We start from the raw sequence: 55,205 nt of genomic DNA on the forward strand, positions 1-55,205 counted from the left end.
CCGGCCATGGACGCCTACTCCCAAGTCGTCACCGGCGTGGCCCGGCACCTGACCCCCCGCGTCGCCTCGGTGCGGACGGAGCGGGGGGCCGGGAGCGCCGTCGTGCTCACCGCCGAGCGGCATCTCGTGACGAACGCGCACGTGGTCGGACGGCTCAACCACGGCGAGGTGGCGTTCGCGGACGGCACCGTCGGGCCGTTCGCGGTGGTGGGCCGCGACCCGCTCTCCGACCTCGCCGTCCTGCGCAGCGGCGTCGACGTTCCCGAGCCGCCCGAGTTCGGCAACGCGGACACGCTGCTGGTCGGCTCGCTCGTGGTTGCGGTGGGCAGCCCGCTCGGTCTCGAGGGCAGCGTCACCGCTGGCGTGGTCAGCGCGCTGGGGCGGTCCATCCCGGCCCGCGGGCGCACGGCGTCGCGCCTCATCGAGGACGTCATCCAGACCGACGCCGCGCTCAACCCGGGCAACTCGGGCGGGGCCCTCGCGGACTCGCGGGGGCGTGTGGTGGGGATCAACACGGCCGTGGCCGGGTTCGGCCTCGGCCTCGCCGTGCCGGTCAACGCCACGACCCGCCGGATCCTCGACTCCCTCCGCCTCGACGGGCGGGTCCGCCGGGCCTATCTGGGCCTCGTGAGCGTGCCGACGCCGCTCGACGCGCGCTGGGCGGCCCGCACCGGGACGCGGCGGGCGCTGCGCGTCGCCGAGGTGGTGGGCGGGAGCCCCGCCGAGTCGAGCGGCATCCGGGCCGGCGACCTCCTGCTCGCCGTCAACGGCGAACCCCTCAAGGACGCCCAGTCGCTCCAGCGGCACATGTTCGCCGAGGCGGTCGGGCGGCGCACTGAGATCACGGTGCTCCGCGGCGAGGCCATGGTGGACGTCGTCACCGAACCCACCGAGCTCGTGGACTAGAGGGCCACCTGCCCCCGGATGCCCACCACTGTGTCGCCGCCGACCCAGACGTCCGCGCCGTCCGAGGCGATCCGGACCAGGCCGCGGCGGCCGAGGACGGTGCCCTGCTGGGCCACGTACACCGTGGGCGCACGGCCGCTGCCGATGAGCCACTGGGCGAGCCCCGCGTTGAGGCTGCCGGTCACCGGGTCCTCGGGCACGGCCAGATCGGGGCAGAACGCCCGCACCTCGAAGGCGGACCGGCCGCCGGGCGGCCGCGGGCCGATCACCCCCACCTGGTAGCCGCCCATGGCAGCGAAGTCCGGCTGCAGGCCGAGCACGGTGTCAGCGTCGCGGAGGAGGAGCCCCACCCAGCCCGGACCGTTGTCCACCCAGGCGGCCGCGACGACCTCCTCGGGGGCGAGCCCCAGCGAGGCTGCCACGGCGGCCAGATCGGCCTCGTCCACCGGTCCCGAGCGCAGGAGGTCCGGGGCGGCGAAGGCGAGCCCCCCGCCGTCGTCCTTCACGGTCACGAGGCCCACGCCGCACTCCTGCACCACCCGCCCTCCGACCGCCGGCACGCCGCCGGCCTCGAGCCAGGCACGCGCCGAGCCGAGCGTGGGGTGGCCGGCGAACGGCAGTTCGCCGCCCGGGGTGAAGATGCGGAGGCGGTAGTCGGCGCCCGGCTGCGTCGGCGCGAGCAGGAAGGTGGTCTCCGAGAGATTGGTCCAGCGGGCGAACGCGGCCATCTCCTCGGCGCCGATCCCGTCGGCATCGTGCACTACGGCCACCGGGTTGCCGCGCAGGAACTCCGAGGTGAACACGTCGACCTGGCTGAACCGCCTCACAGGACCTCGACGCCGTCCTCGAGCTCGAGCGTGCGGGCCTCGGCGAGGCCCGTGAGCGCGGCCTCGATGTGCCGGGCGCCGTGGTCGCCGAAGTACTCCCCGAACTCCTCCTCGCCCACGAACCGCCACTCCGTGAGCTCCTCCTCCTGGAGGGTGACCGGGGCGCCCGCGGGGAGCGAGCCGCCGTCGTACAGGAAGCTCAGCCCGTCCCCGACCGGGTCCGGGAAGGCCGAGTGTGCGATCAGCAGGAGCGCCCCGGGCTCGATGTCGAGCCCGAGCTCCTCGCGGCCCTCGCGGCGGGCGGCCTTGCGCGGCGCCTCGCCCGGGTCCACCGTGCCCCCGGGCAGCAGCCAGCCGTCCCGGTAGTTGGGCTTGACGGCGAGGACGCGGCCGTCCCCGTCGCGGATCACCAGGCCGGCGGCGACCCGCCGTCGTGGAAGCGTGCGGAAGTACTCGCGGCTCGCGGCGCTCAGCTCCATGCCGCCAGCCTACTCGGGGGGCGGTAGCGTGGGGCCGTGCCGTTCCTCCACCCGGCCCCCATGGCCTTCGCGCACCGCGGCTTCTCCCCCGAGGGGCTCGAGAACACGCTCACCGCGTTCCGCGCCGCATGGGACCTCGGCTTCACCCACCTCGAGACGGACCTGAGGGCCACGCGCGACGGCGCGCTGGTCGCCTTCCACGACGAGCGCCTGGACCGCGTCACAGACCGGACCGGGGTGCTGGCCGAGCTGGACTTCTCCGCCGTGGCCGCGGCGCGGATCGGCGCCTCCGAGCGCGTGCCCCTGTTCTCCGACCTCGTCGAGGAGCTGCCGGGGGCGTACGTCAACGTGGACGTGAAGTCGGCCGACGCCGTGGCGCCCCTCGCCGCGCTCATCGAGCGGATGGGCCTGCACGACCGCGTGCTCGTCACCTCGTTCTCCGACACGCGCCGCCGCGCCGTGCTGTCCCGGCTCTCCCGGCCGGTGGCGTCCTCCTCCGGCATCGAGTCCGCGGCCGTGATGCGGCTCCTCGGGGGGCGGCTGCCGGAGGCGCTGCTGCGCCGCGCGCTCGGCGGCATCGGCGCGCTCCAGGTGCCCGAGCGCTTCCGGGGCCTGCGCGTGCCCACCCCGGGGTTCGTGGCACGCGCCCACCGGCTCGGCCTGCAGGTGCACGTGTGGACGGTCAATGAGCCCGCGGACATGCACCGTCTCCTGGACGCCGGGGTGGACGGACTCCTCACCGACCGGGCCGACGTCCTCCGCGGCGTGCTCCGCGCGCGCGGGGCATGGCCCCCGCCTGGCCGCTGAGGGGTCTCTGGCGCCCACGTGCGGGGTCTCTGGCGCCCACGTGCGGGGTCTCTGGCGCCCGCCTGTGCGGTCCCAGCGCGGAGGCGAGCGGCGCGCCGCCCTCAGGTGCCGTCGTCGGCCGCCGAGGAGCCCTCCGCGACGGCGCGCTCGATGCGCCGGTCCGGCACGATCCACAGGGTCGCGACCGCCACGTAGGCGGCCACGCTGATCCACACCGAGGCGAAGGCCCCGGCGCACCCGGCCACGTAGAGGGCCATGGACCACTTGCCCTTGGCGTCGTTGCGGATGGCCCGGGCGAGACGGCTCCCGGCGCCCTGGAGGCGGATGAGCCGGGTCTGGAGGAGCGTGTACGAGACCGCGGCGGCCAGCAGGTTGATCCCGTACACGAGCACCGGCAGCTCCGCGAGGCTGCTCTCGTCCATCCACCGCGTGGTGAACGGGACCACCGACAGCCAGAACAGCAGGTTCAGGTTGGCCCACAGGGCGCCGCCGTCGATCCTGCGGGTCAGGTGCATGAGGTGGTGGTGGTTGGTCCAGTAGATCCCGATGTACACGAAGCTGAGCACGTACGTGAGCAGCGTCGGCAGGACCGCGGCGAGCCCATGCAGGTCCGGGGTCTCGGGGGTCTTGAGCTCCAGCACCATGATGGTGATGGCGATGGCGAGGACGCCGTCGCTGAACGCCTCGACGCGGTTTGTCTCCACGCGGACATTGTGTCAGCGGGTACTGGCAGGATGGTGCAATGCGCATCCTCATCGCCCCCGACAAGTTCAAAGGCTCGCTCACGGCCGCCGAGGCCGCCGACGCCATGGCCGAGGGCGCGCTGGCCGTGTACCCCGACGCCGAGATCGTCCGGGTCCCCGTGGCCGACGGCGGCGAGGGCACCCTCGAGGCGGCCGTCGCCGCCGGCTTCGAGGAGCGCATCCGCGCCGTCACCGGGCCGCTCATCAAGCCCGTCGGGGCAGCATGGGCGCTGCGCGGCGCCACCGCCGTGATCGAGACCGCGCAGGCCTCCGGGCTCGCGGCGCTCGGCGCGGACCCCGACCCCGGGACCGCCGGCCGCGCCCACTCCTACGGCGCCGGCCAGCTCATCGCGGCAGCCCTGGACGCCGGCGCCACCGAGATCGTGCTCGGGCTCGGCGGCTCCGCGATGACCGACGGCGGCTCCGGCGCCCTCCGCGCGCTCGGGCTCCGGCCGCTCGACGCAGCCGGGAACGTGGTGCCGCTCGGCGGGGCCGCGCTCGCGGACATCGCCTCCCTCGACGACTCCGCCCTCGACCCCAGGCTCGCGGCGGCCACGCTGCGCATCGCCGTGGACGTCCGCAACCCGCTCATCGGGCCGGACGGCGCGGCCCACGTCTTCGGCCCGCAGAAGGGCGCGGATCTCGAGACGGTCGAGGCGCTCGACGCCGGCCTGCGCACCTGGGCGAAGGTGCTCGCCGGGGCGACGGGGCGCGACGTCGATGTGCCCGGCGCGGGCGCGGCCGGCGGCTTCCCCGCGGGGTTCCTGGCCTTCACCGGGGCGCGGCTCGAGAGCGGGTTCGACCTCGTGGCCGAGCTCGTGGGGCTCGACGCCCGCCTGGCCGGGGCCGACCTCGTGATCACGGGGGAGGGCTCGCTCGACGGGCAGTCGCTCACCGGCAAGGCGCCGATCGCCCTCGCCGACCGCGCGCGGGACCGGGGCATCCCCGTCATCGCGGTGGCCGGCCGCATCCTTGCGGAGCCGGGTCAGCTCGCCGAGCACGGGATCGAGGCCGCGGGCGCGCTCGTGGACCTCGCGCCGAGCCCGGCGGACGCGATCGCCCACGCGGCCCAGTACGTCCGCCGCGCGGTCGCTGAGCTCCTCGCCGGCGCCTGACGCGGGTCCCCTCGGCAGATTCTGCCCCGGGTTTCGGTCAATGCCCCGCGCCGAAGCGCGGGGTTCTGTCCGCAAGGCAGGGTCGTCCCCGCCGGGGGCTCCTACCGCCTCTGCGCGTCCAGGGCGTCGAGCTGCAGAACGAGCCACGGGCTGAACGCGTAGGGCGCGGCGGCGACGGCGGCGCGGAAGTCGGCCGAGTCGGACCACGCCCACTCGGCGACCTCGTCCGGATTGCCCTGGGGGTCCGCGGCGGCGACTGCCCGGAAGACCGGGCAGACCTCGTACTCGACGATCCCGGAGGCGTCCACCGCCCGGTAGCGGAAGTCGGGCAGGACCGGCTCGATCGAGTGGACCTCGAGGCCGAGTTCCTGCTCCGCCCGGCGCCGGATGGCGTCCTCGAAGGCTTCGCCGGGGGCGGGGTGGCCGCAGAACGCGTTGGTCCAGACCCCGGGCCAGGTCTTCTTGGCGAGGGCCCGACGAGTCACGAGCACGCGGCCGTCCGCGCCGAACACGTGGCACGAGAACGCGAGGTGCAGCGGGGTGCTCTCGGTGTGGATGGTCGCCTTCGGGGCGGTGCCCAGCGGGGTCCCGTCCTCGTCGACGAGTTGGACGAGCTCTTCCGTGGGGGTGTCAGCCATGGGGCCATTCTTCCAGCAGGGGCGCGGCTCAGCGGTTGCGGACGGCGGGCTCGGTAGCGTCGTCGGTTGCGGTGCCGCGCCAGCGGGCGAGCGCGCTCATGCCGTGGAAGACGACGAGGGCGGCGGCCGAGCCGAGCGCGATCCCGGCGAAGGCAAGGTCGCCGACCTTCCACGTGTAGTCCGCGATGCCGACGATCAGCGCCACAGCGGCCGTGGTGATGTTCACGGGGTTGGAGAAGTTGACCCGGTTCTGCACCCAGATCTTCACGCCGAGCACGCCGATCATGCCGTAGAGCATCGTGGCCGCGCCCCCGAGCACTCCGGCCGGGACGGTGGCGATGAGCTCGCCGAACTTGGGCGAGAAGCTCAGCAGCAGCGCGGTGACGCCTGCGACCCAGTAGGCGGCCGTCGAGTAGACCTTGGTCGCGGCCATCACGCCGATGTTCTCGGCGTAGGTGGTGGTGCCCGAGCCGCCGCCGAGGCCGGCGAGGACGGTCGCGGCGCCGTCGGCCATGAGCGCGCGCCCGGCCATGTCGTCCAGGTTTGCCCCGGTCATGGCGGCGACGCTCTTCACGTGCCCCACGTTCTCGGCGACGAGCACGAGGACCACGGGCACGAACAGGCCGAGCACGCCGAAGTGGAAGGCGGGGGTCTGGAAGTGGGGCAGCCCGATCCAGGCGGCGGCGTCGATCTTCGAGAAGTCCACCTCGCCGCGCCACACGGCCACGATGTACCCGACCACCACGCCGATGAGGATGCTCAGGCGGCCCAGGATCCCGCGGAAGAGCACGGAGACGAGGATGATCGCCAGCAGCGTCACGAGCGCGGTGACGGGCGCGGCATCGAAGTTCTGCTTCGCCGCCGGAGCCAGGTTGAGGCCGATCAGCGCGACGATCGTGCCGGTCACCACCGGGGGCATCACCACGTTGATCCAGTGCGCCCCGAAGGCCTGCACCACGGCACCCACGGCCGCGAGCACCGCGCCCGCCACCACCACGCCGCCGAGCGCCCCCGCGACGCCGAACTGCTGCTGCGAGGCGAGGATCGGGGCGATGAATGCGAACGAGGACCCCAGGTAGCTGGGCACCCGCCCGCGCGTGACCAGGAGGAACAGGAGGGTGCCGATGCCCGAGAAGAACAGGGTCGTGGCAGGCGGCATGTGCGTCAGGATCGGCACGAGGAACGTCGCACCGAACATCGCGACGACGTGCTGCAGACCCACCCCGATGGTGATCGGCCACGCGAGCCGCTCGCCAGGGGACACCACCTCGCCGGGACGGACGGAGCGGCCGTCGCCGTGGAGCTTCCATCTGGTTCCGAGCAGGCTCATGGGGCGCCTTCCAAGCGTGGGGGGGAGCGGGGATGCCGCAGGACATCCTACCGCCGGCCGGAAGCGCGGCCGCGATGTGGGCAACCTCACCCCGCGGTAGGGGATGCCTGCAGCACGTTCGGGGGTTGTCACCTTGATGGAGGCGGCCGCCGGGCCGCCGTGAGGAGACACGCATGAGCATCGCCCACCAGGAAGCTGCGCTCGACGCCGAAGCCGTCAACGCCCTCTTCGTCGAGGCCCGCACCGCCAACACCTTCACCGGCGAGGTGACCGACGAGCAGGCGCAGGCCATCTACGAGCTCGCCAAGTTCGGCCCCACCGCCTTCAACAACCAGCCGATGCGCGTCACGTACGTCCGCACGCCCGAGGCGCGCGAGCGCCTCGTGTCCCACATGAGCCGCGGCAACCAGGAGAAGACCCTCGCCGCGCCGCTCGTGGCCGTCCTCTCCTTCGACACCGAGTGGCACGAGCGCTTCGAGACGTTCCTCCCGCAGGCCGCCGGGCTGAAGTCGATGTTCGACGACGACGTGGTCCGCTACGGCACCGGTCGCGACAACGCGCACCTCCAGGCCGGGTACTTCATCCTCGCCGTGCGCTCGCTGGGGCTCGCCGCCGGTCCGATGACCGGGGCGGACTTCTCCGCGATCGACGCGGACTTCTTCCCGGAGGGCGGCCGCAAGAGCTTCCTCGTGGTCAACATCGGCCGCCCGGGCGAGGACGCCTGGGGCCCCGCGAAGACCAAGTTCGCCTACGAGGACGTCGTCGAGACCATCTGATCCGGCAGTCCACCACAAGGATCTGGCCGCCTGCCCCGCAAGGGGCCGGCGGCCAGATCCTCTTCTGCCGGGCGCGGCTAGTTCTTCGGGGCGACTGCCGGGTGCGAGCCTGTGGTCGGAGCTGGTGAGCGCCGCGGCAGGCGCCGCGACGGACGGGGCCGGGAGGCCGGCGCCTCGGCGCCAGCGTCGCGACTCGGTGCGGTCGCCGGCTGCGGTGCGCGCCCGCCGTCGTGCGCGGAAGGTGGCCCAGGGACGCCGGCGGGCGACCCAGCGTCCGGGGTGCCGAGGGCGGCAGCCGCACGCGCAGCGCGCCGCTCGGCCCAGACGGCCCGGACCTGCTCGCGGAGGGTCCCCTCGCCCCAGCGCGCCAGCGCCCAGATGCCCACGGCGCCCGCCGCGAGCGCTGCGAGGCCGCCGGCCAGCACAGCCCAGCGGGTGCCGACCGCATTCGCGAGCCAGCCCACGAGCGGGGCGCCGATTGGCGTGCCGCCCTGGATCACCGCCATGTACAGGGCGAGGACGCGGCCCCGGTACTGGGGCTCCGTGGTGAGCTGCACGATCGTGTTGGCGCTGTTGAGGAAGGTCAGCGCCGTGACGCCGACGAACACGAGGACCACGGCGTACGAGACGTAGCCGGGCATGGCGGCCGCGACGATCGTGGAGACGCCGAGCCCCACCGCGGCACCCACGAGGAGCGTGAGCCGGGGCTGCTTCCGGCGTGCCGCCAGGAGCGCGCCCCCGAGCGTGCCGATGGCCTGGATGGAGCCGAGGAGGCCGTAGGCGTCGGCGCCGGTGTGGAACACGTCGGCCGCCATGAGCGCGTTGGTGACCTGGAAGTTGAGCGTGAAGGTGCCAACGAGCCCCGCCATCACCAGGATGAGCAGGATCCGCGGCTCGGTCCGCACGTAGCGCACGCCGGCCATGATCTGGCCCTTGCCCCGCGCCAGCGGCGGCGTGCGGTGCAGGAGGTCGACCCGCAGGCGGGTGAGCGAGAACAGGACGCCGAGGAAGGTCGCAGCGTTGAGCATGAACACCCAGCCTGTGCCGATGAGGCCGATCAGCACGCCGGCGACCCCGGGCCCTGCGAGCCGGGCGAGGTTGAAGGACGCCGAGTTGAGCGCCACGGCGTTGGGCACGTCTGCCCGGCCCACGAGCTCCGAGACGAAGGCCTGGCGCGGCGGGGCGTCGAAGGCACTGGCCACGCCGAGCAGCAGCGCGATCGCGTAGATGTGCCAGAGCTGGGCGACGCCGGTGAGCACGAGGACGCCCTGCACGAGCGCGAGCAGCCCCATCGCGGTCTGCGTGGCGAGGAGGAGCTTGCGCTTGTCGAGGCGGTCGCCGAGGAGGCCCGCGTAGGGGCCGAGGAGCAGGATCGGCAGGAACTGCAGGCCGGTGGTGATGCCCACGGCAGCGCCGTCATGGTTGGTGAGCTGGGTCAGGACGAGCCAGTCCTGGGCCACGCGCTGCATCCAGGTCCCCACATTGGAGACGAGGGCGCCCGCTGCCCAGAGGCGGTAGTTGGGGTGCTGGAGTGCGCGGAACATGCTGCTCATCGGGCGGTCATCTCCAGCAGCAGCTCGGCGGCGCGGTGCAGGGCGGCCTGGTCCCCGGGCGGGAGCGCGTCGAGGCGGCTCGCGAGCCAGGCAGACCGCAGGCGACGGGACTCCTCGAGGACCGCGCGGCCGGAATCGGTGAGTCCGACGACGACGAGCCGCCCGTCCGTCGGGTGTTCCGTCCGCGCGACGAGCCCGCTGTCGCACAGGTGGTTCACGGTGCGCGTCATGCTGGGCGCCTGCACGTGCTCGATGTCGGCCAGCTGCCGCATGGTGAGCGGCCCGCGCTTCCCCAGGACGGACAGCACCGAGTTCTGGCCGGGGCTCACCACATCGCTCGTCGCCTGCGTGCGCAGGATGCGGGAGGTGCGCATGACGGCGACGCGCAGTTCCGCGGCGAGCTCGAGGATGTCGGGAGATGCGGAGGTGGCTGGTTCAACGTCGGCAAGGTTCGGGGGAGTCATCGATACTTAGCATAGCTCATTAGCCGTGCTAAGGATATGATCGCGGTCACCCCACGACGATCTGGGGGCCACCCATGGAGGCCACGCGAGGTGACTCCCAGGAGGTGACCCCCAGAAGGTGACTTTCAGAGGGTCAGGCGATGACGGAGTCGACGAGCGCCTTCGCCTCGGCCTGGACCTGCTTGAGGTGGTCGGCGCCCTTGAACGACTCGGCGTAGATCTTGTACACGTCCTCGGTACCGGACGGGCGGGCCGCGAACCACGCGTGCTCGGTGGTGACCTTCAGCCCGCCGATCTTCGCACCGTTCCCGGGCGCCTCCGTGAGCTTGGCGGTGATGGGCTCGCCGGCGAGCTCGGTCGCGGTCACGTCGCCCGCGGACAGCTTGCCGAGCTTCGCCTTCTGCTCCCGGGTCGCCGCGGCGTCGATCCTCGCGTACGACGGCGAGCCGTACTTCGCGGTCAGCTCGCCGTAGAGCTCGCTCGGCGACTTCCCCGTCACGGCCCTGATCTCCGAGGCCAGGAGGTTCAGGAGGATGCCGTCCTTGTCCGTGGTCCAGACGCCGCCGTCCCGCTTGACGAAGCTCGCCCCCGCCGACTCCTCGCCGCCGAACGCGCCCTGGCCGGAGAGCAGGCCCGGCACAAACCACTTGAAGCCCACGGGCACCTCGACGAGCTTCTTCCCGAGCCCCTCGGCCACGCGGTCGATCATGGACGAGCTCACGAGGGTCTTGCCCACCACGGTGTCCGGGCGCCAGCCGGTGCGGTGGCGGTAGAGGTAGTCGATGGCCACCGAGAGGTAGTGGTTCGGGTTCATGAGCCCGCCGTCGGGGGTGACGATGCCGTGCCGGTCGGCGTCCGCGTCGTTGCCCGTGGCGATGTCGTAGCCCGCGCCCTGGGAGACCTTCTGGATGAGCGAGGCCATGGCGAACGGCGACGAGCAGTCCATGCGGATCTTCTCGTCCCAGTCCAGCGTCATGAAGGCCCACTGGGGATCCACGGTCGGGTTCACCACGGTCAGGTCGAGGTGGTGGCGCTCGCCGATCTCGCCCCAGTAGTCCACCGAGGCCCCGCCCATCGGGTCCGCGCCGATGCGCACGCCGGCGTTGCGGATCGCCTCGATGTCGAGCACGAGGGGAAGGTCGTCGACGTAGGAGGAGAGGAAGTCGAACTGGCCCGTGGAGTCCGCGGCGAGCGCGTCCGCGAGCTGGATGCGCCGCACGCCCGCGAGGTCCGCCTCCAGGAGCTCGTTGGCGCGGTTGGCAATCCATCCGGTCGCGTCGGTGTCCGCGGGGCCGCCGTGCGGCGGGTTGTACTTGAAGCCGCCGTCCGAGGGCGGGTTGTGGCTCGGGGTCACCACGATCCCGTCCGCCCGGCCCGGGTCGTCCTCGGCGCGGCCGGCGTTGTACTTGAGGATCGCGTGGCTAGCGGACGGGGTCGGCGTATAGCCGTGGCGCGCGTCGACGAGGACCTGCACGCCGTTCGCGGCGAGGACCTCGAGCGCGGTGTTCGTCGCGGGCTCGGAGAGGGCGTGGGTGTCCTTCGCGAGGAACAGGGGGCCCTGGATGCCCTGCCCGGCGCGGTACTCCACGATCGCCTGGGTGATCGCGGCGATGTGCTTCTCGTTGAACGAGGCCTTGAGGCTCGAGCCGCGGTGGCCGGACGTCCCGAAGGCCACACGCTGGCCCGGGTCGCTCAGGTCCGGGGACACGTCGTAGTACGCGTCGAGGAGCGCGGTGATGTCCACGAGGTCACTGGGGAGGGCTACGGTGCCTGCTCGGTTCGCCATGTGCCTAGCTTTGCAGAGAAGGCCAACAAAGGGTGGCGACTCGGTGAAGATTTCGCCCCGTCTCCCGCGCGGCGGGACTACTGCCCCTCGGCGAGGACCTTCTCGGCCAGCTGCCGCAGGGCGCCCCGCAGCGTGGCGTCGGGGACCTCGAAGCGTTCGCGCCCGAACCGCAGGCTCCACTGGAAGGCGTCCCGGACGTGCGGGGCGGCCGCCGCCCCGGGCGTTTCGGGCAGGCGCCCCCGCTCGCTGCGCGCCTGGCGGTACAGGGTGGCCCACTCGGCGTCGGCGGGCTCCCGCGCCCCACGCACCCTGAACTCGACGCGGCCGCGGCGCGGGATGCCGGCGACGCCGCCCGAGCGGATGACCTCGACCCTCATCGCCCCTCCTGGCGTCCTGGCCCCGGCCTCCTCCTCGGAGCCGGGGCGCCGGTCCCGGTGAGCCGCACCGTGATCCCGACTCCGCGCCATCCGGCGCGCACGGCCTTCTCCTCGGCGGACTCGCGTCCGAACAGCGTCCGGGCCACACGCACAGTCTCCCGTGCGAACCCGCGGAAGTCGACGTCGACGGGGAGCCTGCCCTGCGCGACGGTCTCGAGCCAGACGCGGCCCGCCCGCTCCCACGCGCGGCCCCCGAGCGCCTCGGCGGCGAGGTAGAAGGCCCGGTTGGGGATGCCGGAGTTCAGGTGGACGCCCCCGTTGTCCTGGCGGGTGCGCACGTACCCGTCCATGTGGTCCGGCTGCGGGTCCCGGCCCAGCGCCGGGTCGTCGTAGGCGGTGCCGGGAGCCTTCAGGGACCGGACCCCCGACCCCGCGATCCCGGGCAGGAAGATCCCGGGCCCCACGATCCACGTCGCCGTCTCGGCGGTGTCCCCGCGCGAGAACTGGTCCACGAGCACGCCGAACACATCCGCGAAGGACTCGTTGAGGGCCCCGGACTGGCCCTCGTAGGCGAGGTCCGTGGTGTGCTGCAGCAGGCCGTGGCCCAGCTCGTGGGCGATGATGCTCAGCGATCCAGTGAAGGAGCCGAATACCTTTCCGTCGCCGTCGCCGAAGACCATGCGGGACCCGTCCCAGAACGCGTTGTCGTAGCCCACGCCGTAGTGGACGGTGCCTTCGAGGGGGAACCCTGCGCCGTCGATGCTCGACCGGCCGAGGACCTGCTCGAGGAACCGGTAGGTCTCGCCGAACCCGTCGTACGCCCGGTTGGCATCCGCATCCGCCACCGGGTCCTGGCCCTCCTTGCGCACGAGCCGCCCGGGGAGGTCTTCGCCGGCCTCCGCGTCGCTGATCTCGCGGTGGAGCGTTCCCGGGGCGACGCGCAGGCCGCGCTGGTCCTCGCGCGGACGTGCCCGGCGCCGCTCGCGGAGGCGGGCGTCCTCGAGCAGGGTCTGGCGTGCGAGCTCGGCGACGGCCTCGAGGCCGCGCACGTCCGCCGCGAATCCATTGGCCGGACCCTGCCCCGAGAGCGCCCGGGCCCGCCGTTCGCCGAAGCCCGCGAGGCGCTCGAGCAGGTACGGTGGCACCGCGCCCTGATGGCCCGGGCGGCTGGTCGTTGCTGCTCGGTACGTGCTGGACATCATCGTTCCCCTTCCGCTGCGAGATGCGCCCAGCATGGCGCCGGGCACCGACAGTTCTCGGACCCCTCCGAGCGGGTCCGGCGGGTACGCTGGGACCAGGGACCAGGCACGGAGTCGGGGAGGGGCATCGATGTCGGATCAGCCGGAGCGCCGGGACGAGGACGCACCGCAGGAAGGGCAGCCGGACACGGCAGGCGCCGCAGACGCCGGGCGCGCCGAGCGGCCCCGCTACACCCCGCCGTCGTACGTCCCGCCGATCACCCTGGACAAGGACCGCGGCAACCCCACCGAGCCGATTCCCTCCAACCCGACCGAGCCGCTCCCGCCGGGTGCCCCGCCCCGCCCGGGGACGCCCCAGCAGCCGGCCGGCCTCCCCACGCCCGGCTACCAGCCCCCCGGCTTCGGAGCGTCCGCCCACCAGCCGCCCGCCCATCAGGGGCCCGCCTATCAGAATGCCCCCCACACCGGCCCCGCCTATCCCGGCACCGCCTATCCTCCGGGGGCGTATCCGGGCCAGGGCTATGCCGCCCAGCCCTACCCGGGCTCGCCCGGCCAGCCGTACTACGCTGCCCAGGCGCCGCGCGGGCTGAGCATCGCCGCGATGGTGTGCGGCATCTCCGTGTTCGTGGGCTTCGGCTTCCTCGTCCTGCCGCAGATCGCCGCGGTGGTCCTCGGGCACCTCGGCCTCGCCCGGGAACCCGCGGGCCGCGGCATGGCCCTCGCCGGGCTCATCATGGGCTACGTCGGCATCGCGCTGACGCTTGCGTTCCTCGCGTTCTTCATCCTCGTGCTCAGCATGGCCCCGGCCCGCTCCAACTACTGACCGCGGCCCCGCTGACAAGCCCCCGGCCCCCGAGCCCCGGGGGCGGGCACGTGGAGCAGCCGCGCCACCTGCAGCAGCAGCCTCTCCGCACCTGGCTTCCCCACGGCCTGCACGCCCATCGGCAGCCCGGCCTCGGTCCAGTGCGTCGTCGCCACCACGGCCGGCAGCCCGCAGACGTTCACCCAGGAGGACCAGGGAGCGAACTCGCACTGGCGGCGGTAGTCGTCGTCGGCCGTCCCGCGCCACTCGGGGCCGGCGAACCAGCCCACCGGCCGCGGCGTCTGGGCCAGCGCGGGGGACAGCAGGATGTCCCACTCGGAGAGCTGGGCCAGCATGTCGCGCTCGAACTGGCGCAGGAAGGCCAGCGCCTCGTCCAGCTTCGCCGGGGAGCGCTGCTGTGCCCGGCGGCGGAAGGCGCGCGTGAGCGGGGTCAGGAGCGGCTCCCTCTCGGGGCGGATCCTCGCGGTCCCGACCCCCGCCGTCCACGCGGCGGTGAAGGCGTCCGGGTAGCGGTTGTCGAACCGCGGGTCGGCCTCGGCCACGAGGTGCCCGGCCGCAGCCAGCTCCTCCGCTCCCCGGCGCAGCGCCTCGAGGGCCTCGGGCTCGGGCTCGATGCGGTAGCGCGCGTCCCACGGGCTCGACAGCCCCACCGCGACCCTGAGCCGCCCCGGTCGACGCACGACGGCGTCCGCGAACGTCCCGGTGTGCCTGCCGTGATGCGGGTGGCCGCCTCCCGCGGCCCCTGCGGGATGGGTCCCGGCCACGAGCGCGTCGAGGAGCAGCGCGGAGTCCTCCGCGGACCGCGCGAGCGGGCCGGCCACGACGAGCCGCGCGGCGTCCCCCGCGCTCTGCCCGGCGGGGATGAGCCCGCGGCCGGCCTTGAGCCCCACGATCCCGCACGCCGCGGCGGGGATGCGCACGGACCCGCCGCCGTCGGACCCGGGGGCGAAGGGCACGAGGCCCGCGGCGACGGCCGCCGCCGAGCCGCCGGAGGACCCGCCGGAGCTGAGGGCGGGCCCGTGCGGGTTGCGCGACGGGGGTGCGATCCGGTTCTCCGAATAGGCCGTGAGCCCGAATTCGGGCACCTGGGTCTTGCCCAGGGACACCACGCCGGCCGAGCGCAGGAGGGCCACGACGGGGGAGTCCTCGGGCGCGGGCCGGGGGTCGAGGGCCGCCGAGCCGTGGGTCGTCGGCACCCCGGCGACGTCGGCCAGGTCCTTGAACGCGGTGGGCATCCCGTGCAGCGGCGGCAGCTCGCCGAGGCGTCCCGAGCGGGCGAGGCGCGCGTGCAGCGCGTCGGCGGCAGCAGCGGCGTCGTGCGCCTGCTGGGCGGTGACGGTCACGAAGGCGCCGAGGAGGCCGTTGTGCGCCTCGATCCGGGACAGGAAGTGCGCCACGGCCTCCCGGGCCGAGAGCTCGCCGGAGCGGAGCGCGTCGCGGAGGGCCACGGCGCCCAGGGCTGCGATCCCGGCGTCGACTGTCACCGGGCCACTATAGGCTGGAGGGACAAGCATCTCCGGAGGCGAAGAATGTCTGATTTCGAGACCGTCCGCGTCGACGCGCTGCCGGCGGACGGCACCCTGCTCGACGTGCGCGAGGACTACGAGTGGGAGGCCGGCCACGCCGAGGGCGCCGTGCACATCCCGCTCGAGCAGCTGCCGGCGCGGCTCGACGAGCTGGACCCGGACGACGACCTGCTCGTCATCTGCCGCACGGGCGGCCGCTCGGCCCGGGCCACCCAGTGGCTCGTCGCGAACGGCTACTCGGCGGTCAACGTGGCCGGCGGCATGGACGCGTGGCTCACCGCGGGCCGGCCGCTCGTGGCCGAGAACGGCCAGCCCCCCACGGTGCTCTGAGCCGTGCGGTACACCTTCCTGGGTCCCGAGGGGACCTTCACCGAGGCCGCCCTCCTCAAGGTCCCCGGCGCCCGCGAGGCGGCGCGCGTGCCCGCCACCACCGTCAACGCGGCGCTCGACGCCGTCCGCGCCGGCACCGCGGACGCCGCCATGGTCCCGATCGAGAACTCGGTCGAGGGCGGCGTCACCGCGACCCTCGACGCGATCGCCACCGGCCCCGAGCTGCGCATCGTGCGCGAGGAGGTCGTGCCCATCACGTTCGTGCTCGTCGCCCGGCCCGGCACGCGGGCCGCTGACGTGCGGCGCATCTCCACCCACGGCCATGCGTGGGCGCAGTGCCGGGGCTGGGCTGCAGCGAACGCGCCCGACGCCGTCCACCTCGCCGCGAGCTCGACCGCGGCGGGGGCGCTGGCCCTCCTCGACCCCGCCTCCCGCCCCGGCGACGCCGCGATCTGCGCGCCCATCGTGGCCGAGGAGCACCCCGAGCTCGAAGTCCTCGCCGCCGACATCGGCGACAACCCCGGAGCGGTCACGCGCTTCGTCCTCGTGTCCAGCCCGGGCCCTCTGCCGCCGCGCACCGGGGCGGACAAGACGTCTGTGGCCGTGCCGCTGCCCGAGGACCGGGCCGGGGCGCTCATGGAGATCCTCGAGCAGTTCGCCGCCCGTGGCGTGAACCTCTCCCGCATCGAGTCCCGGCCCACCGGCCGGTACCTCGGGCACTACTTCTTCTCGATCGATGTGGACGGGCACATCCAGGACGCCCGCATCGCCGACGCGCTCGCGGGCCTTCACCGCATCAGCCCGCAGATCCGCTTCCTCGGCTCCTACCCGCGGGCCGACGGCGCGCGGCCTGTCGTGCGGGACCATGTCACCGACCACGCCTTCGCCTCCGCGCGCGGCTGGGTCGACGGGATCCTCGGCGGCGAGCCCGATGGCTGAGGGCGCCGCGAGGACGGGCGGGGGCGAGGCGCGCTTCCTGGCCGCCTACTTCGGCCGCATCGGCTATGCGGGGGGTGCCGCCCCGACGCTCGCGAACATCGCAGCCGTCCACGCCCACCACACGCGCGCCATCCCGTTCGAGAACCTCTCGCCCGCCACCGGTGCGCCCGTCGACATCACGGACGAGGGCATCGAGGCCGCCCTCGTGGCGCGCCGCCGCGGGGGCTACTGCTTCCAGCACGCCGGGCTGCTCTCCCGCGCCCTCGCGGCGATGGGCGCGGGCGGTGTCGAGAACCACCTGGGCCGGGTCTACTGGGGCCGCGAGCCGGGGACCGGGGCGCCCGCCCGCACGCACCAGGCCACCGTGGTCGAGGCCGAGGGCGCCCGCTACCTCGTCGACGCCGGCTTCGGCGGGTTCAACCCCTCGGGCCTCCTCCCGCTCGGGCTCGCCGCGGAGGAGTCCGCAGTCGCGACGCCGCTCGGGACCTTCCGCGTGGTCGACGTCGCCGCGGCCGGCCTGCCTGCAGGCGACACGGCCGGCGTCGACCTCATGGTCCAGGCGCGGCTGGGGGAGCGCTGGGCCAACCTGTACGGGGTCGGCCTCGGCGCCCACGCCCCGGCCGACTTCCACGTCGCCAACTGGTACGTCTCGACCTCGGCCGCCCCGCCGTTCACGCGCTCGCTCATGTTCTCGATCCGCACCGAGACCGAGCGGGTCACCCTTGCCAACCTCGAGCTCGGGGTGCGCACGTACACGCCGGATGGGGCGTCCGCCGCCAGCCGGCGCACGCTCGGCAGCGCCGACGAGCTCCGCGAGGCGGCCCGCGAGCTGTTCCGCATCGAGGACGCCGGCCTCGACTGGGGCCGGGCCTTCAGGGTGGCGGCCCAAGCTCAGGCCCAAGCCCAAGCCCAAGCCCAGGCCTAGGCGGGCCGGGCCGCGCGAGGCGGCAGGGCGGCGTCGTGCGTCAGGCCACGCGCACGAGCAGGCTCGAGGGGCGTACCTCGACGTCGACCCGCGTCGCGGACCCGACCACGTCGCCGTCCACCTGCGCCTGGATCGGCTCCGGGACGCGGATGGCCACCCTGTGCGCGCCGTAGAACTGCATGACCGGCAGCTGCCGCTTGTGCTGGACCATGATCTTCACGTACATCGCGATCCAGCCGATGAGGCTGCGGGGGCTCATGACGGCGACGTCGAGCACGCCGTCGTCGATGAACGAGTCCGGGATGAAGTCCACCCCGCCGGGCAGCTTCGAGCAGTTCGCGAAGAGGACGCTGCGGACCCGGCGGGTCTGGAAGTCGGCGCCGTCGAGCGAGATCTCGACGCGGCGGCGGCGCTGGCCCGGCATGTGCCGGATGCCCGCCTCCGTGTATGCCATCCAGCCGACCACCCGCTTGAGGTCCTCGCTCGTGTCATTGAGGATCTCGGCGTCCATGCCCACGCCCGCGATCACCAGGAACGTGTGTGTGGACCGGGTGCCGTCGGGCGCCGTGAGGACCAGGGCTGCGGTGTCGATGCGCCGCTGCCGGCCGAAGACCGCCGTGTGGACGCACTGCGCGAGCCGGGTGACGTCCAGGTCGAGGTTGCGGGCCAGGAGGTTGCCGGTCCCGAGGGGCACGAGCCCGAGGGCGGTGTCCGTGCCGGCCAGCACCTCGGCGACCACGCGTACCGTCCCGTCCCCGCCGCAGGGGATCACGACGTCGGCCCCCGCCTCGAGCGCGCGGCGCGCGGCGGTGTAGCCCGGATCGGCCTTGGTGGTGTGGAAGACGAGCGGCTCCGGCCAGCCCGCGCCCCGGCACGCGGCCACGATGAGCATCCGCGCCTCGTCGGCACGCTCCTTGATGGGGTTGAGCACCACGGCGACCTGCTGCGGACCCGCCGGCGGCGGCCCTGCGGGCTCGGCCATGGCGCTGCGGGCGTGCTGCTCCTTGAGCCGGCGTACGCCCCACCAGCTGGCGACCGCAACGCCGCCAGCGGCGGCTACGGCACCCGCAATGATCCACCCGCGCATGATGCCCTCACTCTATCCCGCCCCGCGCGGGCCCCGATCCGCCCGCAGCGCCCGCTAGTCTTGGACTCGTGATCGACGTCAAGGACCTTACTGAGAATCCGGACAAGTACCGTGCGAGCCAGCGCGCCCGCGGGGCGGACGAGGCGCTCGTCGACTCGATCATCGCCGCCGACGTGCGGCGCCGCGCGTCGCTGACCGAGTACGAGACGCTGCGCGCCCAGCAGAACGTGTTCGGCAAGAAGGTCGCCGCCGCCAAGGGCGAGGAGAAGCAGTCGCTCCTGGCCGAGGTCAGGGACCTCGCGCAGAAGGTCAAGGCCGCGCAGGCCTCGGCCGAGGAGGCGCAGGGCGAGATGGACCAGCTCATGCGCGTCGTGCCGAACCTCATCGTCGAGGGCATCCCGGCCGGCGGCGAGGACGACTACGCCGTGGTCAAGACCGTCGGCACGCCCCGCGACTTCGCGGCCGAGGGCTTCGAGCCGCGCGACCACCTCGAGATCGGCGAGATCCTCGGCGCGATCGACATGGAGCGCGGCGCCAAGGTCTCCGGCTCGCGCTTCTACTTCCTGCGCGGCGTCGGGGCCCGGCTCGAGCTCGCCCTCCTGCAGATGGCCATGGACCAGGCCGTCCAGAACGGGTTCATCCCCATGATCACCCCCACCCTCGTGCGCCCGGAGACGATGCAGGGCACCGGCTTCGACGTCGCGCACGACGCCGAGATCTACCGCCTCGCCGAGGACGACCTCTACCTCACGGGAACCTCTGAGGTGGCCCTCGCCGGCTACCACGCCGATGAGATCCTCGACCTCGCCGGCGGCCCGATCCGCTACGCCGGCTGGTCCTCCTGCTACCGGCGCGAGGCCGGCTCCCACGGCAAGGACACCCGCGGCATCATCCGGGTGCACCAGTTCAACAAGGTCGAGATGTTCATCTACTGCCCGCCGGAGGAGGCCGAGGCCGAGCACGCCCGGCTCCTCGCGTGGGAGGAGGAGATGCTCGCCAAGGTCGAGCTGCCCTACCGCGTCATCGACACCGCCGCCGGTGACCTCGGCATGAGCGCGGCGCGGAAGTTCGACTGCGAGGCCTGGGTCCCCACCCAGGGCCGGTACCGCGAGCTGACCTCGACCTCGAACTGCATGGGCTTCCAGGCCCGCCGGCTCAACATCCGCGAGCGCGTGCTCGACGCCGAAGGCGCTTCGCGTGGGACGCGCGCCGTCGCGACCCTCAACGGCACCCTCGCGACGACGCGCTGGATCGTGGCCATCCTCGAGCACCACCAGAACGCCGACGGCTCCGTGAACGTGCCGGCGGCCCTGCGCCCCTACCTCGGCGGACTCGAGGTCCTCCCCGTCCTGTAGCGAGCCCGCCGCTGCCCTCGGCGGACGACGGCGGGTGCCTGCCCGACGTCGTGCGCCGTCACCCGCCGCGGTCCGCGCCTCCTGGCACCAGCGCCCTGCGTTTCGGTCAACGCCCCGGCCCCTTCCGCCGGGTCTTGACCGAAGCGCAGGGTTCTTTTGCGCCGAGGCGGGGCCGGGGTTGTCCACATACGCTCCCACGGCCCTCAGGGGGCACGGCTGGAGACGCTGTGCTGGTGCCGTGAGGTTTCCCCAGACTGCCTTCGCCAGCTCCCTCTCGGCCCTGACGGGCCGTACCCCACGTCGGCTCGCGCGCGCGTATGCCGCGGGCGCCCTCGTGCGCTTGCGCCGAGGCGTCTACGTCGGCATCGACGAGTGGTTCGCCGGGACTGCGGCGGACCGCTACGCGATGACGACGGCGTCGCTCGCCGTCGGCGGCAACGCACCGGTGCTGTGCCGCGAGACCGCACTGCTCGCCTGGGGCCTGGAGCTCCCGAGCATGCCCAGCCACGTCCGCTACCGCACAGACCGCCGCGCGGCCGTGGGCGGAGGTCCTCCGCCTGCGCTCTACGGGAACCCCGAGTCGGCGGAGCGCCTGTGGCAGGAGCGGACGGGCGAGCGGCCCGGACCCCTTCCGCGGGGGTTTCCCGATGCGAAGCACCTGGGCTTCCCCGCGGCAGCCGCGGTCCCCCTCTATCTGCCCCACCTCGACCTCACGCTGCCCCTCGAGCCGTTCGACGAGGCCTTCGTGGACACGGTGCCGAGGCTCAGCTTCGTCGAGGGCCTGGTCTTCGCGGACGCGGTGCTCGCCCGTCGGCCCGGTCTGAAGGTCACCCGAACGCTCGAGGATCTCCGGCGGTTGTGCGCCGCGATGGACAACCGCGCTGCGCAGGCGCGCCTGAACCAGGTCCTGGACCTCGCATCAGGGGCGTCGGAATCGGTGGGCGAGTCCCTCAGCCGCGCGCTCATGTGGGAACTGGGATTCGAGATGCCGACGCTCCAGGTCTGGATCACCAAGGACGGGCGGCGCATCGCGCGTGTGGACTACCGCTGGGCGCAGATCCGGCTCGTGGGAGAGTTCGACGGCCTGCAGAAGTACCTCCGGTCCCAGAAGCTCAGCGGGAAGTCGGCCTCGCAGGTGGTCGTCGAGGAGAAGCTGCGCGAGGACGAGATCCGCTCGACGGGGGAGCGCGTGGTGCGCTGGGTGTGGGCGGACCTTTTGGAGCCGGCCCGGTTCGCCGCGATCCTGCACCGCGCCGGTGTGCCGCGGCGCACGGCGGCGCGGGCGGCCTGGCGCTGATCACCGCACCCAAGATGCCCTGCCTTTCGGTCACAGCCCCGGTCCTCGTCCCGGGGCGCTGACCGAAAGGCAGGGCCATTCGGGGCCGGCGGGTGGCCGCCCGCCGTCGCGAGTTCACCCCGATTTCATGCCGCGTGTGTCATGAGTCCTACGGCATCCACAGGCCGGGGTGCTTCACTAGTACGCATGACTACAACGCTGAATGCTGGCATCGATGACCAGCGCACTGCCCTCAACCGCAAGCTCATCGGCCTCGACGTGGACGGGACCCTCGTCGACCACTACGGCCACATGTCCCCTGCCATCCGCGAGCTCGGCGCCGCGGTCGTCCAGGCCGGCCACGAGGTCGTGGTCGCCACCGGCCGCTCCCTCGGGGCCACGCTCCCCGTCGTGGAGCTGCTCGGGGTCGACCACGGGTACGCCGTCTGCAGCAACGGCGGCGTGACGGTGCAGATCCACGCGGGCGCCAACGGCGGGTACACCGTCATCGACCGACGCTCCTTCGACCCGGCCCCGGCGCTGAAGGCCCTGCGCCACCGCCTCCCGAACGCGAAGTACGCCCTCGAGGACATCGAGGGGAACTTCCTCTCCACCGAGCGCTTCCAGGACGCGAGCTTCGGCGTCGAGGCCGCCGGCGTCACCTTCGAGGAGCTCCTCGAGGCAGAGGCGGTCCGGCTCGTCGTGTTCTCCACCGACTCGACCGCGGAGGAGTTCGGCACCGCGGTGCAGTCGATCGGCCTGCACGGCGTCACCTACTCGGTCGGCTGGACCGCGTGGCTGGACATCGCGGCCCAGGGCGTGACCAAGGCCAGCGGCCTCGAGAACGTGCGCGAGCTGCTCGGCGTCGACCGTGCCCACACGGTCGCGATCGGCGGCGGCCGCAACGACATCGAGATGCTCCAGTGGGCCGGCCGCGGCGTCGCCATGGGCCAGGCCCCGACCGAGGTGAAGGCCGCCGCCGACGAGGTCACCGCGACCGTCGAGGAGGACGGCGCCGCCGCTGTGCTGCGCTCGCTCCTCTAGCTCGGCTCGCTCCCTGAGCGCTGCCCGCTCCTCTGGCGCGCGCCGTCCGCGAGCCCCAGGAGCCGGGCGGCCGCGGGCCGTGCGGCCCACTCCTCGGGCCAGTGCGCCCGGGCGATCGCCTTGGACACCGCCTGCGTGGTGATCCCGAGCGCCTCGGCCACCGCCTTCTGCTGCCCGCGCACGCCGGGCGTGAGGAGATCGAGGACCCGCCATTCGGCCGCGGTGCGCTTCGCCACCGCCAGTCCGATCAGGCGCAGGACCCCCTCGGCGTCCCGCGCGAGTTCCGGGTCCGGCCCGGCCACGGCGATCGCCGGACCGTCGCCGCTCGTCTGCGCGCGTTCGACGGCGCGCCGCGAGTGCACGAGCGCCTCGCCCCGGACCTCCGCGACCCCGAGCGGCAGCGGCTCGTCGAGACGCCCGACGCCGATTCCCACGTTCCAGCGCACGTCGCCGCACACGTCCGGCCGGAGCGCGGTGAGGGCGGCGTCGACCACCGCGCCGGGCTCGGCGAAGACTGCCTGGGCCTCGTCGCCCACGGTCCGGTCGAACGGCACCTCCGGCCGCAGCCGGGCGAGGGCCCTGAGCAGCTGCGGGACACAGTCGCCCGGGCCGCGGTCGCGCTGGTTGATCGTGACCGTGTACATGGCGTCAGCCTAGTGGCGCGGCGCACCCGCGCCGCGGAAGGCGCGGACACCGCAGGGCGCCCCGGAACGACGCGGAGGTGGCTCCCCAACGCTGGTTGAGGAGCCACCTCCGCGGCCTGGAAGAGTCACGTACGCGCCCCGGCGAGGGCTCACGCACGCGAGGAGGCCCTAGTGCCCCTGGGCCTCGAAGCGCTTGATCGAGGCCTCGAGCTCGGCCTCGGCCGCCGCCCGGTCGTCCCAGCCGGCCGGCTTGACCCACTTGCCCGGCTCGAGGTCCTTGTAGCGGGTGAAGAAGTGCTCGATCTCCTTGATGAGGAACTCGTCGAGGTCGGACGCCTCCTGGATGTGGTCGAAGCGCTTGTCCGCCGGGACGCACACGAGCTTGGCATCGCCGCCGGACTCGTCCTCCATGTTGAAGATCGCGATCGGGCGCGCCTCCATGACGATGCCCGGGAACAGGTCCACGTCCGGGTACCAGACGAGGGCGTCGAGCGGGTCGCCGTCCTCGCCGAGGGTGTCCTCGAAGTAGCCGTAGTGCGTCGGGTACTGCATCGAGGTGAAGAGGACGCGGTCCAGGCGGACGCGGCCGGTCTCGTGGTCCACCTCGTACTTCACGCGCGAGCCGCGCGGGATCTCGATCGTGACATCGTGCTTCATGGGTGCTCCTTGCATGGCCCGAGGGGCCGGACGGCATCGTTCACGGCGGCCGCCGATGCCCGCGCGTGAGGGCCGGGCCACGGCGGCGACTACCATGAAGGATATCTGCCTTGGGGCCCTCGCTCCCCGTATCGAGGCCACACCAGCACCCGAGGACGGAGCCCTCCATGACTTCCGAGCGCGGCCGCCGCACGCCCTGGGGCGGCGCGTGGGCGCTCGTGGCCTGCGCCGTCGTCCTGGCGGTCGCGGTCGCCGCCGCGCTCCTGGCCACGGGCGTCGCGACCCGTGCGCGGGGGGTGCTGTTCCCGGCCCCGACGGCCGCCGCGACGGCCCCCGCGTGGCTCGCCCCGCCGTCGTCCGTCCCCACGCTCGACGGGGCCGCGGCGCTCTCCGCCGCCGCCGCGCAGCCCGCGCCCGGCGTCCTCGCCAAGGAGCTGGAGGACAGGCTCAAGGCCGCCGGGGACACCGTCAGCGCCACCGTGCTCGACGGCCTCACCGGCCAGACGCTCTACTCGCGGTCCGGCACGGAGGGGCACGTGCCGGCGTCGAACCTCAAGCTCCTCACGGCCGCCGCCGTCCTCACCACTCTGGGACCCGACGCGACGCTCACCACGAAGGCGGTGCGCGGAGCGGACGCGGGCACGGTGGTGCTCGTGGGCGGCGGGGACGTCATGCTCGGCTCGGGGGCATCCCAGCCGGGAGCCGTGATGGGCCGGGCCGGGATGGCGACGCTCGCGGAACGGACCGCCGCCGCCCTCCTCCAGGGCGCCGCGCCGTCCGCGCACGACGCCGGGGGCCCGCCCCGCGCGTCCGCCCCGCCGGCGGCGGCACTCCCCTCCACGGTCAGGGTCCGCCTCGACGACACCCTGTTCACCGGGCCGTCCCTCAACCCGGCGTGGGACCCCGAGGACGTCGCCGCCGGGGAGATGGCCCCCCTCTACGCGCTATCCCTCAACGCCGGCCGCAGCGCCCCCGGCGCCGGGGGGCCCCGCCCCCAGGACTCGGCGATGGACGCGGCCACGGCCTTCAGGGCCGAGCTCGCCAAGGACCTCGCGGCCTCGGGCGTGAAGGTCGCGGACGGGATCGAGCGCGGCGCCGCCCCCGCCGCGGCGCCCCAGCTCGCCGCCGTCGAGAGCGCCCCGATCGCCGACCAGCTCGGATACGCCCTGCGGGAGTCGGACAACTACGCCGCGGAGGCCCTCGGCCGCCTCGCCTCCCACGCCGCGGGCGGCCCGGCCAGCAACGACGGCGCGGTGGCCGCGCTGAAGGCCGCGGCCACCCGGGTCCTGGACAGCGCCGACGGCTTCCAGCTCTCCGACGCGTGCGGGCTCGCGATCGCGGACCGGGCGGCCCCGGCGGCCCTCGCCGGCCTCGTCCGTGCCATGGCCCTCGGTCCCGACCCCCGCCTGCGGGCGGCCCTCGCCGGCCTGCCCGTCGCCGGGCTCGACGGCACGCTCGCCGGGCGGTTCGGCGGGGCGGCGGCGGCCGGGGCCGGCGTCGTGCGGGCCAAGACCGGCACCCTGAACACGGTGGCGGCGCTGAGCGGCTACGCCGTGGACGCCGACGGGCGCCTGCTCGTGTTCTCGGTCCTCGCCAACGGCCTCGACCCCGCCAGGCGCCAGCCGGTCCTCGCGGCGATCGACAACGCGGTCGCCGCGCTCGCCGGCTGCGGCTGCAGGGGCTGATCGCCCGCCGCGAACCCCGGGCGGCCCCGGGCGGAATGTCAGCTGCGTGTGGTCGAATGGTGCCATGGATGCCCCGCAGATGGCCGGCCGACTGATCAACTGGGACCTCGCCGCCTCGACGGCGGCCCGGCTCACGCCGCCGGGCCCGGCGCTGAGCGCGGCCGAGGCCAGGGACGCGGTGGAGAGCCTGCGCCGCCTGGCGGACGCGTCCGTGCCCCACGTCCACCGCATCACCGGCCTCGCCGTGGCCGAGGACCTCCGCGATTCACAGCTGCTGATCGTGGACCGGGCCTCGTGGGCCAAGGCGAACGCCCAGGGCTTCGAGGTCATGATGGCCCCGGTCCTCGCGCACCTCGTGGAGAAGAAGGCCAGCGAGCTCACGCCCGCCGCGGCCCGCGTGGGCGGCGCGATCACCGGCGCCCAGCTCGGCGCGATCCTCGCCTACCTCGCGCGCCGGGTCCTCGGCCAGTACGAGCCGTTCGCGGCCCTCGCGCCCGGATCCACCGTCCCGCCGGCCGGCCGGCTGCTGCTCGTGGCCCCCAACATCGTCCACGTCGAGCGGGAGCTCGCAGTCGACCCGGAGGACTTCCGGATGTGGGTGTGCCTCCACGAGCAGACCCACCGTGTCCAGTTCGCCGCCGCCCCCTGGCTGCGCGGCCACATGACCGAGCAGATCGGCAAGCTCAGCGAAAGCCTCGTGGGCAACGTCGACAGCATCATGGAGCGGGCGACGGCGGCGGCGAAGTCCCTGCGCGACCGCACCGGCGCCTCGGCGAACCTGCCCAGCAAGGGCGCCATCCTGGACCTGCTCCAGGATCCCGAGGAGCGCGCGGCGATCTCCCACCTCACCGCCGTCATGAGCCTGCTCGAGGGGCACGCGAACGTGGTCATGGACGCCGTGGACGCCTCCGTGGTGCCGAGCGTGCGCACCATCCGCCAGCGCTTCCAGTCCCGCAACGAGAACCGCGGCCCGATCGAGACGTTCGTGCGCCGCTTCCTGGGGCTCGAGGCGAAGATGCGCCAGTACAGGGACGGCCAGGAGTTCGTCCGCCACGTCGTCGACGCCGTGGGGATGGCTGGATTCAACCGGGTGTGGGAGGCCGCCGAGCACCTTCCCACTGAGGAGGAGATCCACGATCCCGGGGCGTGGATCGCCCGGATGGGGCTGTGAGCCCGGAGGACCCCGGCGGAGACGGCCCCGCCTGGGACCCGGCCCGCGACGAGGCCTCCCCGGCGCGGCGCCGGCTGCATCCGGCCGTGGGCGCCGCCCGCAACGCGGTCAGGTCCGCCCTCGAGGAGGCCAGCTGGCCGCCCGTCGTCCTCGTGGCCTGTTCCGGCGGCCCCGACTCGCTCGCGCTCGCCGCGGCGGTGGCGCACTTCGCGCGCCGGGGCAGCGTCCGCGCGCCCGGCGGCGGCAGCCGCCCGCTGCGCGCCGGCGCCGTGGTCGTCGACCACCAGCTGCAGGAGGGCTCCGGCGAGGTCGCGCGCACGACGGCGGCCGTGCTGGCCGGGCTCGGCCTCTCGCCCGTGCGGGTGGTCCCCGTCGAGGTGCGGGCCGAGGGGGAGGGGCCGGAGGCCGCCGCGCGGACCGCGCGGCACGCCGCGCTCACCGAGGAGGCCCGCGCCCTCGGGGCCGGGGCCGTGCTGCTCGGCCACACGCTCGACGACCAGGCGGAGCAGGTGCTACTCGGCCTCGCCCGGGGCTCCGGGCCCCGGGCCCTCGGCGCCATGCGGCCGGTCCGGGGCCTCTTCGTGCGGCCGTTCCTCGGCCTGCGCCGGGCCGAGACCCTCAGCATCTGCGCGGCCGAGGGGCTGGCGCCCTGGTTCGACCCCACCAACGAGGACCCGCGCTTCATGCGCTCCCGCGTGCGCGCCTCGATCATGCCCTTCCTCGAGGCCGAGCTCGGGCCCGGTGTGGCCGAGGCGCTCTCCCGCACCGCCGCGCTCCTGGGCGCCGACGCGGACTTCCTCGACGCCCACGCCCGGAGTGCCTACGAATCCCTCGCGGAGGTCGTGGCCCGCGAGCCGGCGCCCGCGGAGGCGACGGACGGCGGAGCCCGGCCGCGCGCCGTCGTGCTCCCCGGCGAGACGCTCCGCGAGCTGCCACCGGCGATCCGCGGGCGCGTCATCGCCCTCGCCGTGTCCGAGCTGGGCGGCGAGGCGACGTACGAGAGGCTCCGGGCCGTCGAGCGGCTCCTCGACCGACGCGGCTCGGCAGGCCCCGTCGAGGTGCCCGGACATGTGAGCGCCTACCGTCGGACCGCGTCGGGCGGTACGCCGGGCAGCGGAGGAATCAGTCCCGGTGTACCCGGGGCGCTAGTCTTGGTATCGCACCGCTGAACCCAGCGGCCTCGCGCCCCAGCAGTCACGCTCGCAATCTCAGGAGCCGCAGGTGGAATCGACCGACGTCCACGCAGATCTCAAGCACGTCCTCAAGTCGAAGGACGAGATCCAGAACCGCATCGCCGAGCTTGCCGCGGAGATCGACCGCGACTATGAGGGGCGCGACCTGCTGATCGTGGGCGTCCTCAAGGGCGCCGTCATGGTCATGGCCGACCTGGCGCGTGCGCTCCACTCGCACGTGACGATGGACTGGATGGCAGTCTCCTCCTACGGCTCGGGCACCCAGTCCTCCGGCGTGGTCCGCATCCTCAAGGACCTCGACTCGGACCTCATGGGCAAGCACGTCCTCATCGTCGAGGACATCATCGACTCGGGCCTGACGCTCTCGTGGCTCAAGACCAACCTCGAGTCGCGCGGGACGGCCTCGGTCGAGATCTGCACGGCCTTCCGCAAGCCGGACGCCGCCAAGGTCGCGATCGATGTCAAGTACGTCGGCTTCGACATCCCCAACGAGTTCGTCGTCGGCTACGGCCTCGACTACGCAGAGAAGTACCGCAACCTCGACTTCGTGGGCACCCTCGCGCCGCACGTCTACGAGTGAGCGTTTCGCCCTGAGCGCACCCGCGGGAACTTCCGCGGCGCTGGGGGAACTTTTGCCCGTCTCCATGCGTGAACGCTTCCGAACGGTGTCATGCTGGTGGCCACACTCTGGTGCATGACGGTACCGGTGCATGAGAAGAAGGGACGGGGCCCAGCCCCGATTTCATGAACGTCAAGAGCTTCGTCAAGGGTCCGGGAATCTGGATCATCGTTGTGATCGTCCTGCTGCTGCTGGCCTTCGGGACCCTCGCACCGGGCGGCAGCACGCGTGTGGACACCTCGGTGGGGCTCCAGCTCATCAAGGACGGCAAGGTCTCCCAGGCCAAGATCTTCAACGGTGAAGAGCGCGTCGACATGGTCCTCAAGGACGACTATGTCGTGGACGGCCAGGACAAGGGCAAGAACGTCCAGTTCTACTACGTCACCCCGCGCGGCACCGATGTGATCAACACGATCGACGCCGCCAACCTGCCGCAGGGCTTCTCCGACCAGCCGGTCGAGAACAACTGGTTCAGCTCCATGCTGTCCCTCCTCATCCCGGTCGTGCTCCTCGGTGCGCTCTTCTGGTTCCTCCTCTCGCGCATGCAGGGCGGCGGCAGCCAGGTCATGAAGTTCGGCAAGTCCCGGGCCAAGATGATCACCAAGGACATGCCCCAGGTGACCTTCTCCGACGTCGCCGGCGCGGACGAGGCCGTCGAAGAGCTGCACGAGATCAAGGAGTTCCTCCAGGACCCGGGCAAGTTCCAGGCCGTCGGCGCCAAGATCCCCAAGGGCGTGCTCCTCTACGGCCCTCCCGGAACCGGCAAGACCCTCCTCGCCCGTGCCGTGGCCGGCGAGGCCGGCGTGCCGTTCTTCTCGATCTCCGGCTCGGAGTTCGTCGAGATGTTCGTCGGCGTCGGCGCCTCCCGGGTGCGCGACCTGTTCGAGCAGGCCAAGGCCAACGCCCCCGCGATCGTGTTCGTCGACGAGATCGACGCGGTGGGCCGCCACCGCGGCGCGGGGATCGGCGGCGGCAACGACGAGCGCGAGCAGACCCTCAACCAGCTCCTCGTCGAGATGGACGGCTTCGACCCGAAGGCCAACGTCATCATCATCGCGGCCACCAACCGGCCTGACGTCCTCGATCCGGCGCTCCTCCGCCCGGGCCGCTTCGACCGCCAGATCCCCGTCGAGGCGCCGGACCTCGCCGGCCGCGAGCACATCCTCTCGGTCCACGCCAAGGGCAAGCCGCTCGCGCAGAACGTGGACCTCAAGGCCGTGGCGAAGAAGACCCCCGGCTACACGGGCGCGGACCTCGCGAACGTCCTGAACGAGGCGGCGCTCCTGACCGCGCGCTCCAACGCCCAGCTGATCGACGACCGCGCCCTCGACGAGGCCATCGACCGCGTCATGGCCGGCCCGCAGAAGCGCTCCCGCGTCATGAAGGACCTCGAGCGCAAGATCACCGCGTACCACGAGGGCGGCCACGCGCTCGTCGCGGCGGCCCTGCGCAACTCGGCCCCGGTCACGAAGATCACCATCCTCCCGCGCGGCCGCGCCCTCGGCTACACGATGGTGGTGCCGGAGGAGGACAAGTACTCCGTGACGCGCAACGAGCTCCTCGACCAGCTCGCCTACGCTATGGGCGGCCGCGTCGCCGAGGAGATCGTCTTCCACGATCCGTCCACGGGCGCCTCGAATGACATCGAGAAGGCCACGGGCACCGCCCGCAAGATGGTCACCCAGTACGGCATGAGCGAGCGCGTGGGCGCGGTGAAGCTCGGCCAGGGCGGCGGCGAGCCGTTCCTGGGCAGGGACGCCGCCCACGAGCGCAACTACTCCGACCAGGTCGCCTACGTCGTGGACGAGGAGGTGCGCCGCCTGATGGACCAGGCCCATGACGAGGCGTACGAGATCCTCACGGACAACCGGCACGTCCTCGACCGCCTCGCCTCCGCGCTGCTCGAGCACGAGACGCTCAACCAGCGCGAGATCGCGGAGATCTTCACCGATGTCCGCAAGCGCGACTTCCGCGAGGTCTGGCTCTCGAAGGGCACCCGTCCGGTGCAGGACATCCCGCCGGTCGAGACCGAGGCGGAGCGCAGGGCCCGCGAGGAGGCCTCCGAGGCGCGGCACGAGGAGCCCCTCGACGTCGGCCAGGCCCACCATCCGCACGGAGAGCAGGAGTACGTCAAGGACCGTCACGACGGGGTGTGACGGCCCCGAGGGGGACCTGCACGCCACCCACCGATAGGATCATTGACGTGACCCACTTCGATGACGACGACGTGTCCGCGCTGCCCGCCGAGGCCGAGAAGATGGATCTGCCGCGCATCGAGGCGGCCGTGCGCGAGATCCTCCTCGCGGTCGGCGAGGACCCGGACCGGAGCGGCCTGAAGGACACTCCCCAGCGCGTGGCGAGGGCCTACGCCGAGACGTTCGCCGGACTGCACCACAACGCCGAGGAGATCCTCGGCGTGACCTTCGACATGGACCACGAGGAACTCGTGCTCGTGAAGGACATCCCGTTCTACTCGACGTGCGAGCACCACCTCGTGCCCTTCCACGGCGTCGCGCACGTGGGCTACATCCCCTCGCACGACGGCCGGGTGACAGGGCTGAGCAAGCTCGCCCGTTTGGTCGACGTCTACGCGCGCCGCCCCCAGGTGCAGGAGCGGCTCACCACCCAGGTCGCGGACGCCATCGTCAGCCACCTCAAGCCCCGCGGAGTGATCGTGGTCGTCGACTGCGAGCACATGTGCATGTCTATGCGTGGTGTCCGCAAGCCGGGCGCCCACACCGTCACGAGCGCCGTCCGCGGGCAGCTGCACGACCCCGCCACCCGCGCCGAAGCCATGAGCCTGATCCTCGGAAAGTGAGCACCCGATAGTGGACTCCCTCGCAGCAGCGCCCGGAACCGGGCCGAATACCTCCCCCCTCCCCGTGCTCCGCAAGCCGCGTCCCAAGGCGACCTTCGAGGGCCTGCCCCGGGACCGCGCCGTGGTCATGGGGATCCTCAACGTCACTCCGGACTCGTTCTCCGACGGCGGCGAGCACGGCCAGGCGGACACCGCGATCGCCGCGGGCCTGCGCATGTTCTACGCGGGTGCGGACATCATCGACGTCGGCGGCGAGTCCACGAGGCCCGGCGCCGAGGAGGTGCCCGAGGACGTCGAGCAGGCGCGCGTGCTCCCGGTCATCGAGGCGCTCGCCAAGGCCGGGGCCCTCGTGTCCGTGGACACCCGCCGGGCGAGCACTGCCGCGAAGGCGCTCGACGCCGGGGCCACGATCGTCAACGACGTCTCGGGGCTCGCCGTCACGGACGAGATGATCCGCCTCGTCGCGGACCGCGACGCCTACTACGTCCTCATGCACAACCGGGGCGACTCGAAGTCCATGGACGGGCTCGCCTCCTACGCGGACGTGGTCGAGGGCGTCATCGCGGAAACCCTCAAGGTCCGCGACCGGCTGCGGGCCGGCGGGGTGGACGATGCCCGCATCATCCTCGATCCCGGCCTCGGCTTCGCCAAGCAGGGCGAGCAGAACTGGGAGCTCGTCAAGCACGTCGGCCGGTTCACGGCGCTCGGCTACCCGGTGCTGGTCGCAGCCTCCCGCAAGCGGTTCCTCGGCGAGCTGCTCACGAGCGCGGGCAAGGCCGCCCAGCCCAAGGAGCGGGACGCGGCCACCGCCGCGATCACCGCGCTCGCCGCCGCAGCCGGCGCGTGGGGCGTGCGGGTGCACGACGTCGCAGCGAACCTCGACGCCGTCAAGGTCGCCGCCAGGGCGAAGGCCTAGGGCGCCATGGGCAACCACCCGGGCGATACCGCGGCCCGGACCCGCAGGCCCGACCTGATCGCCCTCACCGGGGTCACGGCCGTGGGGCACCACGGCGTGCTGGACTTCGAGCGGCGCGACGGGCAGCCCTTCGTGGTGGACGCCGTCCTGCACACGGACTTCGGCGCCGCTGCGTCGTCGGACGACCTGTCCCGGACGGCCAGCTACGCCGAGGTTGCCGAGCGCATCGTCGCGCTCGTCGAGGGTGACCCGGTCGACCTGATCGAGACCCTCGCCGTGCGCCTGGCCGAGACGATCCTGGCCGAGTTTCCGGTCGACGCCGTGGAGCTCACGGTCCACAAGCCGCAGGCGCCCATCGCCGTGTCCTTCGGCGACGTGTCGGTGACCGTGTTCAGGGAGCGCTGAGATGGAGACGGGGCACCACGGCTGGGTCAGGTCCGTCCTGGCGCTCGGCAGCAACCTCGGCGCCCGGGCGGAGACTCTGGCCGAGGCCGTCGCAGACCTCGTCGACCGCCCCGAGGTGCGCCTCGTCGACGTCTCGCCCGTGGTCCAGACCAAGCCGGTCGGCGGCCCTGAGGGACAGCCGGACTTCCTGAACATGGTCATGATCGTCGAGACCACGCTGGGCCCGTACGAGCTGCTCGAGCACTGCCACGCCGTCGAGGCCAAGCACCACCGCACCCGCGAGGTCCGGTGGGGCCCGCGCACCCTCGACGTCGACATCATCACCTACGGCGACCTGCAGCTCGACGACCCCGAGCTGACCATCCCGCATCCGCGGGCGGCCGAGCGGGCCTTCGTCCTCTTTCCCTGGCTCGTGATCGAGCCCCTCGCGGTCCTCGAGGGCCATCCGATCGTCGAGCTCCTCGAGTTCTGCTCCGACGCCGACGGCGTCGAGGGCTATGACATGCTCACTGATGGAGGAAGCCAGACCGGAGGGGGAATCGAGTGAAGCCGCTCAAGCCGTGGGTGCTCGTGCTGGTGGCGATCGTCGTGGGCCTCCTGGGCGTCGCTGCGAACGCGTTCGCGATGCGCTCGTCGGCGCCGACGCCGGTGCTCCCGGTCAGCGCCCTCGGCTCGATGGCCGTGATCGCCGTCGTGACGCTGGGCCTCGGCATCCGGGTGCTGAGGTGGCGGACCGGCCACCGCTCCCGCATGCTCGATCCGATCTTCGCGGCGCGGACCCTCGTCCTCGCCCACGCCTGCGCCTACGCGGGCGCGGTCCTCCTGGGCTGGCACGGGGGCGTCATCGCGGACCAGGTCCCGCAGCTCTCCACCCGCGCGGGCACACCCGCGGTCGAGACCGCCCTCCTGCTGATCGGCGGGAGCGTCATCATGGTCGCCATCGGCTTCATCGTGGAGCGCTTCTGCCGCATCCCCCCGGAGGAGGGCGACGACGAGGGCCTCTCCGAGGGGGGCCGCGCGCCGGACGCCGAGGGCGGCCTTGCCTAGCTCCGCGCCCCAGCAGCCCTCCGCGCCCCGCCAGCCCTCCCGCCCCGGCCGTCTCGGCGTGGGCGTCATCGGCGCCGGCAAGGTGGGCGCCGTCCTCGGGGCGGCGCTGCGTGCGGCCCAGCACGCCCTCGTCGGCGTCTCGGCGGTGTCGGAGGAGAGCCGGGAGCGCGCCGAGCTGCTCCTGCCGGGCGTCCCCGTCCTCGAGGTCCCCGACATCGTCGAGCGCTCGGAGCTCGTGCTGCTGGCCGTGCCGGACGACGCGCTGGGGCCTCTCGTCGAGGGCCTCGCCAAGCTTGGCGCCTGGCAGCCCGGCCAGCTCGTGGCCCACACCTCCGGCCGCCACGGCGTGGGCATCCTCGCCCCGGTGCGCGCCGCCGGGGCGATCCCGCTCGCCATCCACCCCGCCATGACGTTCACCGGGATGTCCCTGGACCTCGCACGCCTGACGGACTGCTGCTTCGGCGTCACCGCGGACCCGGCGATGCTGCCGATCGCGCAGGCGCTCGTGGTCGAGATGGGCGCCGAGCCGGTCGTGGTCGCCGAAGGGGACCGGGCCGCCTACCACGCCGCGCTCGCGCACGGATCGAACCACCTCGTCACCCTCGCCTCCCAGGCCGCGGAGATCCTCGGCAGAATCGGCGTGCCCGACCCGGGAGCCGTGCTCGGCCCCCTCCTGCGCGCCTCCCTCGACAACGCGCTCTCTGCGGGCGAGTCCGCCCTGACGGGGCCCGTGGCCCGCGGGGACGTCGGCACGGTCGTCGCGCACGTCGCCGCCCTCAGCGAGCTCGCCACCGACCCGGACGGCCGGGGCGGGGCCGCCGATATCCTTGACGCGTACCGGGCCATGGCCCATGCGACCGCCGTCCGCGCCGAGCGCCGGGGACGCCTCACCGCCTCGGCCCGCGAGGCGATCGAGGAGGCGCTGGAGGGCATGGAGCCCGGCGACGAGACACGAGAGGACCTGTAGTAATGCCTGCTGAGCCCGCTGTGGCCATCGAGGTGGTGCGCACGCGCGCCGAGCTCCAGCCGGCCATCGCCCGCCGGCTGGCGGCGAAGCGCCGCGGCCCGGGCCTGCCGTCCCTCGGGCTCGTGCCGACCATGGGCGCCCTGCACGCGGGGCACCGTGCCCTCGCCGAGGCCGCGGCCGCCCAGAACGACGTCGTGGTCGCGAGCGTGTTCGTCAACCCCCTCCAGTTCGGGGACGCCACGGACCTCGAGCGCTATCCCCGCACCCTCGACGCGGATGCCGCACTGCTGGCGGACGCCGGGGTGGACCTGGTCTTCGCCCCGGACGTCGACGAGATGTACCCGGGCGGCGAGCCCGAGGTGCGGGTGGCCGCGGGGCCGCTGGCCCAGAAGTGGGAGGGCGCCTCCCGCCCGGGCCACTTCGACGGGGTGTGCACCGTCGTCTCGAAGCTCCTCCACCTCGCGATGCCCGGCGGGTTCGACGGCGCCCGGGCCGCCTACCGCGCCTACTTCGGGCAGAAGGACGCCCAGCAGGTCGCCGTCGTTCGGCGGATGGTGCGGGACCTGGACTTCCCCGTGGAGATCGTCGCCGTCCCGATCGTGCGCGACCCGGACGGCCTGGCGCTCTCGAGCCGGAACCGCTTCCTGTCCGAGGCAGAGCGCGATGCGGCGCTCGTCCTCTCCCGGGCCCTGGGACTCCTCGAGGACCGCGCGAGCGCCCACGAGCCCCTCAACCCGGACGACGCCGAGGCCCTCGTCCGGTCCCAGCCCCTCGTGGAGCTGGACTACCTGGACGTCGTGGACCCGGACACGCTCGAGCCGCTCGCGTTCGCCTGCCGCGAGACCCCGTTCACGGGGGAGGCGCTCGCGATCATTGCCGCCAAGGTCGGCCCCGTGCGCCTCATCGACAACATGCCGCTCCGGGCCCGCTGACCTTCCGGGGCGGCCTGGGCTTCGGGCAGGGGCTGGGCGTCCCGGAGGGGCTCAGCTCGCGAAGAACGCCGCGAGGCGGTCGATGAGCGGCTTCGCGGGACGGGTCGGGGCGTCGTGCGCGAGCTTGGGCAGGATCGCGATGTCGGAGGCCGGCAGCACGCCGTCGAGCTTCTGGGCCGCCTCGGCGAAGTACTCGGGGCTCGCGCCGCCCACGAGGAACAGCGTCTCGAGGGGCAGCTCGTCGAAGCCCTTGGCCTCGGCGTCGGCCGCGACCACAGCGCGGATCTCGGCGGGACCGGTCGGAAGGAGCCGCGAGAGCTCCTTCCCGAGCGGGGTCCGGCTGCCGATCCGGTTGAGCACGGTCAGCACGGGCAGCGGGAGCTTGGAGATCGGGCCGACCGTCTGCAGTCCGCGCAGGAGCACGGCGAGGGCCTTCTCCTCGTCCTTGGCCCGCAGGGCCTCCTCGAACTCCGGCATCCACCCGGCCTTGATGCTGCCCTCGAAGGAGATGATGGGGTCGTAGACGGCGATCTGCCCGATCTGCAGCTCGCGGCCGGCGTGCAGCGCGATGCACCCGCCGTAGTTGTGGCCGAACACGGCGTCGCTGCCGGTGTGGGCGAGCACGTCGCCGAGGTCCGAGATTTCGGTGGCGAGCGAGTAGTCCGCCGGCTGCGGAGAGGAGGCCCCGCGGCCACGCCTGTTGTACACGTGCACGGGCACGTGGAGCTCCTCGGCCAGCCGGACCGCGAGGTCCTTGTACAGCTCGGCGGTCACCATCGACCCGTGGACGACGACGATGCCTCCCCGCGCGGTCATCCCGCCTTCGGGAGCGGTGAAGAGCTCGAGGGACGCGCCGTCCTTGGTGGCCACCGTGGACGAGGTCAGCTGCAGTACACCCATGCACAGAGCCTAGCCGCAATCGCCGCAGCGACCCCATCCAGCACAGGGCGTCCGGAGGCGCGCGGGCGCCCCTCGGAAGCTCACAGCCGGCTGGCCTAGAATTGAATGCTGTGACTGCACAGAACCCCGCACCCGAGGCCCGGCCCGCCGACACGAGCGAGCAGATGCACATCCGCCGGGACAAGCGGGAGAAGCTCCTCGCGAACGGCGAGGCGCCGTACCCGGTCAAGCTGCCGCGCACGCATTCCCTCTCCGAGGTCCGCGCGACGTACCCGGAGCTGGAGCCGGACACGGCCACGGGGGAGACCGTCGGCGTCGCAGGCCGCGTCGTGTTCATCCGCAACACCGGCAAGCTGTGCTTTGCCACCCTGCAGGAGGGCGACGGCACGCGCCTGCAGGCCATGCTCAGCCTCGCGAACGTGGGCGAGCAGCGCCTCGCGGACTGGAAGGCCCTCGTGGACCTCGGCGACCACGTCTTCGTCCGCGGCGAGGTCATCTCCTCCCGGCGCGGCGAGCTCTCCGTCATGGTCGAGTCCTGGCAGATGGCCTCGAAGGCCCTGCGCCCGCTGCCCACCCTCCACGCGGGACTGAACGAGGAGACGCGCGTCCGCCAGCGCTACGTGGACCTCCTGGTCCGCGAGGAGGCGCGCCAGATGGTCTACACGCGCTCCAAGATCACCAAGAGCGTCCGCGACACCCTCGACTCCCACGGCTACGTCGAGGTCGAGACGCCGATGCTCAACCTCGTCCACGGCGGTGCGACGGCCCGTCCGTTCGCGACCCACCTGAATGCCTTCGACCAGGACATGACCCTGCGCATCGCCACCGAGCTCTACCTCAAGCGGGCCGTGGTCGGCGGGATCGAGCGGGTCTACGAGATCGGGCGCGTGTTCCGCAACGAGGGCGTCGACTCGACCCACAGCCCCGAGTTCACCACGCTCGAGTGCTACGAGGCCTACGCCGACCAGTTCACCATGGCGGAGCGGATGAAGGAGATCATCCTCAACGTGGCGGACGTCATGGGCACGCGCCGCATCGAGACGCCCGAGGGCACGATCGACCTCGACGGCGAGTGGGCGTGGATCGGTGTGTACCCGGGCCTGTCCGAGGCGGTCGGCGAGGAGATCACCCCCGACACGCCGCTCGAGCGCCTCCTGGCCGTCGGCGATGCGCACGGGGTCAAGACGGACCCCCTGTGGACCCAGGAGAAGGCCGTCATCGAGCTCTTCGGGGAGATCGTCGAGCCCACCCTGCTCAACCCGACCTTCGTCTACGACTACCCGCCCTCCGCGCAGCCCCTCGCCCGGCCCCACCGGGACGACCCCCGGCTCATCGAAGCGTGGGACCTCATCATCGGCGGGATGGAGCGCGGCACCGCGTTCTCCGAGCTGATCGACCCCGTGGTCCAGCGCGAGCGGCTCACCGAGCAGTCGCGGCTGGCCGCCGAGGGCGACGACGAGGCCATGGCCCTCGACGAGGACTTCCTCCGCGCGCTCGAATACGGCGCCCCGCCCATGGGCGGGATCGGCCTGGGAATCGATCGCCTGGTGATGCTGTTCACGCAGGCAGGTATTCGCGAAACAATCCTCTTCCCCCTTCTGAAGCCCGAGGCCAACTGATGGATTACGTCCTTGCCCTGCTCCCGCCGTTGGTGGTCGGGCTCATTTTCTGGTTCGCCATGCGCGCAATCTTCAATGCGGACAAGTCCGAGCGGGAGGCGCTCGCCCGCGCTGAACGCGAATCGCAGGAGCGCGCCGGGAATTGATCCACGCGAGTCCTTTTGACTCGCGGGCTTTTGTGCCTTCATACTGTAATTGCTCAGCCGCTCCGGCGCCTCACGGGCCCCGATGCTGATTGCTTGAACTCACATTTGCTGAGTCCCCCGGCGATGACAGAGAAGAGAGCCCAGACATGGCACAGAAGGTCCAGATCATCCTCGAGGATGACATCGACGGCGGCAAGGCTGACGAGACTGTCCGCTTCAGCCTCGATGGATCGAATTACGAAATTGACCTGTCCTCGGCCAATGCCGAGAAGCTGCGCAGTGCGCTGGCCCAGTTCATTTCCGCTGGCCGCAAGGCCGCTGCACGCACCGGCGCCGCCGCGCCGAAGGCCCGGGCAGCATCCTCCGGGTCCCGGAATTCCGACTCCGCCAAGATCCGGCAGTGGGCCCGCGACAACGGGTACAACGTGAATGCCCGCGGCCGGATTCAGCAGGAGATCCAGGAGGCCTACCGCCAGGCCAACGCCTGATCGTCCTCCGAATAGTCGGATAAGGCCCCAAAGGGGCCAGCAGGAATTCCCGGTGCATCGCACCGGGAATTTGTGCTTTCGGCACTGATTTAATGTCAACCCGTGAATGCCGATTTTTCCGACGACGCCGCCCGGCCCTCTCGGCCCCGCGTCCGCAGCGCCGGGCCGTCCGCGCCCGGGGCGAGCGGCCGGCGTCGTCCGCCTGCGCGCCCGGCAGGGCGGTTCACCCTGTGGCGAACACCCCTACCGGCCGCGCCCCCGGCACGTAGCATCGAACTACGCAGTGCACCCAAGCTAAACCGGGGAGTCCGAGCAATGTTCGAGAGATTCACAGACCGCGCCCGCCGCGTGGTGGTGCTGGCCCAAGAAGAGGCCCGCATGCTCAACCACAACTACATCGGGACCGAGCACATCCTCCTGGGGCTGATCCACGAGGGCGAAGGGGTCGCGGCCAAGGCTCTCGAGTCCCTGAGCATCTCGCTCGACGGCGTCCGCGAGCAGGTGCAGGAGATCATCGGCCAGGGCCAGCAGGCGCCGAGCGGGCACATCCCGTTCACGCCCCGCGCCAAGAAGGTCCTCGAGCTGTCGCTGCGCGAGGCGCTCCAGCTCGGCCACAACTACATCGGCACCGAGCACATCCTCCTCGGCCTCATCCGCGAGGGCGAGGGCGTGGCCGCCCAGGTGCTCGTCAAGCTCGGCGCCGACCTCAACCGGGTCCGCCAGCAGGTCATCCAGCTCCTGTCCGGCTACCAGGGCAAGGAGACGGCCGCGACCGGCTCCGGCTCCGGCCAGCCCGAGGGCACGCCCGCCGGCTCGGTGGTCCTGGACCAGTTCGGCCGCAACCTGACCCAGGCTGCGCGCGAGAACAAGCTGGATCCCGTGATCGGGCGCGAGCACGAGATGGAACGCGTCATGCAGGTCCTCTCGCGCCGCACCAAGAACAACCCCGTCCTCATCGGCGAGCCCGGCGTCGGCAAGACCGCCGTCGTCGAGGGCCTCGCCCAGGCGATCGTGCGCGGCGACGTGCCCGAGACGATCAAGGACAAGCAGCTCTACACGCTCGACCTCGGTTCCCTCGTGGCCGGCTCCCGCTACCGCGGCGACTTCGAGGAGCGCCTGAAGAAGGTCCTCAAGGAGATCCGCACCCGCGGCGACATCATCCTGTTCATCGACGAGATCCACACCCTCGTCGGGGCGGGCGCCGCCGAGGGCGCGATCGATGCGGCCAGCATCCTCAAGCCGATGCTCGCCCGCGGCGAGCTGCAGACGATCGGCGCGACCACGCTCGACGAGTACCGCAAGCACATCGAGAAGGACGCCGCGCTCGAGCGCCGCTTCCAGCCGATCCAGGTCTCCGAGCCGTCCGTGGCCCTCGCCATCGAGATCCTCAAGGGCCTGCGCGACCGCTACGAGGCACACCACCGGGTGACCATCACCGACGGCGCGCTCGCCGCGGCGGCCAACCTCGCCGAGCGCTACATCTCCGACCGGTTCCTGCCGGACAAGGCGATCGACCTGATCGACGAGGCAGGAGCGCGCCTGCGCATCCGCCGGATGACCGCGCCGCCGGAGCTGAAGGCCCTCGACGAGCGCATCGCCGGGCTCAAGCTCGAGAAGGAGTCCGCGATCGACGCGCAGGACTTCGAGGGCGCCGCCTCGCTGCGCGACAAGGAGCAGAAGCTCATCGCCGAGCGGGCCGAGCGCGAGCGCGCCTGGAAGTCCGGCGACATGGACGGCGTGGCCGAGGTGGACGAGGACCTGATCGCCGAGGTGCTCGCGAACTCGACCGGCATCCCGGTGTTCAAGCTCACCGAGGAGGAGTCGACCCGCCTGCTCCACATGGAGGAGGAGCTGCACCGCCGCGTGGTCGGCCAGGACGACGCCATCAAGGCGCTCTCCCGCTCGATCCGCCGCACCCGTGCGGGCCTGAAGGATCCGAAGCGTCCCGGCGGCTCGTTCATCTTCGCCGGCCCCACCGGCGTGGGCAAGACCGAGCTCGCCAAGGCACTCGCCGAGTTCCTCTTCGGCGAGGAGGACGCGCTCATCACGCTGGACATGTCCGAGTTCTCCGAGAAGCACACCGTCTCGCGGCTCTTCGGTGCCCCTCCGGGATACGTGGGCTACGAGGAGGGCGGCCAGCTCACCGAGAAGGTCCGCCGCCGCCCGTTCTCCGTGGTGCTGTTCGACGAGGTGGAGAAGGCCCACGCCGACCTGTTCAACTCGCTCCTGCAGATCCTCGAGGACGGCCGCCTCACGGACTCCCAGGGCCGCGTGGTGGACTTCAAGAACACCGTGATCATCATGACCACGAACCTCGGCTCGCGGGACATCTCCAAGGGCGTCATGACGGGCTTCCAGTCGGGGACGGACACCAAGACCGGGTACGAGCGGATGAAGGCCCGCGTGACGGAGGAGCTCAAGCAGCACTTCCGGCCCGAGTTCCTCAACCGCGTCGACGACGTCGTGGTGTTCCCGCAGCTGACGCAGGAAGAGATCATCGAGATCGTGGACCTCATGGTCGTCCGCCTTGAGAAGCGCCTGAAGGACAAGGACATGGGCATCGAGCTCACCCAGGCCGCCAAGGTCCTGCTCGCCACGCGCGGCTACGACCCGGCCATGGGTGCCCGCCCGCTGCGCCGCACGATCCAGTCCGAGATCGAGGACCAGCTCTCCGAGAAGATCCTCTTCGGCGACCTCTCGGCGGGAGACATCGTCGTGGTCGACGTCGAGGGCGAGGGCGACACGGCGAAGTTCACCTTCACCGGCACCCCGCGCCCAGAGGTCCCCGAGGTCGTCTCGCTGACCAAGGGCGGCGGCAAGGAGCTCGGCGCCTAGCAGCAAGCCCGAACGGCCCCCCACCTCCTCGAGGTGGGGGGCCGTTCCGCGTCTCCGGTGGCACAGGTCCGCAGGGGAGTCCCGGAATCAATAAATCCAATCGCTAGACAAACTCCGGTCCCGCACGTAATGTCTTTCCTGGTCTCGGAAACCATCGCTGACGATTTCCACCAGAGAGACATCATGGCCATCCAGCTCGAATTCATCACCCTGCAGGACCTCGTGCGCGGCGAGGTGCTCGACCCGCGCGATCCGCGCTACGCCGAGGAGGCCTCCGCGTTCAACACTGCGGTGGCGCATCGGCCGGACGTCGTGGTCGCGGCCGCCGACGCCGCGGACGTGGTCGCCGCCGTGCGGTGGGCGTCGCTGAACTCGGTGAAGCTGGCCGTCCAGGCCACAGGGCACGGGGCAGAGCGGGGGATTGCCGGCGGTGTGCTCGTGAGCACCAAGCGCCTGCGCTCGGTCTCGGTCGACCCCGCGGCGCGGACCGCCACCGTCGGGGCCGGCACCCGCTGGCGCGAGGTCATCGACGCCGCAGCCGAGCACGGCCTCGCCCCGCTCAACGGCTCGAGCTCGGACGTGGGCGTCGTCGGCTACACCCTCGGCGGCGGCCTCCCGGTCCTGGGCCGCACGTACGGCTTCGCCGCGGACTCGGTCCTCAGCCTCGACATCGTCACCCTCGACGGCGATGCGCGCACCGTGAGCCCGGCGCGCGAACCGGAGCTCTTCGGGCTCCTGTGCGGCGGCGGCCAGGGACTCGCGGTCGTCACCGGCATGACCTTCCGCCTCTACCCCGTGGCCCTCGTCCACGGCGGGGCGCTCGTCTTCGAAGGCCGGCACGCGGAGGCCGTGCTGCGGGCCTTCGCGGCCTGGGCGCCCACGCTCACCGACGCCTCCAACGCTGCCATCCGCTTCCTCCGGGCCCCGGACGCGCCGGGCGTGCCGCCGGAGCTCGCGGGCACGCTCACGGTGCACGTCGCCTTCGCCCACGTGGGCCGCGGCGGCGATCGGGCCCTCGCTCCCCTCCGGGGTGCCGCCCCGGTGCTGCTCGACCTCGTCGCGGACCTGCCCTACACGGAGGTGGACCGCGTCTACTCCGACCCCGACCAGCCGATGCCGTTCCTCACGGGCGGCGCGGGCCTCGTGGACCTCGACGACCGGACCATCCGGGCCGTCCTCGCCCTCGCGGGGCCCGACGCCGAGTGCCTCCTCCCGCTCGTCGACATCCGGCTCCTCGGCGGCGCGATGACGTCCGACGACGCGCGCACTGCGTCGGCGCACGGCCTCGCCTACGCGATGCACGCGGTGGGAGTCCTCGCGCCGCCGATTGCCGATGCGGTTCCGGGTGCCATCGCCGAGGTCCTCGCCCGCGTTGCGCCCTTCGGCAACGGCCGCTGCCCGAGGAACTTCCTCGGCGACCGCAGCGACCTCACGCCGGCCTGGTCCGCCGCGGTCGCCGGCCGGCTCGCGGCCGCCCGCGATGGGCTCGACCCGGCAGGCCTGTTCGCCCGCTGAACCCGCGGCGACCGACCTCCTCCGGTGTGTTTGGCCCACGCCAGGAGGGGGCAGTGTCCGGGCGTCCGGAAGTCATGCGCGAGGGCCAGAGGAGGACTCGATGAGCAGCCAGAACCCGGAGAACCCGGAGAACCCGGAGACCACGGAGACCGGCGAGGGCGGCGGATACGGCGAGCCGACGCCCGAGCAGGAGCTGGGGCAGCAGGCGGGCGGGCAGGACAGGCCCAGTCAGCAGGGCAATCCGGCCCAGGAGGACGGGCAGGGGCGCGAGACCTCCGCCGAGGAACGGGCCGGAGAGCAGCAGGATCCGGTCACCGGCGGGAGCCTCCGCCCGGGCCAGGCCGAGAGCCCGGGCTGATCCTTCCCTCGCCCGAGCGGCACGCACGGGCGGCGCCCCCGCACCAAGGTGCGGCGGCGCCGTCGTGCGCCCTGTCCAAAGCACGCCGGCGGGCGGTACGCTCCGAAGCACACCCGGGAGACCGTGCGAAGGAGCGCGCCATGAAGAAGCTCATCAACGATCCACAGAAGGTGGTCGACGAATCGGTGGAGGGCTTCGGCCTGGCCCACGCGGACCTCGTCGCCGTCCACGCCGATCCGATCTTCATCAGCCGGGCCGGCGGCGCCGTGCAGGGCAAGGTCGGGCTGGTCTCCGGCGGCGGCAGCGGCCACGAGCCGCTCCACGGCGGCTACGTGGGCCGCGGGATGCTCGACGCCGCCGTCCCCGGCGCCGTCTTCACCTCGCCCACCCCGGACGCGATCATCCCGGCGACCCAGGCCGCGGACGGCGGGGCCGGGGTCGTGCACATCGTGAAGAACTACACCGGCGACGTCCTCAACTTCGAGACCGCGGGCGAGATGTGCGCGGCCGAGGGCATCGAGATCCGCACCGTGCTCGTCAACGACGACGTGGCGGTCGAGGACTCCCTCTACACCGCGGGGCGGCGCGGCGTGGCCGGCACGGTCCTCGTGGAGAAGATCGCCGGCGCCGCGGCCGAGCGCGGGGACTCGCTCGACGCGGTCGAGGCCGTGGGCAACCGGGTCGTGGCGAACGTGCGCTCGATGGGGCTCGCGCTCACCCCGTGCACCGTCCCCCACGCGGGCAAGCCGAGCTTCGATCTGGCCGAGGACGAGATCGAGATCGGGATCGGCATCCATGGCGAGCCGGGACGCCACCGCGTGGGCCTCGAGCCCGCCGACGCGCTCACGGAGCACCTGCTGACCCCCGTCGTCGAGGACCTCGGGATCGGCTCGGGCGAGAAGGCGCTGCTGTTCGTCAACGGCATGGGCGGGACGCCGCTGTCCGAGCTGTACATCGTGTACCGCCGGGCCGCACAGCTGCTCGCCGACCGCGGCATCACGGTCGAGCGGAGCCTCGTGGGCAACTACATCACCTCGCTCGAGATGCAGGGCTGCTCCGTGACCGTCCTGCGGCTCGACGACGAGCTCACCGAGCTGTGGGACGCGCCCGTGCACACGCCCGCCCTCCGGTGGGGGGCCTGATGCCGGCACTGGACGCGGCCTGGGCCGAGCGGTGGCTGCGCGAGAGCGCCCGGGTCGTCGCCGAGCACCGCGAGGAGCTGATCGACCTGGACCGCGCGATCGGGGACGGCGACCACGGAGAGAACATGGACCGGGGCTTCAGGGCCATCGTGGCCAAGCTCGACGGGGAGACGCCCGATTCGGTCAGCGCCGCGCTCAAGCTGGCCGCGATGATGCTCATGAGCAAGGTCGGCGGCGCCGCCGGTCCGCTCTACGGCACCGCGTACCTGCGCGCCTCGACGGCCGTCAGCGGCGCTGACGCCCTCGACGGGGCGGCCGTGGCGGCGATGCTCACCGCCGGCAGGGACGGGATCGTGGCCCGCGGCAAGGCCGAGTCGGGGGACAAGACCATGGTGGACGCCTGGACCCCGGCCGCCGAGGCCGCCCGCGACGCCGGGGACGGCCTGGCCGCCCTGTCCGCCGCCGCGGACGCCGCCGAGGCCGGCGCGCAGGCCACGAAGCCCCTCGTGGCCCGCAAGGGCCGGGCCAGCTACCTGGGCGAGCGCAGTGCGGGCCACCTCGACCCAGGGGCCGTCTCGAGCGCGTACATCCTGCGCGCCGCGGTCACGGCCGCCACGAGCGGGGACATGGCGTGACGCCGGTCGGGCTGCTCATCGTCTCGCACAGCGCGCGCCTCGCCGAGGGCGTGGTCGAGGTCGCCGCCCAGATGGCCGCCGGGGTGCCCCTCGTCGCGGCGGGCGGGACGGACGACGGCGGGGTGGGCACCTCGTTCGAGAAGGTCATGGACGGCATCGGGGCCGCCGACACGGGGGAGGGGGTCGTGGTCCTGACGGACCTCGGCTCCGCCGTGATGACGGCCGAATCGGTGCTCGAATTCCTCGAGCCGGACCAGCGCTCCAAGGTCCGGATCGCCGAGGCGGCCCTCGTGGAGGGCGCGGTCGCGGCCGCCGTGGCGTCGAAGGCCGGCGCGGGCCTGGACGGCGTGGCCCGCGCCGCGGAGGAGGCCGTGCGCGGCGCCGAGGCCGAGGAGGCCCCCGAGCTCGCGGAGCCCACCGAGTCCGCCGTCCTGACCCTGAAGAACCCGCTGGGCCTGCACGCCCGCCCCGCAGCGGTCCTGGCCGGTCGGCTCTCGGCGTTCGACGCGGCGGTGACGGTCAACGGCGTCGACGGCCAGTCCGTCATGGCGCTCATGGCACTCGGCGCGGGCCAAGGTGAGCAGCTCGTGGTCGAGACGTCCGGGCCAGAGGCGGCGGAGGCGCTCGCGTTCGTGCGGGAGCAGGTCGAGGCCGGCTTCGGCGAGCACTGAGGCCCGCGGGTTGTGAAAGGACTGTTTCACCAAGAGTGAACGCCCCTGTGCTTCACGCCACATCGCGGGTTGAATCGGAGTCATGACTGCCGAGACCGCCGCCGCCACCACGGCCGGCACCACGCCCGCGTCCGCAGAGCCCGCCACCCGGCCCGAGACGCCGTTCCACGACCTGGACCACTACGTGGCCATGCCCCGGCTCTCCGGGCTCGCCCTGAGCCCGGACGGCACCCGCCTCGTCACCGCCGTCGCAACGCTGAACGGCAAGGGCACCGAGTACGGCTCCGCACTGTGGGAGATCGACCCCGCCGGCCGGGCCCCCGCGCGCCGCATCACCCGCAGCGCCAAGGGCGAGGCCGGGGCCGCGTTCGCCGCGAACGGCGACCTCTACTTCACCTCGGCCCGTCCCGACCCGGACAAGCCCGACGAGGAGCCCGTCAACGCGCTCTGGCTCCTGCCGCACGCCGGCGGGGAGGCGAGGGTCGTGCTCAGCCGCGCGGGCGGCGTCGAACGCGTCATCACGGCCCAGAAGGCCGACGCGACGTTCCTCCAGGCCTCCGTGCTGGCCGGGAGCACCGACGAGGCCGACGACGAGGCGCGCCGCAAGGGCCGCAAGGAGGCCAAGGTCGCGGCCATCCTGCACTCCTCCTACCCGGTGCGCTTCTGGGACTCCGACCTCGGGCCCGCCCAGCCGCGGCTGTTCGCCGTCGAGCGCGCCAGCGCCGAGCCCGAGCCCGGCAAGCCGGCCACGGTGGACGCCGAACCCGCGCTCGAGCTCCGCAACCTCACCGCGGACATCGGCCCAGCGCTCCGCTTCGGCGAGGCGCACGCGAGCCCCGACGGCCGCACCATCTACGCCTCCGTCGCCAAGCCCCTCGCGAAGGGCGACCTCCGCAGCGAGCTCATCGCCATCGACGTCGCCTCCGGCACCCGCCGCACGCTCCTGTCCGAGGACCGCATGGACTACATCGCCGGCCCGGTGAGCCCCGACGGTCGCACCGTCGCCGTGGTCGTCGAGCCGCATACCACGCCGACCAGCGCCTACCGCAGCGAGCTGCACCTCCTCGACGTCGAGACGGGCCAGCTGCGCCGGCTCGCGCCCGAGTGGGACCGCATGCCGCACCCCGAGGCGTGGCTGCCGGACGGCTCTGCGCTGCTCGTCACCGCGGACGACGCCGGCCGCTCACCCGTGTTCCGCCTCGACCCCGCCAGCGGTGAGGCGACCGGGGTGACGCGCGACGACGCCGCCTACACCGACGTCCTCGTCTCCCCGGACGGGGCGACCGCGTACGCGCTGCGCAGCTCCTACCTCTTCCCGCCCGAGGCCGTCCGGATCGACCTCGCCAGCGGCGAGGCCGCGCGCCTGGGCAATCCTGTCGAGCGGCCCCAGCTCCCCGGCCGCCTCGAGGAGGTCACCGCGACCGCCGAGGACGGGACCCCGCTGCGCGCCTGGCTCGCCCTCCCGGCCGAGTCCCGCGAGGGTGGGAAGCACCCCCTCCTCCTGTGGATCCACGGCGGCCCGATCGGCTCCTGGAACGCCTGGACCTGGCGCTGGAACCCCTGGCTCCTCGCGGCGCAGGGCTACGCCGTGCTGCTGCCCGACCCCGCCCTGTCCACCGGCTACGGCCAGCACTTCATCGACCGCGGCTGGGGCCGGTGGGGCGCGGAGCCGTTCACGGACCTCATGGCCGTCACCGACGCCGCCCTGCAGCGCGGCGACCTCGACCCCGACCGCACGGCGGCGATGGGCGGCTCCTTCGGCGGGTACATGGCCAACTGGGTCGCCGGCCACACGGACCGCTTCCGGGCGATCGTGACGCACGCGAGCCTGTGGGCCCTCGACGCCTTCGGCCCGACGACCGACATGGCCCTGTACTGGGCCAAGGAGATGGACGAGGCCATGATGCAGGCCAACTCCCCGCACCACTCGGTCGGCGAGATCCGCACGCCCGTGCTCGTCATCCACGGCGACAAGGACTACCGCGTGCCGATCGGCGAGGGCCTGCGCCTGTGGTGGGAGCTCCTCTCGGCCTCCCAGCTCGCCGCCGACGACGAGGGCAGGACCCCGCATCGGTTCCTGTACTTCCCCGACGAGAACCACTGGATCCTGCAGCCCCAGCACGCGAAGGTCTGGTACGGCGTGGTCTCCGCCTTCCTTGCCGAGCACGTCCTCGGCGAGTCCCGGGACCTGCCGAAGGAGCTCGGGCTCTAGCGCCGGTCCCGCCCGGCGCGCACGGGGCCACCTCGCGCGCGCCGGGCGGCGCCGTGCGCCGGAACTAGGATGGAGCGCATGACCGAGACCGCCGCCGCCCCTGCCCAGCCGTTCACCCTGCGGCGGGCGCGAACGGGGGACGTTGCGGCGATCAAGCGCCTCGTCGCCCCGCTGGCCGAGCGGCGGATCCTCATCTCGAAGGAGTCCGTGGCGTACTACGAGGCCATCCAGGAGTTCCGGGTCGCGGAGGCGCCGGACGGCGAGCTGGTGGGCTGCGGCGCCCTCCATGTCATGTGGGAGGACCTCGCCGAGATCCGCACCCTCGCCGCCGCGGACACGTGGCGGGGCCGGGGCGTGGGGCACGCGCTCGTGGAGCAGCTGCTGCAGGAGGCGCACGACGTCGGTGTGCAGCGGGTCTTCTGCCTCACCTTCGAGGTGGGCTTCTTCGAGCGGCACGGCTTCGAGGTCATGGCCGACCAGTCCGGCGTGGACCCCGAGGTGTACTCCGAGCTGCTGCGCTCGCACGACGAAGGCGTCGCCGAGTTCCTCGACCTCGCCCGGGTCAAGCCCAACACCCTCGGGAACACGCGCATGATCCGCTGGCTGCACGGGCGCGCCCGCGAGTAGCCCTCCGGTCAGGGCAGCCGCAGCCGCCCGTGCTCCTCGACGGCGAGCCCGTCGGCGAGCAGCCCCGCCAGGGCCCGCTCGAGCTGGTCGGGGCCGGTCCCCAGGGAGTGCAGCCTGCCCAGCGCGGCCGTGACGGCCCCGCCCCCGGCTCCCCCCGCGGGAGCGCCCGGCACGGGCGGCTCGAACAGGGCGCGGTGCACCGGATGCTCGGCGGCCCGGAGCACCGCCATGACCGCCCCGCGCACCTGCCGGTCCGTGCCGTGCCAGGCCTGACCGCGCGGCGTGTAGGTGGGCGGCGGCTCGCCCGCGGCGCGCCACGCGCACTCGGCGGCGACGGGGCAGGCGGAGCACCGGGGCGCGCGGGCCGTGCAGACCACCGCGCCGAGCTCCATCGCCGCCGCGTTCCAGACGACGGAGAGGGCCGTGCCCTCCGGCAGCAGCGCGGCGGCCCGGCGCTGCTCGGCCGCCGTGAGCGACGGCGCGGGCAGCGCCTCGCCGCCCAGGAGCCGGGCGTGCACCCGGCGGATGTTGGTGTCCACCACGGTGGCCCGGCGCCCGAAGGCGAACGCAGCGACCGCCGCCGCGGTATAGGAACCCACCCCGGGCAGGGTGCGGAGCGCCTCCTCGGTGTCGGGCAGCTCCCCGCCGTGCTCGGCGACGATCACCGCCGCTGCCGCGTGCAGCCTCAGCGCGCGGCGGGGATACCCCAGGCGCCCCCAGGCGCGGACCGCCTCGCCGGCGGGCTCGGCCGCGAGGTCCGCCGGGGCCGGCCACCGCTCCATCCACTCGCGCCAGACGGGCAGGACCCGGACCACGGGGGTCTGCTGGAGCATGACCTCGCTCACGAGCACCCCCCAGGGGCTGCGGTCGGCTGCGCGCCACGGCAGGTCGCGCGCCTCGCGAGAGAACCAGTCGGCGAGCTCGGCGTGCAGGCGCTCGAGCGCCCCGGTCTCGGCGGATCCGGGCGCACGACGGCGGGTCGCGGCTGGAGCGGTCACAGCGGCCTTTCGGGACGCGGACGCCTCGTGGCGGTCCGGGCGGTGAGGGGTGCGTCCCACTGTAGCGGCCCGCGGCGTGCCGGGCGGAGCTGGCAGCCCATTGCTCCGTAGCCTAGGAGCATGGCAGGGCAGGGCAACGACAGGGCACGCACGCGCACACCGCAGGGAGCGCGGCGCCAGAGCCCCGAGGTGTACCGGCGCCGGCGCATCGCCGTGGGTGTCCTCATGGCCCTCATCCTGATCGTCCTCGGTGGCGGCATCTGGGCGGCCGTGGCCGCCGTGAGCTCGAGCGCAGGGGGACCCGGGCCCGACGCGGCGCAGCCCGCGGCCAGCGCGAGCGCTGCCGCGACGGACGCAGCCGGAGCCAGCCAGACGGCGTCGGCCACGGCCAGCCCCTCCGCGTCCGCCTCCCAGAGTTCCGCGACCCCCAGCCCGAGCGCCACCCCGACCTGCGACCCGCACCTCATCACTGTCTCGGCGGCCACCGACAAGGCGAGCTACGCCCCCGCCGACAAGCCGGTCTTCACCCTCAAGGTGACCAATGGGAACACCGTCCCGTGCGGCGTCAACGTGGGCACCACCCAGATGGAGTTCCTCGTGGTCAGCGGCGCGGACCGCATCTTCTCGTCGAAGGACTGCCAGGCGGACGCCCAGGACCTGATCAAGACGATCCCCGCTGGCGGGTCCGAGACGGCCAACTTCCCCTGGCAGAGGGTGCGGAGCACGGAGGGCTGCAAGGCCGTGACCGGGGAGCCGAAGCCGGGCGTCTACGTGCTGACGGCCTCGCTCGGCCCTGTCACGAGCTCCAAGGCCGTGTTCGAGCTCAAGTAGTCGCTCAGAGGAAGCGGTCGAGCAGGCTGGCCTCCGCCATCCGCGAGAGGCCCTCCCGGACGGTACGGGCACGCTGTTCGCCGATGCCGTCCACCGTCATGAGGTCCTCGATGGTGGCCGCCATGAGGTTCTGCAGGCCGCCGAAGTGGTCCACGAGGCGGTCCGAGACCGCGCGGGGCACGGACTTGAGCCCGGAGATGAGGCGGTAGCCGCGCGGCTGGACCACGGCATCGAGGGTCTCGGTGCCGCCCGCATAGCCGAGGATGCCCGCGATCTTGTTGAGGTCGATCAGGTCCACGCTCGTCAGCTGGGTCAGGGCCGCGGCGGCGGCGTCGATCGTCTCGAGCGGGACACCGTCCCCGGCGTAGTCGCGGATCACGACGTCGGCACCGGGCCCGAGCCCCGTGGTGAGCTCCTCGAGCTGGAGCGCCAGGAGGCGGCCGTCGTCGCCGAGCTCGAGGACGTACTGGGCGATCTCCTCCGAGATGCGCTGGACCATGACCTGGCGCTGGAGCGTCTGGGCGACGTCCCGCACCGTGACCATGGCCTCGATCTCGAGCGCAGACAGCGAGTGGGTGACCTGGTCGAGGCGCGCCCGGTAGCGCTCGAGGGTTGCGAGGGCCTGGTTCGCCCGTGCGAGGACACGCTCGGAGTTCTCGATCACGTGCCGGATGCCCTGCACGTACAGGGCGATGATCTGCATGGACTGGCTCACCGAGATGACCGGCAGGCCCGTCTGCTTCGCGACGCGCTCGGCGGTGCGGTGGCGGGTGCCCGATTCGTGGGTCTCGATCGAGGAGTCGGGGACGAGGTGCACGGCGGCCTTGACGATGGTGCGGGCGTCCCGGTCGCAGACGATCGCCCCGTCCATCTTGGCCAGCTCGCGCAGCCTCGTGGGCGAGAACTCGATGCCGATCTCGAAGCCGCCCGAGCACAGCGACTCGACCGTCCGGTCATAGCCGAGGACGATCAGCGCGCCCGTGCGGCCCCGCAGGATGCGCTCGAGGCCGTCGCGGAGGCCGGTTCCGGGTGCGACCCGGGCCAAGGTGGCTTTGAGCACGTCCTCGGGGGTCCGAGCCATGAGTGTTTCCCTTTCCTGCGCCGCGCGTGGCGCGGCGCACGGTTCCCATGGTATCCGCGCGTGTCGCGGGCCGAGCCGGTTGTCCGGGCACGGAAGGCAACGATTCGGGCACGACCCGGGCCCCTACGCCTGCCCGGCTGCTCCTCGGTGGCTACTGGGCGGCTACTCTGCGCCGGGGATGAGGAGCTCGAGGGCCTCGGCGACGTGGCTGACCTCCTTCACCCGGAACCCGGGCGGCACCTCGCCGGGCCCGTTCGGGCTCGCCGGCACCACGGCGTGGGTGAATCCGAGGCGATGCGCCTCCTGGATGCGCCGTCCGATCCCCGGGACCGGGCGGACCTCGCCCGCGAGGCCCACCTCGCCGAAGGCGATGAGCCGCTGGGGGAGCGCAGTGCGGGTCTTCGCGGACGCGACGGCGAGCGCCACGGCGAGGTCCGTGGCCGGCTCGCTCAGCCGCACGCCGCCCACGGTGGCCACGTAGGTGTCGTCCTTGTGCAGGAGGCAGCCCGCGCGCTGCTGCAGCACCGCCAGGAGCATGGAGACGCGGGAGGAGTCCAGTCCGCTCGTGGCGCGCCGCGGCTGGGACGTGGCCGATTCGGCGAGCAGCGACTGCACCTCCGCGAGCAGCGGCCGCCGGCCCTCGAGGGTGACGGTGATGCACGTGCCGGAGACAGGGTCCTTGGTGCGGGAGACGAACAGCCCGGAGGGGTCTGAGACGCTCATGATCCCGGTCTCGGCGAGGTCGAAGCAGCCCACCTCGTCCGTGGGGCCGTACCGGTTCTTGACCGCACGCAGCAGCCTCAGGCGCGAGTGGCGCTCGCCCTCGAACTGGCAGACCACGTCGACGAGGTGCTCGAGCAGCCGCGGCCCGGCGATCGAGCCGTCCTTCGTGACGTGCCCGACGAGGAGGGTGGTCATGTTGCGGCGCTTCGCCGCGGCGATGATCGAGGCGGCGACCTCGCGCACCTGCGAGACCCCGCCCGCGCTTCCGTCCACCTCGGGGCTCGAGAGCGTCTGCACCGAGTCCACGACGAGCAGCTGGGGCGAGACCTTCTCCACGTGCCCGAGGGCCTGGGAGAGGTCGGTCTCGGCGGCGAGGAACAGCCGGGGTGCCACCGCGTCGATCCTCTCGGCCCGCAGCTTGACCTGGGCGGCGGACTCCTCGCCGGTGACGTAGAGGACGTCCTTTCCGCCGCCGGCCACCTTGGCCGCGACGTCGAGCAGGAGCGTGGACTTGCCGACCCCGGGCTCGCCGGCGAGCAGGATCACCGCGCCCGGGACGAGGCCCCCGCCGAGCACGCGGTCCAGCTCTCCGACCCCGGTGGGCAGGAAGGCTGCGTCCGTCGCGTCGACCTCGGCGATCGGCCGCGCCGCCTCGAGGACGGTCGCCGCCGCCGTCGTGCGTGCCACGACCCCGCCGACCTCCTCCACGGTGCCCCACGCCTGGCACTCGCCGCACCGGCCCACCCATTTGGCGGTGGTCCATCCGCATTCGGCGCAGCGGTAGCCGGGTGCCTTCCCGGAGCGTGCCGCCGTGCGCGTAGAGGTCTTGGTCGCCATGGGCCAAGGCTATTCCAGTGCGCCGACACTTCTCGCGCCGGGGCAGCCTCAGCTAGCCCTCGAGCCGCGGCAGGAGCGCGACCGCCTCCTGGCGGTCGTAGCCGGTGGCCTCGAGGAGGTCGATGATCATGGGCCGCAGCAGGATCACGAGGGCCTCGCCCTCGAGCCGCTCGACCCGCAGCTGGCGGGGATGCGTGCGGGCCGCGATCTCGGCCAGCGCCAGCCGGGCCGAGCGCATCTGCGCGCTGCGCTCCTCGTGGCGCTCGGCGATGAGGCCCCGGGCCATGTCCTCGAGGGCGTCGGCGGTGTCCTCGAGGAGCTGGGCGATGCTCTCCGCCGCCCCCTGGGCGAGTGCCGCGTTGTTGATGACCGAGGCCAGGCGGCGTGCCACCACCCGTCCGTTGCGCAGCGCGAGGTCGAGGTACTCGACCGCCGTCTCGATCTCCTCGAGCTCTGCCCGGTGGCGGCGGTAGGCGGGGGCCAGTCTCGTGACCTCCGAGGACGTCACGAGGCTGGCCCGGATCGCGTCGACCTTGCCCTGGGAGCCCCGGCCCCGGACGAGGGCGTGCCAGGCCTGGGTCGAGTCGGCCTCGGCGAGGGCGCCGGCGCACTCGCGCAGCATGGTGGAGAACGTGTCCACGAGCTCCCGCAGGTCCCGTCGGGGCTGCACCCTGGGATCCCGGGGGAAGAGGGCGGTGATGGCCAGCGCCATGAGGCCGCCCACGATCGCGTCGAGGCTGCGCGTGAACGGGCCGCCGCTCGCCGGGGGCAGCAGGACGACGAACAGTGACTGGACGCCGAGCTGGGTGGCCAGGATGACCCCGCGGTCGATGAACCGGGCGAGGAGGATCGAGATGAACAGGATGATCCCGGCCTGCCACAGCCCCGCGCCCAGCAGGTGCATGAGCAGGTCGCCCACCGCGATGCCGAGCGTGCAGCCGACCGCCACCTCGAGCACCTTCCGCACCGTGAGGTCCCGGCCGAAGCCGAGCGAGACGAGCGCGGACGTCGCGGCGAAGATCGGGGCCGTGTGCCCGAGCCCGTACTCGGCGATGAAGTAGGCCAGCACCGCCCCGAGCGTCATGGCGATCGCGGGCATGAGGGACCGGCGCACCCGCACGACTCCCGAGGACTGCAGGTCCTTGAGGTAGTCGCGCGCGGCCGACCACGCTCCCGCCCCGGCCGGGGAGGCCTTCGTCTCCATAGTCGCCAAGTCTAGGGAGCGCCCGGTCCGGAGGGGCCGCGGGGGAGGCTGCATTAGTGCGGTGTGATGAAGATGGCAAGCCCGCGGCGCCCCCGTCACGCGGAATCCGCGCGCAGTTCATCTTTCGTTAACCATGCGCGAGCAGACTCGTTACCTGTCGGCCCTAGCTTCGACAACAGTACGGCTCGTACGCACCCAAACCACCCAAGAAGGGGCATCATTCGTGAAGGCACTCCGTTTCGGCCGCCTCTCGGCCGTCGCTGTCGTCGCTGCGGGCGCGCTCGCGCTCTCCGCCTGCGGCTCTGACAACGCGACCGGCACCCAGAACTCCGCCGCCGCTTCCGGCTCCAAGGTCACCGGCACGCTCACCGGCACCGGCTCGAGCGCCCAGGCCTCCGCCATCGACGCCTGGAAGCAGGGCTTCACCCAGGCCAACCCCGGCGTGACCGTCCAGTACTCGCCGGACGGCTCCGGCGCCGGCCGCAAGACCTTCATCTCCGGTGCGAGCCAGTTCGCAGGCTCCGACGCGGCGATGAAGCCGGAGGAGCTCACCTCCGCCAAGCAGGTCTGCGGGCCCGACGGCGCCATGGACATCCCGGTCTACATCTCCCCGATCGCCGTGACGTTCAACGTCCCGGGCGTGAAGGAGCTCAACCTCACCCCGGACACGATCGCCAAGATCTTCCGCGGCACGGTCACCAAGTGGAACGACCCGGCGATCGCCGCGGACAACTCGGGCGTCAGCCTCCCTGACCTCAAGATCACCCCCGTGCACCGCTCCGACGACTCGGGCACCACCCAGAACTTCACGGAGTACCTGGCCGCGGCCGCGCCGTCCGTCTGGACCGACAAGGGCGCCCAGACTTGGCCGTCCTCGCTCCCGGGCGAGAACGCCAAGGGCACCTCGGGCGTCGTCAAGACCGTCACCGACACCCCCGGTGCGTTCGCCTACGCCGACGACTCGGCCGTGACCAGCAGCCTGGGCAAGGCCAAGGTCAAGGTCGGCGACACGTTCGTGGCCCTC

55 protein-coding genes (2 of these 55 running past the window's edge) are annotated in these 55,205 nt (G+C 72.9%); 36 read left to right on the plus strand and 19 right to left on the minus strand.

Translation table 11 applies throughout. The features are described 5' to 3' along the window. On the plus strand, nt 1-906 hold the 3' portion of the coding sequence (locus ACYVKZ_RS14950) for a S1C family serine protease (RefSeq protein ID WP_460993024.1). The gene continues 54 nt to the left of window position 1, outside the view; 906 of the gene's 960 nt are visible here — the last part of the coding sequence; its start codon lies beyond the left edge, outside the window; it ends in the stop codon at nt 904-906. On the opposite strand, the gene ACYVKZ_RS14955 is transcribed toward ACYVKZ_RS14950, so the two are convergent. Next, on the minus strand, nt 903-1,733 hold the full coding sequence (locus tag ACYVKZ_RS14955; protein WP_460993025.1) for a PhzF family phenazine biosynthesis protein: 831 nt from the start codon (nt 1,731-1,733) through the stop codon (nt 903-905). The two genes, ACYVKZ_RS14950 and ACYVKZ_RS14955, sit on opposite strands and share 4 nt — an antisense overlap. Continuing rightward, a complete protein-coding gene (locus ACYVKZ_RS14960; protein ID WP_460993026.1) occupies nt 1,730-2,212 on the minus strand; it encodes an NUDIX domain-containing protein in 483 nt (160 codons plus the stop codon). The genes ACYVKZ_RS14955 and ACYVKZ_RS14960 overlap by 4 nt, the downstream gene beginning before the upstream one ends. A 60-nt stretch (nt 2,213-2,272) precedes the next feature. Between ACYVKZ_RS14960 and ACYVKZ_RS14965 the strand changes: the two genes are divergently transcribed. After that, nucleotides 2,273-3,019, plus strand: coding sequence for a glycerophosphodiester phosphodiesterase (locus ACYVKZ_RS14965; protein WP_460993192.1), 747 nt, complete (start codon nt 2,273-2,275; stop codon nt 3,017-3,019). Between the two features lie 101 nt (nt 3,020-3,120). On the opposite strand, the gene ACYVKZ_RS14970 is transcribed toward ACYVKZ_RS14965, so the two are convergent. Beyond that, nucleotides 3,121-3,723: a TMEM175 family protein gene (locus tag ACYVKZ_RS14970; protein WP_460993027.1), complete on the minus strand. Its 603-nt coding sequence runs from the start codon at nt 3,721-3,723 to the stop codon at nt 3,121-3,123. A gap of 38 nt (nt 3,724-3,761) precedes the next feature. Between ACYVKZ_RS14970 and ACYVKZ_RS14975 the strand changes: the two genes are divergently transcribed. Then, entirely contained in the window at nt 3,762-4,877 is a 1,116-nt protein-coding gene (locus ACYVKZ_RS14975) for a glycerate kinase (protein ID WP_460993028.1), read from the plus strand. Between the two features lie 101 nt (nt 4,878-4,978). On the opposite strand, the gene idi is transcribed toward ACYVKZ_RS14975, so the two are convergent. Both idi and ACYVKZ_RS14985 read right to left on the minus strand, forming a co-directional pair. Next, nucleotides 4,979-5,515, minus strand: a complete 537-nt coding sequence (idi, locus tag ACYVKZ_RS14980; RefSeq protein WP_460993029.1) for an isopentenyl-diphosphate Delta-isomerase — start codon at nt 5,513-5,515, stop codon at nt 4,979-4,981. 28 nt (nt 5,516-5,543) lie between these two features. Next, a complete protein-coding gene (locus ACYVKZ_RS14985; protein ID WP_460993030.1) occupies nt 5,544-6,845 on the minus strand; it encodes a uracil-xanthine permease family protein in 1,302 nt (433 codons plus the stop codon). Between the two features lie 173 nt (nt 6,846-7,018). Between ACYVKZ_RS14985 and ACYVKZ_RS14990 the strand changes: the two genes are divergently transcribed. Continuing rightward, entirely contained in the window at nt 7,019-7,621 is a 603-nt protein-coding gene (locus ACYVKZ_RS14990) for a malonic semialdehyde reductase (protein WP_460993031.1), read from the plus strand. A 77-nt stretch (nt 7,622-7,698) separates the two neighbouring features. Here ACYVKZ_RS14990 and ACYVKZ_RS14995 read toward each other — a convergent pair whose 3' ends face one another. From ACYVKZ_RS14995 to ACYVKZ_RS15015, 5 genes are all read right to left on the minus strand, one after another. After that, nucleotides 7,699-9,174 (minus strand): MFS transporter, encoded by a 1,476-nt coding sequence (locus ACYVKZ_RS14995; protein WP_460993032.1) that lies wholly within the window; start codon nt 9,172-9,174, stop codon nt 7,699-7,701. Further along, entirely contained in the window at nt 9,171-9,638 is a 468-nt protein-coding gene (locus ACYVKZ_RS15000; RefSeq protein ID WP_460993033.1) for a MarR family winged helix-turn-helix transcriptional regulator, read from the minus strand. Before ACYVKZ_RS15000 ends, ACYVKZ_RS14995 begins: the two co-directional genes overlap by 4 nt. Nucleotides 9,639-9,771: 133 nt before the next feature. Beyond that, nucleotides 9,772-11,424: a phosphoglucomutase (alpha-D-glucose-1,6-bisphosphate-dependent) gene (pgm, locus tag ACYVKZ_RS15005; RefSeq protein WP_307006868.1), complete on the minus strand. Its 1,653-nt coding sequence runs from the start codon at nt 11,422-11,424 to the stop codon at nt 9,772-9,774. Between the two features lie 77 nt (nt 11,425-11,501). Beyond that, entirely contained in the window at nt 11,502-11,801 is a 300-nt protein-coding gene (locus tag ACYVKZ_RS15010; RefSeq protein ID WP_460993034.1) for a protealysin inhibitor emfourin, read from the minus strand. Next, nucleotides 11,798-13,000, minus strand: coding sequence for a M4 family metallopeptidase (locus ACYVKZ_RS15015; protein ID WP_460993035.1), 1,203 nt, complete (start codon nt 12,998-13,000; stop codon nt 11,798-11,800). Before ACYVKZ_RS15015 ends, ACYVKZ_RS15010 begins: the two co-directional genes overlap by 4 nt. A 130-nt stretch (nt 13,001-13,130) precedes the next feature. Between ACYVKZ_RS15015 and ACYVKZ_RS15020 the strand changes: the two genes are divergently transcribed. Beyond that, entirely contained in the window at nt 13,131-13,823 is a 693-nt protein-coding gene (locus ACYVKZ_RS15020) for a DUF4190 domain-containing protein (RefSeq protein WP_460993036.1), read from the plus strand. Here ACYVKZ_RS15020 and ACYVKZ_RS15025 read toward each other — a convergent pair. After that, nucleotides 13,817-15,337: an amidase gene (locus ACYVKZ_RS15025; protein WP_460993037.1), complete on the minus strand. Its 1,521-nt coding sequence runs from the start codon at nt 15,335-15,337 to the stop codon at nt 13,817-13,819. The two genes, ACYVKZ_RS15020 and ACYVKZ_RS15025, sit on opposite strands and share 7 nt — an antisense overlap. A 15-nt stretch (nt 15,338-15,352) precedes the next feature. Here ACYVKZ_RS15025 and ACYVKZ_RS15030 point away from each other — a divergent pair, with 15 nt between their 5' ends. Genes ACYVKZ_RS15030 through ACYVKZ_RS15040 form a run of 3 tightly spaced genes read left to right on the plus strand, consistent with a single transcriptional unit; the run spans nt 15,353 to nt 17,543 of the window. Then, nucleotides 15,353-15,679, plus strand: a complete 327-nt coding sequence (locus ACYVKZ_RS15030; protein ID WP_460993038.1) for a rhodanese-like domain-containing protein — start codon at nt 15,353-15,355, stop codon at nt 15,677-15,679. Nucleotides 15,680-15,682: 3 nt separating this feature from the next. Continuing rightward, entirely contained in the window at nt 15,683-16,618 is a 936-nt protein-coding gene (gene pheA / locus ACYVKZ_RS15035; RefSeq protein ID WP_460993039.1) for a prephenate dehydratase, read from the plus strand. Further along, the gene (locus tag ACYVKZ_RS15040) at nt 16,611-17,543 is read left to right on the plus strand and encodes an arylamine N-acetyltransferase family protein (RefSeq protein ID WP_460993041.1); all 933 of its coding nucleotides are present in this window, start codon (nt 16,611-16,613) and stop codon (nt 17,541-17,543) included. The genes pheA and ACYVKZ_RS15040 overlap by 8 nt, the downstream gene beginning before the upstream one ends. 40 nt (nt 17,544-17,583) lie before the next feature. Here the strand turns inward: ACYVKZ_RS15040 and ACYVKZ_RS15045 are convergent, their stop codons facing one another. After that, nucleotides 17,584-18,630: a diacylglycerol/lipid kinase family protein gene (locus ACYVKZ_RS15045; RefSeq protein ID WP_460993042.1), complete on the minus strand. Its 1,047-nt coding sequence runs from the start codon at nt 18,628-18,630 to the stop codon at nt 17,584-17,586. Between the two features lie 68 nt (nt 18,631-18,698). Here ACYVKZ_RS15045 and serS point away from each other — a divergent pair, with 68 nt between their 5' ends. The 3 genes from serS (at nt 18,699) to ACYVKZ_RS15060 (ending at nt 22,305) form a co-directional block, all read left to right on the plus strand. After that, nucleotides 18,699-19,985: a serine--tRNA ligase gene (gene serS / locus ACYVKZ_RS15050; protein WP_460993043.1), complete on the plus strand. Its 1,287-nt coding sequence runs from the start codon at nt 18,699-18,701 to the stop codon at nt 19,983-19,985. 238 nt (nt 19,986-20,223) lie between these two features. After that, nucleotides 20,224-21,282, plus strand: coding sequence for a hypothetical protein (locus ACYVKZ_RS15055; RefSeq protein ID WP_460993044.1), 1,059 nt, complete (start codon nt 20,224-20,226; stop codon nt 21,280-21,282). Nucleotides 21,283-21,468: 186 nt separating this feature from the next. Next, nucleotides 21,469-22,305: an HAD family hydrolase gene (locus ACYVKZ_RS15060; protein WP_460993045.1), complete on the plus strand. Its 837-nt coding sequence runs from the start codon at nt 21,469-21,471 to the stop codon at nt 22,303-22,305. Here ACYVKZ_RS15060 and ACYVKZ_RS15065 read toward each other — a convergent pair. Together ACYVKZ_RS15065 and ACYVKZ_RS15070 are read right to left on the minus strand one after the other, a co-directional pair. After that, nucleotides 22,302-22,949, minus strand: coding sequence for a hypothetical protein (locus ACYVKZ_RS15065; protein WP_460993046.1), 648 nt, complete (start codon nt 22,947-22,949; stop codon nt 22,302-22,304). The genes ACYVKZ_RS15060 and ACYVKZ_RS15065 overlap by 4 nt on opposite strands. A 168-nt stretch (nt 22,950-23,117) precedes the next feature. Continuing rightward, nucleotides 23,118-23,606: an inorganic diphosphatase gene (locus tag ACYVKZ_RS15070; protein WP_307006884.1), complete on the minus strand. Its 489-nt coding sequence runs from the start codon at nt 23,604-23,606 to the stop codon at nt 23,118-23,120. 167 nt (nt 23,607-23,773) lie between these two features. Between ACYVKZ_RS15070 and dacB the strand changes: the two genes are divergently transcribed. The 12 genes from dacB (at nt 23,774) to panC (ending at nt 35,359) form a co-directional block, all read left to right on the plus strand. Then, the gene (gene dacB, locus ACYVKZ_RS15075) at nt 23,774-25,291 is read left to right on the plus strand and encodes a D-alanyl-D-alanine carboxypeptidase/D-alanyl-D-alanine endopeptidase (protein ID WP_460993047.1); all 1,518 of its coding nucleotides are present in this window, start codon (nt 23,774-23,776) and stop codon (nt 25,289-25,291) included. Nucleotides 25,292-25,355: 64 nt separating this feature from the next. After that, on the plus strand, nt 25,356-26,462 hold the full coding sequence (locus ACYVKZ_RS15080; protein WP_460993048.1) for a zinc-dependent metalloprotease: 1,107 nt from the start codon (nt 25,356-25,358) through the stop codon (nt 26,460-26,462). An 86-nt stretch (nt 26,463-26,548) separates the two neighbouring features. Continuing rightward, a complete protein-coding gene (gene tilS, locus ACYVKZ_RS15085) occupies nt 26,549-27,631 on the plus strand; it encodes a tRNA lysidine(34) synthetase TilS (RefSeq protein ID WP_460993193.1) in 1,083 nt (360 codons plus the stop codon). Between the two features lie 52 nt (nt 27,632-27,683). After that, nucleotides 27,684-28,235: a hypoxanthine phosphoribosyltransferase gene (hpt, locus tag ACYVKZ_RS15090; protein WP_460993049.1), complete on the plus strand. Its 552-nt coding sequence runs from the start codon at nt 27,684-27,686 to the stop codon at nt 28,233-28,235. 164 nt (nt 28,236-28,399) lie between these two features. Further along, nucleotides 28,400-30,430, plus strand: coding sequence for an ATP-dependent zinc metalloprotease FtsH (ftsH, locus tag ACYVKZ_RS15095; RefSeq protein WP_460993050.1), 2,031 nt, complete (start codon nt 28,400-28,402; stop codon nt 30,428-30,430). Nucleotides 30,431-30,477: 47 nt separating this feature from the next. Further along, entirely contained in the window at nt 30,478-31,092 is a 615-nt protein-coding gene (gene folE, locus ACYVKZ_RS15100; RefSeq protein ID WP_307006889.1) for a GTP cyclohydrolase I FolE, read from the plus strand. Nucleotides 31,093-31,102: 10 nt separating this feature from the next. After that, nucleotides 31,103-32,008, plus strand: a complete 906-nt coding sequence (folP, locus tag ACYVKZ_RS15105; protein WP_460993051.1) for a dihydropteroate synthase — start codon at nt 31,103-31,105, stop codon at nt 32,006-32,008. A 6-nt stretch (nt 32,009-32,014) separates the two neighbouring features. Next, on the plus strand, nt 32,015-32,413 hold the full coding sequence (folB, locus tag ACYVKZ_RS15110) for a dihydroneopterin aldolase (protein ID WP_460993052.1): 399 nt from the start codon (nt 32,015-32,017) through the stop codon (nt 32,411-32,413). A 1-nt stretch (nt 32,414) separates the two neighbouring features. Next, on the plus strand, nt 32,415-32,960 hold the full coding sequence (folK, locus tag ACYVKZ_RS15115) for a 2-amino-4-hydroxy-6-hydroxymethyldihydropteridine diphosphokinase (protein ID WP_460993053.1): 546 nt from the start codon (nt 32,415-32,417) through the stop codon (nt 32,958-32,960). After that, nucleotides 32,957-33,460: a DUF3180 domain-containing protein gene (locus ACYVKZ_RS15120; protein WP_460993054.1), complete on the plus strand. Its 504-nt coding sequence runs from the start codon at nt 32,957-32,959 to the stop codon at nt 33,458-33,460. The genes folK and ACYVKZ_RS15120 overlap by 4 nt, the downstream gene beginning before the upstream one ends. Continuing rightward, nucleotides 33,453-34,427: a Rossmann-like and DUF2520 domain-containing protein gene (locus tag ACYVKZ_RS15125; protein ID WP_460993055.1), complete on the plus strand. Its 975-nt coding sequence runs from the start codon at nt 33,453-33,455 to the stop codon at nt 34,425-34,427. Before ACYVKZ_RS15120 ends, ACYVKZ_RS15125 begins: the two co-directional genes overlap by 8 nt. Nucleotides 34,428-34,447: 20 nt before the next feature. Continuing rightward, nucleotides 34,448-35,359: a pantoate--beta-alanine ligase gene (panC, locus tag ACYVKZ_RS15130; protein ID WP_460993194.1), complete on the plus strand. Its 912-nt coding sequence runs from the start codon at nt 34,448-34,450 to the stop codon at nt 35,357-35,359. 51 nt (nt 35,360-35,410) lie between these two features. Here panC and ACYVKZ_RS15135 read toward each other — a convergent pair whose 3' ends face one another. Next, a complete protein-coding gene (locus ACYVKZ_RS15135) occupies nt 35,411-36,259 on the minus strand; it encodes an alpha/beta fold hydrolase (protein WP_460993056.1) in 849 nt (282 codons plus the stop codon). 164 nt (nt 36,260-36,423) lie between these two features. Between ACYVKZ_RS15135 and lysS the strand changes: the two genes are divergently transcribed. The 11 genes from lysS to ACYVKZ_RS15190 all read left to right on the plus strand — a co-directional run bounded on the left by lysS (nt 36,424) and on the right by ACYVKZ_RS15190 (nt 48,507). Then, nucleotides 36,424-37,878 carry a lysine--tRNA ligase gene (gene lysS / locus ACYVKZ_RS15140; RefSeq protein ID WP_460993195.1) on the plus strand — a complete coding sequence of 485 codons (1,455 nt, stop codon included), beginning with the start codon at nt 36,424-36,426 and terminating at the stop codon, nt 37,876-37,878. Further along, complete coding sequence (locus ACYVKZ_RS15145) at nt 37,878-38,024, plus strand: hypothetical protein (protein ID WP_460993057.1); 147 nt, start codon at nt 37,878-37,880, stop codon at nt 38,022-38,024. The genes lysS and ACYVKZ_RS15145 overlap by 1 nt, the downstream gene beginning before the upstream one ends. Nucleotides 38,025-38,170: 146 nt before the next feature. Then, the gene (locus tag ACYVKZ_RS15150) at nt 38,171-38,512 is read left to right on the plus strand and encodes a histone-like nucleoid-structuring protein Lsr2 (protein WP_307006899.1); all 342 of its coding nucleotides are present in this window, start codon (nt 38,171-38,173) and stop codon (nt 38,510-38,512) included. A 315-nt stretch (nt 38,513-38,827) separates the two neighbouring features. Then, the gene (locus tag ACYVKZ_RS15155) at nt 38,828-41,347 is read left to right on the plus strand and encodes an ATP-dependent Clp protease ATP-binding subunit (protein ID WP_307006900.1); all 2,520 of its coding nucleotides are present in this window, start codon (nt 38,828-38,830) and stop codon (nt 41,345-41,347) included. 183 nt (nt 41,348-41,530) lie between these two features. Further along, complete coding sequence (locus ACYVKZ_RS15160) at nt 41,531-42,862, plus strand: FAD-binding oxidoreductase (protein WP_460993058.1); 1,332 nt, start codon at nt 41,531-41,533, stop codon at nt 42,860-42,862. Between the two features lie 100 nt (nt 42,863-42,962). After that, on the plus strand, nt 42,963-43,220 hold the full coding sequence (locus tag ACYVKZ_RS15165; protein WP_460993059.1) for a hypothetical protein: 258 nt from the start codon (nt 42,963-42,965) through the stop codon (nt 43,218-43,220). Between the two features lie 140 nt (nt 43,221-43,360). Then, nucleotides 43,361-44,362, plus strand: a complete 1,002-nt coding sequence (dhaK, locus tag ACYVKZ_RS15170; protein WP_460993060.1) for a dihydroxyacetone kinase subunit DhaK — start codon at nt 43,361-43,363, stop codon at nt 44,360-44,362. Next, nucleotides 44,362-44,997 carry a dihydroxyacetone kinase subunit DhaL gene (gene dhaL / locus ACYVKZ_RS15175; RefSeq protein WP_307006905.1) on the plus strand — a complete coding sequence of 212 codons (636 nt, stop codon included), beginning with the start codon at nt 44,362-44,364 and terminating at the stop codon, nt 44,995-44,997. The genes dhaK and dhaL overlap by 1 nt, the downstream gene beginning before the upstream one ends. Further along, on the plus strand, nt 44,994-45,668 hold the full coding sequence (gene dhaM / locus ACYVKZ_RS15180; RefSeq protein WP_460993061.1) for a dihydroxyacetone kinase phosphoryl donor subunit DhaM: 675 nt from the start codon (nt 44,994-44,996) through the stop codon (nt 45,666-45,668). The genes dhaL and dhaM overlap by 4 nt, the downstream gene beginning before the upstream one ends. A gap of 82 nt (nt 45,669-45,750) precedes the next feature. Next, on the plus strand, nt 45,751-47,880 hold the full coding sequence (locus ACYVKZ_RS15185; protein WP_460993062.1) for a S9 family peptidase: 2,130 nt from the start codon (nt 45,751-45,753) through the stop codon (nt 47,878-47,880). Nucleotides 47,881-47,958: 78 nt separating this feature from the next. Next, nucleotides 47,959-48,507 carry an amino-acid N-acetyltransferase gene (locus ACYVKZ_RS15190; RefSeq protein ID WP_307006908.1) on the plus strand — a complete coding sequence of 183 codons (549 nt, stop codon included), beginning with the start codon at nt 47,959-47,961 and terminating at the stop codon, nt 48,505-48,507. A gap of 8 nt (nt 48,508-48,515) precedes the next feature. On the opposite strand, the gene ACYVKZ_RS15195 is transcribed toward ACYVKZ_RS15190, so the two are convergent. Further along, nucleotides 48,516-49,505 carry an HhH-GPD family protein gene (locus ACYVKZ_RS15195; protein ID WP_460993063.1) on the minus strand — a complete coding sequence of 330 codons (990 nt, stop codon included), beginning with the start codon at nt 49,503-49,505 and terminating at the stop codon, nt 48,516-48,518. Nucleotides 49,506-49,625: 120 nt separating this feature from the next. Between ACYVKZ_RS15195 and ACYVKZ_RS15200 the strand changes: the two genes are divergently transcribed. Next, nucleotides 49,626-50,336, plus strand: a complete 711-nt coding sequence (locus ACYVKZ_RS15200) for a hypothetical protein (RefSeq protein WP_460993064.1) — start codon at nt 49,626-49,628, stop codon at nt 50,334-50,336. A gap of 4 nt (nt 50,337-50,340) precedes the next feature. Here ACYVKZ_RS15200 and disA read toward each other — a convergent pair whose 3' ends face one another. The 3 genes from disA to ACYVKZ_RS15215 form a co-directional block, all read right to left on the minus strand. Further along, nucleotides 50,341-51,417, minus strand: coding sequence for a DNA integrity scanning diadenylate cyclase DisA (gene disA / locus ACYVKZ_RS15205; protein ID WP_307006910.1), 1,077 nt, complete (start codon nt 51,415-51,417; stop codon nt 50,341-50,343). A gap of 162 nt (nt 51,418-51,579) precedes the next feature. Beyond that, nucleotides 51,580-52,977: a DNA repair protein RadA gene (gene radA / locus ACYVKZ_RS15210; protein ID WP_460993065.1), complete on the minus strand. Its 1,398-nt coding sequence runs from the start codon at nt 52,975-52,977 to the stop codon at nt 51,580-51,582. Between the two features lie 52 nt (nt 52,978-53,029). Continuing rightward, nucleotides 53,030-54,181: an FUSC family protein gene (locus tag ACYVKZ_RS15215; RefSeq protein WP_460993066.1), complete on the minus strand. Its 1,152-nt coding sequence runs from the start codon at nt 54,179-54,181 to the stop codon at nt 53,030-53,032. A gap of 223 nt (nt 54,182-54,404) precedes the next feature. Here ACYVKZ_RS15215 and pstS point away from each other — a divergent pair, with 223 nt between their 5' ends. After that, nucleotides 54,405-55,205: the 5' portion of a phosphate ABC transporter substrate-binding protein PstS gene (gene pstS / locus ACYVKZ_RS15220; RefSeq protein ID WP_460993067.1), read on the plus strand. 315 nt of this gene lie beyond the right edge of the window; only the first 801 of its 1,116 coding nucleotides appear in the window; it begins with the start codon at nt 54,405-54,407; the stop codon falls past the right edge of the window.

This window comes from Sinomonas soli, assembly GCF_054782415.1.

Bases quoted from the DNA above. Each gene is read 5' to 3' on its own strand.
- ACYVKZ_RS14960 (WP_460993026.1), bottom strand. From the start codon at position 2,212: ATGGAGCTGAGCGCCGCGAGCCGCGAGTACTTCCGCACGCTTCCACGA.
- ACYVKZ_RS14965 (WP_460993192.1), top strand. From the start codon at position 2,273: ATGGCCTTCGCGCACCGCGGCTTCTCCCCCGAGGGGCTCGAGAACACG.
- ACYVKZ_RS14975 (WP_460993028.1), top strand. From the start codon at position 3,762: ATGCGCATCCTCATCGCCCCCGACAAGTTCAAAGGCTCGCTCACGGCC.
- idi (WP_460993029.1), bottom strand. From the start codon at position 5,515: ATGGCTGACACCCCCACGGAAGAGCTCGTCCAACTCGTCGACGAGGAC.
- ACYVKZ_RS14985 (WP_460993030.1), bottom strand. From the start codon at position 6,845: ATGAGCCTGCTCGGAACCAGATGGAAGCTCCACGGCGACGGCCGCTCC.
- ACYVKZ_RS14990 (WP_460993031.1), top strand. From the start codon at position 7,019: ATGAGCATCGCCCACCAGGAAGCTGCGCTCGACGCCGAAGCCGTCAAC.
- ACYVKZ_RS14995 (WP_460993032.1), bottom strand. From the start codon at position 9,174: ATGAGCAGCATGTTCCGCGCACTCCAGCACCCCAACTACCGCCTCTGG.
- ACYVKZ_RS15000 (WP_460993033.1), bottom strand. From the start codon at position 9,638: ATGACTCCCCCGAACCTTGCCGACGTTGAACCAGCCACCTCCGCATCT.
- pgm (WP_307006868.1), bottom strand. From the start codon at position 11,424: ATGGCGAACCGAGCAGGCACCGTAGCCCTCCCCAGTGACCTCGTGGAC.
- ACYVKZ_RS15010 (WP_460993034.1), bottom strand. From the start codon at position 11,801: ATGAGGGTCGAGGTCATCCGCTCGGGCGGCGTCGCCGGCATCCCGCGC.
- ACYVKZ_RS15015 (WP_460993035.1), bottom strand. From the start codon at position 13,000: ATGTCCAGCACGTACCGAGCAGCAACGACCAGCCGCCCGGGCCATCAG.
- ACYVKZ_RS15020 (WP_460993036.1), top strand. From the start codon at position 13,131: ATGTCGGATCAGCCGGAGCGCCGGGACGAGGACGCACCGCAGGAAGGG.
- ACYVKZ_RS15025 (WP_460993037.1), bottom strand. From the start codon at position 15,337: ATGCTTGTCCCTCCAGCCTATAGTGGCCCGGTGACAGTCGACGCCGGG.
- ACYVKZ_RS15030 (WP_460993038.1), top strand. From the start codon at position 15,353: ATGTCTGATTTCGAGACCGTCCGCGTCGACGCGCTGCCGGCGGACGGC.
- ACYVKZ_RS15040 (WP_460993041.1), top strand. From the start codon at position 16,611: ATGGCTGAGGGCGCCGCGAGGACGGGCGGGGGCGAGGCGCGCTTCCTG.
- ACYVKZ_RS15045 (WP_460993042.1), bottom strand. From the start codon at position 18,630: ATGCGCGGGTGGATCATTGCGGGTGCCGTAGCCGCCGCTGGCGGCGTT.
- ACYVKZ_RS15060 (WP_460993045.1), top strand. From the start codon at position 21,469: ATGACTACAACGCTGAATGCTGGCATCGATGACCAGCGCACTGCCCTC.
- ACYVKZ_RS15065 (WP_460993046.1), bottom strand. From the start codon at position 22,949: ATGTACACGGTCACGATCAACCAGCGCGACCGCGGCCCGGGCGACTGT.
- ACYVKZ_RS15070 (WP_307006884.1), bottom strand. From the start codon at position 23,606: ATGAAGCACGATGTCACGATCGAGATCCCGCGCGGCTCGCGCGTGAAG.
- dacB (WP_460993047.1), top strand. From the start codon at position 23,774: ATGACTTCCGAGCGCGGCCGCCGCACGCCCTGGGGCGGCGCGTGGGCG.
- ACYVKZ_RS15080 (WP_460993048.1), top strand. From the start codon at position 25,356: ATGGATGCCCCGCAGATGGCCGGCCGACTGATCAACTGGGACCTCGCC.
- ftsH (WP_460993050.1), top strand. From the start codon at position 28,400: ATGAACGTCAAGAGCTTCGTCAAGGGTCCGGGAATCTGGATCATCGTT.
- folB (WP_460993052.1), top strand. From the start codon at position 32,015: ATGGGCAACCACCCGGGCGATACCGCGGCCCGGACCCGCAGGCCCGAC.
- folK (WP_460993053.1), top strand. From the start codon at position 32,415: ATGGAGACGGGGCACCACGGCTGGGTCAGGTCCGTCCTGGCGCTCGGC.
- ACYVKZ_RS15135 (WP_460993056.1), bottom strand. From the start codon at position 36,259: ATGGGTGTACTGCAGCTGACCTCGTCCACGGTGGCCACCAAGGACGGC.
- lysS (WP_460993195.1), top strand. From the start codon at position 36,424: ATGCACATCCGCCGGGACAAGCGGGAGAAGCTCCTCGCGAACGGCGAG.
- ACYVKZ_RS15145 (WP_460993057.1), top strand. From the start codon at position 37,878: ATGGATTACGTCCTTGCCCTGCTCCCGCCGTTGGTGGTCGGGCTCATT.
- ACYVKZ_RS15150 (WP_307006899.1), top strand. From the start codon at position 38,171: ATGGCACAGAAGGTCCAGATCATCCTCGAGGATGACATCGACGGCGGC.
- ACYVKZ_RS15155 (WP_307006900.1), top strand. From the start codon at position 38,828: ATGTTCGAGAGATTCACAGACCGCGCCCGCCGCGTGGTGGTGCTGGCC.
- ACYVKZ_RS15160 (WP_460993058.1), top strand. From the start codon at position 41,531: ATGGCCATCCAGCTCGAATTCATCACCCTGCAGGACCTCGTGCGCGGC.
- ACYVKZ_RS15165 (WP_460993059.1), top strand. From the start codon at position 42,963: ATGAGCAGCCAGAACCCGGAGAACCCGGAGAACCCGGAGACCACGGAG.
- dhaK (WP_460993060.1), top strand. From the start codon at position 43,361: ATGAAGAAGCTCATCAACGATCCACAGAAGGTGGTCGACGAATCGGTG.
- dhaL (WP_307006905.1), top strand. From the start codon at position 44,362: ATGCCGGCACTGGACGCGGCCTGGGCCGAGCGGTGGCTGCGCGAGAGC.
- ACYVKZ_RS15185 (WP_460993062.1), top strand. From the start codon at position 45,751: ATGACTGCCGAGACCGCCGCCGCCACCACGGCCGGCACCACGCCCGCG.
- ACYVKZ_RS15190 (WP_307006908.1), top strand. From the start codon at position 47,959: ATGACCGAGACCGCCGCCGCCCCTGCCCAGCCGTTCACCCTGCGGCGG.
- ACYVKZ_RS15200 (WP_460993064.1), top strand. From the start codon at position 49,626: ATGGCAGGGCAGGGCAACGACAGGGCACGCACGCGCACACCGCAGGGA.
- disA (WP_307006910.1), bottom strand. From the start codon at position 51,417: ATGGCTCGGACCCCCGAGGACGTGCTCAAAGCCACCTTGGCCCGGGTC.
- radA (WP_460993065.1), bottom strand. From the start codon at position 52,977: ATGGCGACCAAGACCTCTACGCGCACGGCGGCACGCTCCGGGAAGGCA.
- ACYVKZ_RS15215 (WP_460993066.1), bottom strand. From the start codon at position 54,181: ATGGAGACGAAGGCCTCCCCGGCCGGGGCGGGAGCGTGGTCGGCCGCG.